The organism is Maribacter sp. Asnod2-G09 (assembly GCF_045063795.1).
Lineage (GTDB): Bacteria > Bacteroidota > Bacteroidia > Flavobacteriales > Flavobacteriaceae > Maribacter.
Window position 1 is genome coordinate 411201 of the sequence record NZ_JBEFOA010000002.1, and the last position, 57671, is coordinate 468871.

The window sequence follows — 57671 nt, forward strand, 5'->3', positions numbered from 1 at the left end:
TCGAACATATAGTGGTTGCTACGACCGCTCCACCAATTTTCATGGTGTTCTTTGCTATTAAGGTCAACTTGATTGGGTGAGTTTTTAAATTGGTTGTACCAGTTTACATAACGATCTCTACCATCTGGGTTAATACAAGGGTCGATTAGCACCACGGTGTTTTCTAGATAACTGCTTTTGCTAGTAAATAGGTCATAAATGGTTTGCATTGAGGCTTCTGTACTAACACTTTCATTACCATGAACATTGTAGCTAAGCCATACAATAGCTTTGTCTGGAGAACCTTCGCCATTTAAGGCTTTCATATGCTCATCTCTAATATTGTCGAGGTTTTGCATATTTTCTTTTGTAGAAATGGTAGCCAATATTAGCGGTCTGCGTTCATTGGTTTTACCATATTCAATAAGGGTCATGCGTTGCGGTTCAGACACTGCTAAATATTGATAGTAATCAACAACCTCATGGTGTCTTGTAAATTGTGTGCCTAAGTCGTAACCTAAAAATTCTGATGGAGATTTTAGTTGTGCTAAACTTAAAAGTGGAATAAAAAGTAATGCGTAGCGTAAAATTAGTTTCATATAGTTATTTGTGTTGAGAGTCAGTCAAATCTATTAAAATAAATGCAAAAAGAACCTGATTTAGCTTGTATTTTGACGAGTAATCGGGTATTTAATACTAACCGTAATTAACTTATATTTAGGAAATGTAAAACGAAAGGGTTTTATATTTACCAAGTATTTACTTTTTATATGGATATTGATTGTTTACCCTTAGAAAAAACGGGCTATTTTTCGAAATTAATTTGCGATTATGTCGCTGCAGATGTCAAGTTAAAACCATTATACAATCGGTTTCCCGATGTTAACGGATTTAAAGGACAGATACAAGAGAAGGGTGCTCATTTTACCCAAGCTCAACGAGATGTACTCTATTCTTCAATGCAGAATCAGTATAAAAATACCGATACTTCTAAAGGTACAGCGGCTAACATTAAGCTATTAAAAGAACAGAACACGTTCACTATAGTTACCGGTCATCAGTTAAATCTTTTTACGGGTCCATTATACTTTTTATATAAGATTATATCTACAATCAATTTAACGAAGCAGTTAAAAAAGGAATACCCTGATAGTAATTTTGTGCCTATTTATTGGATGGCTACAGAAGACCATGATTTTGACGAAATCAATTATTTTAATTTCAAGGGATTAAAATTTCAGTGGAATAAAGAAGCATCTGGTGCAGTTGGGCATTTGCCTACCGAAGGATTAGAAGAAGTTTTTACACTATATTCAAAAACCATTGGCGACAGTAACAATGCCAAAAAGCTAAAAGAGTTATTTGAAAACGCATATCTGAAACATGATAACCTAACGGATGCAACTAGGTTTTTGGCAAACGAAATTTTTAAAGACTACGGATTAGTAATTGTAGACGGTGATGATATCGACTTGAAAAAGACGCTAGTGCCGTACATGAAGAAAGATATCTTTGAACATACGGCATTCGAAAAAGTATCGGAAACCATTAAGGAAATTATAAGTATTTCATCTGATTATCCGGTGCAGGTAAATCCGCGAGAAATTAATTATTTCTATTTAAAAGAGGGTATTCGTGAGAGAATAATAGAAAGTAAAGGTCATTATATCGTAAACGAAACAACTATTTCTTTCACTAAAGAAGCGTTGATAGACGAAATGAATGCTCATCCAGAGCGATTCTCACCCAATGTAATCGCAAGACCATTATATCAAGAAGTGATATTGCCAAACTTGTGTTACATAGGCGGTGGCGGAGAGATTGCCTATTGGTTAGAATTGAAGGCAGCTTTTGAAGCGGTGAATGTTCCTTTCCCTATTTTATTAGTTAGAAATTCAGCTTTGATCATTACCGAGAAACAAGCTGAAAAGCTAGGTAAAATGAATATCTCTGAGTCTGACATATTCTTAAAGCAGAACAGTCTTATCAATAAAAAAATTCGAGAAATATCTAATATCGACATCGATTTTTCTCCGCAGAAGAAATTGCTAGAAGAGCAGTTTAAAGACCTCTACACCCTAACAGAAAAAACAGATAAGTCATTTTTAGGAGCTGTAAAAGCACAAGAGGTAAAGCAAAAGAAAGGCTTAGATGCTTTAGAGAAGAGATTATTGCAAGCGCAGAAGAGAAAATTGAAAGATCATGTAGTTCGAATGACAGAGCTGCAGAACGAAATTTTCCCAAATCAATCGCTTCAAGAACGACAGTCAAATTTTTCTGAGTTTTATTTGGCATATGGCGAAGAATTAGTGCCTATGTTATTTGAGGCTTTAAATCCGTTAGATTTAAGTTTTACCGTTATTACCCAAAAATAAATGATAGGCAAGAACGTATCTCTAAATAAGATAACCGTACTTGTTGTATTATCATTTTCAGTCATAACCTTAATTACATTTTTTAAAAATGCTTTAGAGTTAGAAGACGCTGAACAGGCATACTACTCGCAATGGCTTCGTTGGGGTTATGACGACCAGCCACCACTTTATACCTGGTTGCAGTTTGGTTTCAATTCTATATTTGGTGTGGGTAAAATAGCATTCTCTATGCTTAGAGGGCTATTATTTGCAGGTACATTATTAATGCTGTATCGATTTTCTAGATTAAGAATTAAAGACGCTAATGCATCCAAATTGGTGGTTTTGGCATTGGTGTTATTACCGGTGTTTATAGATTTTACTTTTCGCAGGCTTTCACATACGAGCTTACTTTGCTTATGTGTAGTTGCCTCTTATTTTAGCATACAGCTATTAATAGCGCGCAAATCTATTTCAAATTATCTTTTACTTGGTTTGGTTGTAGGTGTGGGCATGATGTCTAAATACAATTATGCATTTTTTCTGTTAACCTTCGGTTTGGTTGCTTTATGGGATAAAGAATTGAGAGCTATAGTTTTCAACCCCAAAATACTCTTGTCAGTATCAGTTTCTGTTTTGTTGGTAGTACCTCATGTATATTGGTTATTAGGTCCAGACGAATTTCAAACTTTTTTGGCACAAAGCGTAGAAGAGAAAATAGGTATAGAAGAAGCGGATTCGGGATTTTCGTTGCTTCCCATTTTAATTTATTTAAAAGGCTTGTTCGCCTTGATGTTTCCACTTCTTATAATTGTCGGTTTAGGTTGTTTCTCAAAAACTGTGAGTTTCAATAAGCGGAAGCTAAATTGGTTTGCTAAAATGCTATTGGCGCAATTACTAGTGTTAGGTTTATTTTTTCTTGTTTTTCAAAGTCAGAAAGTTGAAACCAGATGGTTACTGCCACTTTTTATACCTTTTGTAGTACTGTTGATCCAGACGGTTAGTTTTAAGAATAATAAAAGATTAGTGACTGTAGGGTACTGGGTTTTTATTGCAGTAATAGGCGTACAAACAATAAGAACACCAATAGAGAAACTATTAAGCATACCTTCATCTGTCCATTTTGGTTTTGAGCCAATAGCCAATACGTTGAGCAAAAATTATGATGAATATCAATGGGTGCTTCCTAATGTTACTTATGCCGGTAATGTGCGATTACTACACCCAGAGCGAACCATACTTTCTGCAGATGATTATTCGTTAACTTCTTTAGAATTGAAACATGATAGGGAAGTTGAAATAACGATTAATCCATCCGAAGTAAAGCAAACAGCACCGGTTGATAGTCTTATTGGTTTTGGAAAAGAAAAAGAAAATCTATATTTCTACATAAATTAAGGAACTAAAAATTTCCCATTCCATTTATCACCACTCTTTGTAAATAAAGCTCTAATATGATTAGGTCGCTGAAGTTTTAAATATTCAATTTTTGAGGGAATAATATCGATTATGGTGAAGTAGTTTTCATTTTCAACATATTCCACATGATCAGGGTTTGTAATAGCGCTACCTGGACTAGTTTGGGTAATGTAATCTTTTCTACTATTCGGTTGAATATTTTCCCATGTTGATTGTGTTCTATCCTTATTGGTTGCTATTAGGGCAGTTCCTTCCACTTTAAGTTGCAACATTTTCTCAGGATGATATAGAAGAAAGCTAACTTGATTATTAGCTGCAATATGTTTCATCTTTTCAGTACGGCTATCGGTATAAATCGTTAAACTTAAATCATCGCTAACCTCACGAAGTACAACGGTACGCAAACGAGCTAACGTTTCGTTGCCGACTGTCGCCATGGTAATGAACCTGAACGGGTGTCCTCTTTCAATTACTCCGTTATGTATTTCAGTACTTAGTTCTTTAAAAAATGAATTGATCATACAATTGATTTATTTAAAGGTAAAAATAATTCAATTTATAGGTAGGGTAAAAGAGAAGTTGGTTGTTATATAAGTAATAGCTATGAAAAGGAAATTGATTAGGTTCAATTTTTAAGCTTTGGTTTGAATTTGGTTTTTGATTAATGTGAAAGCTCGGGGTGGTTCCTGAGCTTTCTTTTTTTTGAAAATAAATGTAAGGTGAAAAGATAAGTATCGACTTATTGTTTGAATACAGATTGTTATGAAAAAGATTTTTTAAGTATTCGGTTTGATAATTGGTTGATTGAAAAGCCCGGGTGATTACCGGGCTTTTATATTTAATATATTCTTTACCAGATCAGTAAATGACATTGATCAAAGTGGTACTATCACTTCACTTTATATTCTAAGCGCATGGTAATAGATGCTGTTTTATTTTTAGATGAGGTGTTATAAGCGCCTCCCCAACTATAATCTTCACCAGAATTTTGCCCTGTAATTTGAAAAACGCCCATGTTGGCAGAAACCAAATCACCTAAATTGCTGCCTGCATTTTCAGCTATTTTTTCGGCACGTATTCTAGCATCTTCGGTAGCTTTTGAAATCATTTCAATTTTAAGGTCGGCTAATTTTGTGTAATAATATCTAGGCGGCGAAGAGTTGAACTGAACACCTTTATTTAATAATTCTGTTATTTCTCTAGATACACCTTCAATCAACGCAACATCTTCAGATTCTATTTTTAAGGTTTGAATTAACTGGTAACCTCTAAAAATACTACCAACGTAATTTCCATTTTCATATTGGTTATCTCGCATTTCTGTAGTCTGTACACTATTAAAAATTATGCTGTTTGCATCAATGCCTTTAGAGGTTAAATATTGACGAACAATCTCTTTATCTCTGTTTAATTGATCAAAAGCAGTCTTTAATACGGTGCTATTCGTAGAAAATTGACCTTCCCAAACAATTAAGTCAGAAGTGAAATTTTCATTGCCTAAACCGGTAACAGAAATCATTTGAGGTGGGTTCGCCCTTTGTATATATGCGTTACCCAAAAAATAGGCAGCAATAACAATTGCTACTCCAAAAATTAATGCACTAACGTGTTTCATGAAAAATATTTAAAATAGAGTTTAAATATAACAAAAGATCCTTTTCAAGAACCGCCAATTTGCTATTTTTGCCCATGCAAAATAAAGTCCTGATACTAGATTTTGGTTCACAATACACCCAATTGATTGGAAGACGCGTACGTGAGCTAAATATTTTCTCTGAAATTAAACCATATAATAAACTACCAAAAGACCTTTCTGAGTATAAAGCGGTGATTCTTTCTGGATCTCCTTTATCGGTTAGGGGCGAAGATGCCGTTCACCCGGATCTGTCTGAAATACGTGGTAAAAAACCATTGTTGGGCGTTTGTTATGGCGCACAGTATTTAGCACATTTTCACGGCGGTAGTGTAGAGAAATCTAATACAAGAGAATATGGTCGTGCCAACCTTAGCTTTATAAAGGAGAACGAACCATTTTTTGATAAAGTAAGTGCAGGTAGCCAGGTATGGATGAGCCATGCAGATACTATTAAGCACTTGCCTGAGAATACAACCTTACTGGCAAGTACACATGATGTGGAAAATGCAGCCTTTAAGTTTGAAGGGGAAGAGACCTATGCAATTCAGTTTCACCCAGAAGTATATCACTCAAAGGATGGAAAACAAGTATTGGAGAACTTTTTGGTAAATATTGCCGGAATGGAACAAACTTGGACTCCCGATGCTTTCGTGGATAAAACAGTGGCAGAATTAAAGGAGAAGATTGGCGATGAAAAGGTGATTTTAGGATTGTCTGGCGGAGTAGATTCTACCGTTGCCGCAGTTTTATTGCACAAAGCAATAGGCAAAAACCTTCATTGTATATTCGTAAATAACGGACTTTTAAGAAAGAATGAGTTTGGCGATGTATTGGAGCAATACGAAGGTATGGGCTTAAATGTAAAAGGTGTAGATGCTTCGGCACGTTTTTTGGATGATTTAGCTGGTGAGAGTGATCCCGAGACCAAAAGAAAAACAATTGGTCGTGTATTTATAGAAGTTTTTGATGATGAATCACATTTGGTAGAGAATGCAAAATGGTTGGCACAGGGTACAATTTATCCTGATGTTATCGAATCTGTATCTGCAACCGGTGGTCCGTCACAAACTATAAAAAGTCATCATAATGTAGGTGGTTTGCCAGATTACATGAAATTGAAAGTGGTAGAGCCTCTGAAAATGTTATTTAAAGATGAGGTAAGAAGAGTAGGAGCTAGCTTGGGTATCGACAAGGCATTGTTGGGTAGACATCCTTTTCCTGGTCCTGGTTTGGCAATTCGTATTCTTGGAGATATCACTCCCGAGAAAGTAGCTATTCTACAAGAAGTAGATGCTATTTTTATCGACGGATTAAAAAAATGGGACTTGTATGATAAAGTATGGCAAGCAGGTGCTATGTTACTGCCTGTAAATAGTGTTGGTGTAATGGGTGATGAGCGTACGTATGAAAAATGTGTAGCGCTTAGAGCGGTAGAAAGTACAGATGGTATGACAGCCGATTGGGTGAATTTGCCATATGAGTTTCTACAAAAAACATCAAATGATATTATTAATAAAGTCCCTGGGGTGAATCGTGTCGTATATGATATAAGTTCAAAGCCACCAGCAACAATAGAATGGGAATAGTATGAAATACATGTTTAATCAAATTTACTTAATTGGGTCATTTTGTTTATTAGTGTCTTGCACGGCAATGGCACAGAAATTCAATACCCATCAAGTAAGATCAGGAGAAACTTTAGAAAGCATTTCTAAAATGTACGGAGTTTCACCTGCAAGTATATTACAGTATAATAAGGAAATTAAAGAAGGTCAGAAGCTGAGATCGAATACGATATTGGTAGTACCGGGTAAAAAGATAGTTGAGCAAACAAGTGCGCCGACTTCTAATACTCCTACCTCTAGTACGGTAACGACCACAGTAAATACTAGGGTAGTTCAAGATTCGGTAAAGGCAAGAGAACCTATTGGTTATACAGAGCACCGTGTCAAGAAAAAGGAAACAATTTTTGGCATTACTCAAATGTATAATATTACTGAAGATGAGTTAAAAAAATACAATCCTAAGTTGTATGCTTCACCACTTCAAAAGAAGATGGACTTACGTATTCCGAAATACCGTGCTCCTAAAGTTGAAGAAGTAGTTGATAATCAAGACGATTTAGAAAAGTACATTGTTGCGGCAAAAGAAACAAGGTGGAGTATAGCTCATAAGTATGGTATTACCATAGAAAGAATGTTAGAGCTGAATCCAGGTTTATCTACGGCTAATAATTATTTGTCTGAAGGATACGAATTGTTGATGCCTAAAATTGCAGGTAGCACCGTTAAAAATCAAGTAACACAATTATATACTTCATATACGGTACCTGCCAAAATGAATTTCTATCGTTTAGAAAAGGAATTTGGTGTAAAGTCAGATGAGATAGTTCGCTTAAATCCTGAAATTACAGAACGTGGCGGATTAAAAGAGGGTATGATTATTCGTATTCCAGAGCAGAAAATCGAAACAGGAGAAATCAATACAGATAACTATATTTTCTATGAGGTTAAACCAAAGCAAAATGAGTTTCGATTAACTAGAAAATTCGGAATGACCTGGGCAGAATTGGTAGCCTTGAATCCTGATTTAAAAGACGGATTGAAAGCAGGTATGGTTTTAAAACTACCAAAAGATAAGGTTGGTGATTTTGAGGTTAGAAATGCGTTGGTGTTAGATAAGGTAAATTTATTAGACAGCATAAATGTAGGTGTTAAGCCAAAAGTATTGTTCTTATTACCTTTTAGGTTAGATAAGCTTGATCTTAGTAATAAAGAAGAAACTGAAAAGATTATCGATAATAGAAATAGCTTGAAATATAGTCTAGGTCTGTATTCTGGTGCCTTAATAGCTATTGACTCGCTGAAATCATTGGGAGTATCAATTGATGTTAAAACTTTTGATAATCAGTTAGATTTAGCGAAAACAAAGCAGATTTTACAAGGAGAACAACTAGGCGGGTATAGTGCCGTTTTCGGTCCTTTAGACATGCCGTCGCTTAAAGAAACTGCCGTACAGGCATCGAAATTTAATGTTCCTGTGGTGGCACCGGTACCAGCAAAAAGTGATTTAAGTTTAGACAACGTATTCTTTTCATATACCGCTGAAGAAGTGTTGTGGAAGCATATGTTAGATTATGTAGAAGCCAACCATAAAGATGAAACACTATTAATTATCGCAGATGAGGATAATAAAAAGGAGAAAGAAGCGATTCTAAAACGTTTCCCAACTGCGAAAGTGGTTGTAGTAAAAGAAGAAGAAAAGAATATAGGTATCAATAGAGATAAATTACAAACACTACTTTCAGATGAAGTATCGAACTGGGTATTTGTAGAATCTGATAATTATAAATTGATTGCTAGTGTTGTATCTATTTTGAATTCATTTAACAATACCGCGTTTGATCCTGTATTGGGTAAAGACAAGGTTAATGTTCGCATGTTTACGACAGATATGAATTCGGCTTTTGAAAATGATGTAATTTCAAATACACATTTGTCTAATTTGAAATTTACATATCCTTCAGTAAATCGTCCGGTAAAAAATAATTCGTTTGTTGAGCGTTATAGAAAACGTTTTGGCGATGATCCAGATAGATATGCTGTTAGAGGTTTTGATCTTACTTATGATCTTTTGTTGAAACTGGCATATAACAATAGCTTAATTGATGTTTCTAGATTTGTTGGTGAAACAGAATACAGTGGTAATAAATTTAATTACCAGAGAAAGGGCGTTGCAGGGTATTACAATCAATCATCTTATATTATGATGATAGATGATTTAAGAATTAAAACAATAGAGTAAATGACGTCAAAAGTTACATACAACGGAGAGTTAAGAACAGAATGTGTTCACTTAAAATCGAATGATTCTTTCGTGACAGATGCACCAGTAGATAACAATGGTTTAGGTCAGGCATTTTCACCGACAGATACCGTTGCTACAGGTTTGGCAAGTTGTATGTTAACAATGATGGGTATTAAGGCAAACGGATTAGAGGTAGACTTAAAAGGCACTACGGCATCTGTTACCAAACATATGGCTGCTTCACCTAGAAGAATTTCTAAAATAGAAGTAGAAGTTCATTTGCCAAAAGATATTTCAGATAAGAATAGAAAAATTTTGGTGCACACGGCAAATACATGCCCTGTGCACTATAGTTTGCATCCAGATATTGAGAAAGTAATCACTTATAATTGGGACTTATAAAAAAGGTACATTTAATATTTTTTCTATTTGCACTCTTGACCATTTCTAATGTTCAGAGTCAAGAAGTAGTGTCTTGGGAACCTGATTTTAGATTTACTTGGAGTGATTTTAAAGGTGCAGCTCCCATAACTTCAAGAGCAGCGGCAACCACGGCAAGTGGTATAACATATCGCTTTTCTACTTTTTACGAGAATAATGAACTACAGGTAGATTATAAAGTATTTGCCTATTTTTATCCAACCAAGTCATGGTACAAACCAAAGCTGTGTAACGACGTCACCTTGCTGCATGAGCAATTGCATTTCGATATTACCGAACTATATGCACGTAAATTGCGAAAGCAATTGGCAGAGACAAAATTTACAAAGAATGTAAAAGAAGAGATTCGTAAAATTTATAAAGCTACCATTCGACAATTGAACGACTTTCAAAATAAATACGATTCAGAAACCAACTACTCAAGAAATTTACCTGTTCAAGAACGGTGGGTAATAGAGATAGAGGAAGCTTTAAACGAACGCTAAGTTAATAGTTGATTCGGTTTAAATCGGAGTTTAATTATTTAATAAGAACTATTAGTTATCCTTTATTTATAGCCTTTTCATAAAAATAAATTCAATGACTGAATTAATAATTCATCATCTTTTAACTTGCCAATTTCAATACAAATAAGAGCTATATTTTTTTTGGTCAAAAAATGTAAAAGGTCCTAAAGTAAAAAACAGCTTGCTGTTTTTTACTTTAGAACGACCACTAGTTCACTAACCACTAGTTCACTAACCACTAGTTCACTAACCACTAGTTCACTAACCACTAGTTCACTAACCACTAGTTCACTAACCACTAGTTCACTAACCACTAGTTCACTAACCACTAGTTCACTAAATTACACATCACAAATAGTAACGCCTTGTTTTAGTGCAGCAATTTTATCATCCCAGCTGGGTACGAATTCTTGAGCTACGTGTCCCGAATATCCGGTTTTTAGAATAGCCTTCATAACTGCAGGGTAGAAAATTTCTTGAGTTTCATCTATCTCGTGTCTACCTGGGTTTCCGCCAGTATGGTAGTGTCCGTAGTATTGGTGGTAATCTTCAATATTTCTAATGATATCACCTTCCATAATTTGCATGTGGTAAATATCATAAAGTAGTTTAAAATGTTCAGAACCAATAGCATCGCAAAGCGATACGCCCCATTCAGAAGTATCACACATATAATCTTTATGATTTACCTTGCTATTTAGCAGTTCCATCTGTAGAACCACGCCATGCTTTTCAGCCAAAGGCATAAGTTTTTTAAGACCTAGGGCGCAATTTCTTAATCCGACCAAATCGTTCATTCCGTTTCTATTTCCGCTAAAACAGATCAAGTTGGTATAGCCAGCTTCTGCCACTAAGGGTATTACGCGTTCGTAATCGGCAATTAACTCGTCGTGTAAAGAAAGGTCGTTAAAGCCTTTTTCTATGCCCATACCTGCACCCCAGCACATGGATGCGTGAATATTGTATTTCTTTAAAAGAGGGAATTCATCTGGTCCAACTAAATCAATCGATCTAATATCTAATTCCACTAAATTTTTAAGAAAATCTTCAAAAGGGATGCTTCCATAGCACCAATAACAAACACTATGGTTAATATTGTACTTTAGTTTAGCATCAGTTTCAAGGTTTTTATCGCTTGCCGCTGCTGCTGAAGTAGTTAAGAATCCGACAGAGGCAGCTGCTGAGGTTCCAATAAAATTTCTTCTTTTCATGTTAATTGAATTGTAATTTGAGTAGTTGATTCTTTAAAGATAATTTTTTTAGATTTAAAAATGGAAATTAATCCAGATAAGCAGAAGTTAATAGAATTGGCACACTACCGAATGCCATTTGGTAAGTATAAGGGTAGGTATCTAATCGATTTACCAGAGCCATATTTGGTATGGTTTAATCAAAAAGGATTTCCTGATGGTAAATTGGGAGATTTATTGCGTTCTATGTTAGAAATCAAAACAAACGGCTTAGAATCGATAATTCGAAAAATACAAAAACATTTTCCTAAAGAAACCCGTTAAGTTCTAACCTCAATTTGTAACTTTGTGTCCCGTAACATAGAATTCGATACATGGCACAAACCAAATACATCTTCGTTACGGGAGGCGTTACTTCATCACTAGGAAAAGGCATCATTGCTGCATCTTTGGCGAAATTACTGCAATCTCGCGGCTACAAAACTACCATTCAAAAGCTAGATCCTTACATTAATGTAGATCCAGGAACCTTAAACCCTTATGAGCATGGCGAGTGTTATGTAACTGATGACGGTGCAGAAACAGATCTAGATTTAGGTCATTATGAGCGTTTTTTAAATGTTCGCACTTCTCAAGCCAACAATGTTACTACGGGCAGAATTTACCAGAGCGTTATTGAAAAAGAACGTAGAGGAGAATTTTTAGGTAAGACCGTACAAGTAGTTCCTCATATTACAAACGAAATAAAAGAACGTGTTCAGGTTTTAGGTAAAAGCGGTGAATATGATATCGTTATTACTGAAATTGGTGGTACGGTAGGTGATATTGAATCTTTACCATATATAGAAGCAGTTCGTCAACTTCTTTGGGAACTTGGTGATAACAATGCTATTGTTATTCATTTAACACTAGTACCTTATTTGTCTGCTGCAGGTGAATTAAAGACAAAACCTACACAACACTCTGTAAAAACATTGATGGAAAGCGGTATAAAAGCCGATATTTTGGTATGTAGAACAGAACATGAGATTTCTAACGATATAAAAGATAAACTAGCCCTTTTCTGTAACGTAAAGCGCGAAGCGGTTATACAAAGTATTGATGCATCTACTATTTACGATGTACCGTTATTAATGCAAGAAGAAGGTTTAGATACGGTAACCTTACAGAAATTGGCATTGCCAAATAATGTAGCGCCAGACTTAGGTCGTTGGAACGAGTTTTTGGAAAGACATAAGAACCCAAAAAATGAAGTAACTATTGGCTTAGTAGGTAAATATGTAGAATTACAAGATTCTTATAAATCTATTTTAGAGTCATTTATACATGCCGGTGCTGCGAACGAAGTGAAAGTAAATGTAAAATCTGTTCATTCAGAATATATTACAGCTGCTAACTACGAAAGTAAATTAAAAGGATTGGATGCTATTTTGGTAGCACCAGGTTTCGGTGAGCGTGGTATTGAAGGTAAAGTGAAAGCTGTTGAATACGCAAGAGTTAATAAAATTCCGTTTTTGGGTATCTGTCTAGGTATGCAAATGGCGGTTATTGAATATTCGCGTGATGTGTTAGGACTTACAAATGCAAATTCTACAGAGATGGATGAAAACACGCCTGATCCTGTAATTAGCATTATGGAAGAACAAAAGACCATAACCGATAAAGGAGGTACTATGCGTTTAGGTGCTTGGGACTGTGATTTGAAAGATGGTAGTTTGGTTAAAGAAATGTACAACGGTGCTTCTCAAATATCTGAACGTCATCGTCATAGGTATGAATTTAACAATGCATATTTAGAGCAATTAGAGAATGCAGGTCTTATGGCAACAGGTTTTAATAAAGAGACTAATTTGGTTGAGATTGTAGAGGCAAAAGACCATCCTTGGTTTATTGGCGTGCAGTATCACCCAGAGTATAAGAGTACTGTAGCTAATCCGCATCCATTATTTGTAGGCTTCGTTAAGGCGGCTTTAGAGCACAAAAAGTCACAAACTAATGCCACATTGGCATAAACACCATATTTGGACATATATTTGCTTTCTTAAAAATTCAAAATATTCCCAATTAATTAGAAATACCACATGGAAGAAAAGAAATTTGATGTACAATCCATAATTGGCTTCGTGCTTATTTTTGGAATACTGATCTTCATGTTTTACCAAAATCAACCAACTCCAGAAGAGTTAGAGGCAGAAAAGGCAAAGCAAGAACAAGTAGAGGCTGCGAAGGCATCAGAAAATTCAGAAACAGAAACTGTTATTAATGATGTACCTCAGTTAGATCTACAAGATTCAACTGCAGTTGCCAATTACCAAGGTAAACTTGGCGCATTTGGTTTTACAAAACCTTCTAATGATATTACTACATTAGAGAATGATGTTCTCTTTTTAAGAATCAGCAATAAAGGTGGACAGATAGTAGAGGCGAAAATGAAACAATTCGTTACTTATGATTCTGTACCAGTGTATTTGGTAAAAGATGGTAATGCCTCTTTTGGTTTAGATTTCTCTACATCTGATAATAGAGTTTTAAATACTCAAGATTTATATTTTGAGCCTACAATGACAGAAAATAATGGTAATAAGGTATTATCATTGAAAGCAAAGACATCTAACAATCAATATCTTGAATATAGATATGTTATTAAACCGAACGATTATTTGGTAGATTTCACCATCAAGTCAAAAGGTTTGGATAATGTTATTAGCACAAGTAAACCAGTAACCTTAGATTGGAAATTAAAAGGGATACGCCACTCAAAAAGTATAGAGTACGAGAACAGGTATACGCGTTTAACTTATAATCATGAAGATGGTAAAATAAGTAAGCTTTCTGAAGGAAGTGACGACGAGGAAACTGAAGAAGATATAAAGTGGATTTCATACAGACAGCACTTTTTTAGCAGTATTCTAGCAGCAGATGAGCCTTTTAAAGGTGGTGATCTTACTTCTGTTAATTTAGTAGAAGAGGAAAGTAGAACTTTTGGTTTTACTAAAGAATATGCATCTGCTTTACCAGTAGAATTGGAAGGCGGAGAAATATCTAAAGATTTGCACTGGTATTTTGGTCCTACAGATGTTGATACTTTATCTAAATATGAAGATTTAGGTCTGGTAGATTCTATTCCTTTTGGATGGGGTATTTTCGGTTGGATCAACCGTTATGTGTTTACACCTTTTTACGGATTGATTAGTAGTTATTTTCCTTACGGTATAGCGATTATAATTATGACAATATTAGTTCGTTTGGCAATGTCACCTGTAACGTATAAGTCGTATTTATCTCAAGCGAAGATGAAGGTATTAAAACCTGAAATCACAGAGCTAGGGGAGAAGTACAAAGACAATGCTATGAAAAAGCAGCAAGAAACCATGAAACTGTATGGTAAGGCTGGGGTAAGCCCCATGAGTGGTTGTATACCCGCGGTTATACAAATGCCTATTTTCTATGCACTTTTCATGTTTTTCCCAACATCGTTCGCATTACGTCAGAAATCATTCTTATGGGCAGATGACCTTTCTTCTTTTGATACGGTTTATCAGTTCCCAGAAGGATTCTCTATTCCTTTCTATGGTGATCACGTAAGTTTGTTTCCAATATTAGCATCTATCGCTATATTCTTTTACATGATGATGACAACAGGTCAGAACATGCCGACACAACCAGGTATGCCGAACATGAAGTTTATCATGTACCTAATGCCTTTCATGATGTTGATATTCTTCAATAACTATGCGAGTGGATTGAGTTTGTATTACTTTGTTTCTAATACCATTACTATAGGTATCATGCTGGTCATTAAGAATGTTATTCTCGATAATGATAAAATTCATGCCCAGATACAAGAGAATAAGAAGAAACCTAAGAAGGAAAACAAGTTCCAAAAGAAAATGCGTGAAATGATGGAACAAGCAGAAGCGCAGAAGAAAAATTAAACATTTCTTATTGTTATATAAAATAAAAAGCCCTTTCATAATTGAAAGGGCTTTTGCCATTGGTTAAGGCTTGGTTTGGTAAGATTTGGGATGTCAAAGATGTAATTAATTTAAGGTTCTATAAAAAGTTAGTTGTCAAGGGTGGCAAATTGTATGTTAAACGAGTGTATAATGATGTAAGCAATTTCAAGGCATAAAAAAACCTTCCTAATAGTAGGAAGGTTTTATCTTTTTATTGTTTAAACTGATTTTAGTGTAATGCATCAAGTGCTGCCTGCGGTAAAAGAACCTTGTTTATAACATGAACCACTCCGTTACTAGCCTCTACATCTGCAATAACCACAGTTGCATTTTCATCGGTGGCGTCTTCTACATGTACTGTACCGTCCTCTTTAATATTAATGCCAACATTCTCGCCTTGAAAACTTTCAATAGTTTGTCCGTTACTTAAATCAGTAGAGAAAGCAGCGGTACCAGCTACTACATGATATGTAAGTATGGTAACCAATAAACTCTTCTCAGCTTCTGTATCAAAATCCGCAAGACTATTATAATCCTCACCTAAAGAATTTAATAAAGCGACAAAAGCATCGTTCGTTGGTGCAAAAACTGTAAAAGGTCCGTCGCCGCTTAACGTTTCAACCAGTCCAGCATCCGCTTGTCCAAGTGCATCGACCAATAAACTTAAATCATCTGTCTCAACAGCAATTTCAACGATAGTTTTCAAACTCATTGCTGCGAGCATATCTAAAACTTCTTGAGGTAAAATTACTTTGTCGATAACATGAACAACACCGTTTGTGGCTGCCACATCTGCCAAAGTAACGTTAGCGTTTGTTTCTGTAGAATCCATAATTTCAACTCCGTTATCAGTTAAAATTACAGTAATATTTTCACCTTGAACAGTTTCTATAGCTTGATCGTTGCTCAAATCAGTTGAAAAAGCAGCCGCACCAGCAACCACATGATAAGTAAGAACTTTTGTTAAAAGTAACTTTTCTTCATCTGTATCAAAATCGGCAAGACTATTAAAATCATCACCCAATGTATCTAATAGTGCTGCAAAAGCAGCATTTGTAGGTGCGAAAACTGTAAAAGGACCTGTGCTATTTAAAGTTTCTACTAAACCTGCATCAGCTTGAACTAAAGCATCTACTAATAAGCTTAAATCATCAGTTGCAACCGCTGTGTCAACAATAGTTTTTAATTGTAAGCTTACGACAAAGTCGATTGCTGCTTGTGGTAGTAAAACTTTATCGATAGTATGTGCTACACCGTTAGAAGCCATAATGTCGACACCGGTAATATTTGCATCTGTATCAGATGCATCGCCAATTACAAATGTATCGCCAGAAGCAATAATTTCGACACTGTTGTTTTCAAGTGCAGTACCAACTTGTCCGACAGCTAAATCTGTAGATTTTACTTCGGCGGCAATAACGTGAAATAATAAGATATTCTTTAATAAGGCAATTTCTTCGTCTGTATCAAAATCATCTAGACTATTATAATTGTTACCTAATACATCTAACAATGCAACAAACGCATCATCTGTAGGGGCAAAAACGGTAAATGGTCCGTCAGAACTTAAAGTAGCGACCAAATCGGCTTTGATAACTGCTGCTTCTAAAAGAGATAATGGTTCTGTAGCAACTACTATATCAACCAAAGAGACATTTTCTTCAGGCATGTCTTCTCCGTTCAATGCATCAATAATAGCTTGTGGCAATAAGACTTTATCTATAACATGAACAATACCATTACTCGCTGCTACATCTGCAATGACCACTTGAGCATCAACCTCGGTAGCATCATCAATAAATACATCACCATCTATATTAACGGTTAAATCTTCTCCTTGTACTGTAGTAACCGTCATGCCGTTAGTTAAATCTGAAGAGCTTGCGGCTACACCTGCAACAACATGATAAGTTAAGATAGATGTTAAAATGGCACGTTCTTCATCTGTGTCAAAGTCAGCTAGTGATTCAAAATCATCTAATTGGTTTAATAATGCAGTAAAAGCATCATTTGTGGGTGCGAAAACGGTAAAGGGTCCGTCAGAGCTTAATGTGCCTACTAAATCTGTTCCTTCAGAATTATCGGCAGTGGTAAGAGCAGAAACTAAAGAAGAGAGTTCGTCTTCAGCTTGAGCAGTTTCAACTATGTTCAATTCATTCGTTAAAACTATGTCTCCGTCATCGTCGTCACTACACGAATAAGTTAGCGTGACAGCAACTAGTAGCAGTAAAAAATTTCGTAAGCTTAGCATTTTTTTCATAACAGTGTTTTTAAGGATTGTTTAATTAAATATGAAGGATGTTTAACATTAAATATGATAAAATCCATTTATGATAATAAATCATGTACAATGCTAAAAATACAATAGTTATATATTGTTTAACTAATTTTTAAAAAAGTTTAACAAAATATTTTTAACTCAAAAAAATAAATGATTTTAAGTGATTTCATGAAAATGACCTTGTATCCTGATTTTACGTCGTTAAGAAAAGCCAATTAGATAGTTTGAAAAAAATACGCTTTGAATTGAAATTTTGTAATTTTGTACCGACCAAGAAGAAGAGATGAAAAAAGTAGTAATAGGACTTTCTGGAGGAGTAGATTCAAGCGTGGCAGCATACCTGTTAAAAGAACAGGGTTATGATGTTATAGGTTTGTTCATGAAGAATTGGCATGATGATTCGGTAACGATATCAGAAGAGTGTCCGTGGTTAGAAGATAGCAACGATGCATTAATTGTAGCTGAGAAACTGGGTATTCCGTTTCAAACTGTTGATTTAAGTGCGGAGTATAAAGAGCGTATAGTAGATTATATGTTTAGGGAATATGAAATGGGGCGTACTCCAAATCCTGATGTGTTGTGTAATAGAGAAATCAAGTTTGATGTCTTTATGAAAATTGCCATGCAGTTGGGTGCTGACTATGTTGCAACCGGACATTATTGTAGAAAAGGAACTTTACAGAATAGTGATGGTTCTGAGACATATCAATTATTGGCAGGAAAAGATGGTAATAAAGACCAATCTTATTTCTTATGCCAGTTATCGCAAGAGCAATTATCAAAAACATTATTTCCAATAGGGGAGTTGACTAAGCCTGAGGTAAGGGAGATTGCCAAAAAAATGGATTTGATTACAGCAGATAAAAAAGATTCACAAGGGTTATGCTTTATAGGTAAGGTTAGATTGCCAGAGTTTTTACAACAACAACTAAAACCTAAAACGGGTAAAATTGTTGAGGTTCCTGCAGCTTTTGGTAGTTACGAAAGAGCTATACCATCGTTTTCAGATAAAAACGCTGAATTAGAATTTTATGCAGAAAAACCGGTCTATCATTTAACTGATGGTAAAATTGTGGGTGAACATCAAGGTGCGCATTATTTTACAAAAGGGCAGCGTAAAGGGTTGCATGTGGGTGGAACAAAAGAACCGTTATTTGTCATAGATACAGATGTTAATGAAAATGTTATTTACACAGGTCAAGGCAAAGCACACCCTGGTTTATATAGAAGAACTTTATTTGTAAAAGACGAAGAAATACATTGGGTGCGTACAGATTTGGCTTTGAAGATTGATGAAAAATTAGAAGTAAAAGCACGTATTAGATACCGTCAAGAACTGCAAGAAGCTACTATTTATAGAGTAGAAGGTGGTATGTATGTTGATTTTAAAGAAATGCAATCTGCAATTACCGAAGGTCAATTTGTAGCATGGTATATTGAAGAAGACCTTATAGGGTCGGGTGTAATTTCTTAATTAGAGGGTTACATTTTAAGGTACTAAATAGTATCTTTAAAATATAACTTTTTACTCGATAATCGAGATTTAAGTCGTTCGATGCTTGCGTCGAATTCTAAATTGAATTTTCAACACAAAGCTTTGGGTGATTACTCAGAGGTAAATTACTTCATTCATGCAAAATAGAATCACTGAACTTTTCAAGATAGAATTCCCTATTATTCAAGGAGGAATGATTTGGACCAGCGGATGGCGATTAGCTAGTGCTGTATCAAATGCTGGAGGTTTAGGAGTTATTGGTTCCGGTAGCATGTATCCTGATGTTTTACGCGAGCATATTCAAAAATGCAAGAAAGCGACTTCGAAACCTTTCGCGGTTAATGTACCTATGTTATATCCTGATATAGATAAGTTGATGGATATTATTATTGAGGAGGATGTGAAAATTGTATTTACATCTGCAGGAAATCCGAATACATGGACATCCTTTCTAAAAGAAAAAGGAATTACTGTGGTACATGTAGTAAGTAGTTTAAAGTTCGCATTGAAAGCACAGGATGCCGCAGTAGATGCTATTGTTGCAGAAGGCTTTGAAGCAGGCGGCCATAATGGGCGTGATGAAACAACAACTTTAGTGTTGATACCTGCAGTGAAAGAAAAAATAACTATTCCTTTGATTGCGGCGGGAGGCATAGCAACAGGTAGCGCAATGTTGGCTGCCATGGTTTTAGGTGCTGACGGAGTTCAAGTAGGTAGTCGATTTGTAGCAAGTGAAGAAGCATCAAATCATATTAACTTTAAGGAAGTTGTGGTAAATGCCAAAGAAGGTGATACTAATTTGACATTAAAAGAATTGGCACCCGTTCGTTTAGTGAAAAACAAATTCTATAACGAAGTCCAAAAAGCATACGCTGACGGAGCAACTACTGAAGAGTTGAAAACGCTCTTAGGCAGAGGTCGTGCCAAAAAAGGCATGTTCTTAGGCGACTTAGAAGATGGCGAACTAGAAATAGGTCAAGTATCTGCTTTAATACACGACATAAAACCCGCTGCCGAAATTGTTAAGGAGCTGATGAGTGAGTTTCAAGAGAGGAAAGCTGAACTTTCCTCTTTATGATATAAAACTCTATAGTTCATTTACTATTTTATTACCCTTTTAAAGTCGAAAGGTATTCGACAAGATCTCGAAGTTCTCTTCTAGAAATCATACGACCCATTGCTGGCATAGCAGACATTGAGTTTTCTCTTCTTGCAATTCTTTTTAAAGGAATTTCTAATGGCTCGGCTTCAGATGTTCTTAATAATAAGTGGTCATTGTTTTCTTCAATTAAAACACCTTGCACTTTTTGTCCGTCTTTTAATGTAATGGTCACAGTACCATAACCAGGTGCTAGTCTTAAACTAGGTTCTATCAATGCCTCTAGCAATTGTTCTCTACTTAAGATATTACCGATGTTGTCTAAAGCCGGTCCCACTTCACCACCTGAGCCATTTACTGCATGACAACGAACACACTGTGCTGTTGGGTTGTTATTGAAAACGGATCTGCCAGTCCACCATCTACCACCATAAAGGGTTTCTTGAAAAGAATCAGCAGAGTAGCCAGATTTTTTAAGCTTATCTAGTTTAGCAATTAGAGCGGTATTTTCAGTTGCATTTACTGACTCTATTAAATCTAAAAAGATGCCTTGTTTTAATTGGTCTTTACTGGCTTTATCAATTAAGGCAGCTAAAATAGCATTACTTTTTTCATCAGGTAAATCACCTAAAACACCTAGCACTCTTTGTTGTTCAGAAACAGAGCCTTTCTTGAAAATAGGATCAATAATAGCGGGTAATTTCTCTTTAGGTAAATTCAATTGACCCAATAAACCTACAGCAGCAGTACGCACTTCTTCATTTTTATCTTGCATACCAATAGACATTGCAGCCTCCATTTTATCGAAATTTAATTGACCTAAGGCATTAAGTACAGCAGATCTTACTTCAGGAGATTTATTAGATTTAAATATATAATACAGGTCATTATTATAAGAGTTCATGCCGATTGCGCTCAAAGTTTTTGAGATACCGATTAAAATTTCTGGCTGACGCTCTTTAAGAAACGACGGAATATCCTTTTTAATCTTATTCTCTAACTGACTGTTTTCTCTAATGATTTCTCCTCTATATCTGCCATCTACACGGTCTAAAAGAGAAGGATTGTTCCAAGTACCCAAAGCAGCAAGTGCTTCGCCACGTAAATCGCTAGAGACATTTCTACGTTTGGCAAAATTAATGAGCATATCTAATTGGTCATCGCCACCAACACGTAACGCAGCATTAATTGCTCTACGTAACAAAGGTTCAGATTTGAATTTTTCATTTGTCAGTATCGAAGCCAATGCCGGTAAAGCTGCTTCGATAGAAAGGTCATCATTTATGGCACGAGCAGTTTCTGTTACAATATATTCGTCTTCATCAGAAAGAAAAATAGAAATTTTAGGCTCTTGTAGTTTTCTTAAAACCAAAACTGCGGCAATACGTAAACTTTTGTTTTCGCTATTGGCAAGTGCTAACAAAGGTTCGGGGTTGCCAATTCTTGACAGTGCTAATACAGCTGCATGCCTTAAGTATAGATCTTTGTCGTTATTGGCTTCGATCATCGCCAATAATGGATCAATGGCATTCTCATATTTTAATCTTCCTAAAGCTTGCGCCGCAAAGAATTTTACACGGTCATTTTCATGAGTAGTTAGTGAAATAAGACTATCGGCAGCTTTCTCATATTTTAAATCGCCTAATACTTTTACACTTTGAGCTATAATTTCTGGATCACTATCACTTAATAAATTAAGTAATGGTTTAGCTTCATCTGTATCATTTGCTGCTATTTGTCCAATACCCCAAATGGCGTGAATACGCGCAAATTGGTTTTCTTCTTTTGTTATCACTTTTTCTAAAGCCCTGTAGCCCCAAAAAGTTCTATTGGCGAGTTCGAACTGTGCTTTTTGGCGAATTCTCATATCGCCGTATGATAATAAACTAACCAAACTATCAGTCTTTTCATCCTCATAATTATGGGTCATTAATTGTTGGGTTTTCAGGCGTTCTTCAGCAAGGTCATTGGTTTCTTCGCTAACGTCTAATTTCCATACTCTACCATAATTTTTACTTCCCCACCCGTTTACCCAATCGGCAAGGTATAAAGCTCCATCGGGTCCGAAATCTATTCCTGTTGGCAAAACGCCCGATAAAATAGATTCATCGGTGTTCAATTCAAAAGAAGCACCTTTTGGTTTTAGATCAAACGACCAAATATGTGATCTACTAGGATCGCCTACAAATTCAACTAAAAAGAATTTATCCATCCATTTTTTACCAAGGGCGGTACCAGGGTTATATTGCATTCCGGTTGGTCCGTTATGAAAATTTTGAATTGGAGGCATGATGTATGCAGCTTGACCTTCCCAACGGGGAGTGAATAGTTTTTCATCCATCCAAACATTATAACCATTGTTTTTAGGGTCTGTATATTTTCCATATTGCCAATTAGCTCTCCATCCGGCATCAGAACCTTCTACAATATGTACCAATCGTTCGCTCTCACCTTTATGATCGCCGTCATTATCGGAGGAAATAATATTTCCGTAGGCATCAAAAACAAATTCGTGGGTATTTCTTAATCCGTGAGCAAAAACTTCAAAATCGGTACCATCAGGATTACTTCTTACAATAATACCTTCATTCGGGTATTTATGATTTTCCCCATCTACAGTAGTAATATTTGCACCTATATCTCCAATTCCCCAATATATTTTACCATCAGGACCTTCGATTGCACCAGACATACCATGACCACTAAAACCAATATGCACAGCAAAACCATCGGCGATACTCGTTTTTTCATCTAAAATTTTATCGCCATTGGTATCGGTAAGTCGATACATACCCGGACCAATACCTACAAAAATATCGTTATCTCGAACTAAAAGTGCACCTGCTTGATCATTGATTTCATCGTTAAAATCGTTCATGATCTGGGTAGAAACATCGGCAATGCCATCTTTGTCGGTATCTTCTAACATCCAAATTTCATCTTGCTCAACCGTAAGATCATGCCAATCGTGAATACTATCATTATTCAAATCAGGGAACCATTCATTCTCTTTACTAAGCTCAGGGGCGAAGGTTTTGTGTAGAAAAGCCCTTCTTTCCTCAACAGATTCTAAAGCAATAGATTCCGTCATCCAATCTCTATGACCACGAATATCAAATTCTGAGTTTTTATTTCTATTAGATCTGGTAATGTAAATGTTGCCATCATCGTCAATATCCATTGCAATGGGGTCGGGAGCCAAAGAATCTGATGCCCATAAACTTAATACTAGTCCGTCAGCAACTTTTGCAGGTACCGTCTCTCTGGCGATTTTAGCCATTTCAATTAAGTCTGTACTGTCTTGTTGAATAGTTAAAGGAATTTCAACTGGCTTTTTATTTATGCATGAAACAGTTAGGAATAATAAGGATACAATTCCGGAAAGGAATTTTTTAAAGAATGTCATTGTTGTTTGATTGAATTGAAACTTAAATGTAGCGAATAATGTAGATAATCAATTAAGAAATTGAGGTATGGTTAAATTATTAACCATATATGGTATAGTTTTATCAATTTGAAATTGAACTCATCTTGACTTTTTGTTTGGAACCGAGAATTATGGCTTTTGTGCCGTAATGAACTCATTTTTTATTTACATAGCCATAGCTACGGAACTCAAAAATGACAAAATTAAGGTGCAAAATGTATCATTCGTAGATTAAAGAAAAAATCAAGATGAGTTCACTGAACAACTTTTAATTCAATGTTAAGAAAGTGTATTTAAAAGTTCCGCTATATTTGATTACTTATTAAACCAAAACAATATGAATACTATTAAAACAACACTAGTTTTCCTTTTTCTTGTAGTTTTTAGCATAAATGTAAGCCAAGCGCAAGAAGGACATCCTTTAGAAGGAAAATGGAATTTAACTATTGATCAAGAAGGAGAAAAATTACCATCTTGGTTAGAAATTAGACACTCGGGTACAAATACGTTAATTGGTAGATTTACCTATGCTTTTGGTAGCGCAAGACCAGTTGCTGAAATTGAAAAGCATGGTGAATTGTTTTCTTTTACAATTCCGACACAGTGGGAGCCAGGAGCTTCCAATATGGAATTCGAAGGAAAAATTGTAGGTGAGGGATTAGCAGGAACTATGATTTATGTAGATGGAAAAACCTATAATTGGACTGCGACAAAATCACCAAAACTACCGTATTATGAAAATGCGAAAGAAGGTAAGACGGTTAAGCTTTTTAATGGCAAGAATTTAAATGGATGGGAGATGAAGCCTGGCAATCAATGGGCAGTTTTAGATGGCATACTTACAAGTGCAAAGCCTGGAGTAAATTTGGTGTCAGAAGAAAAATTCAACGATTTTAAATTGCATGCAGAATTTAGATATCCAGAGGGTAGTAATAGTGGTATGTATTTAAGAGGGCGTTACGAAGTGCAGATTGCTGATAATATAGGGTTAGAGCCTTCATCTATTTATTTTGGAGGAATCTATGGTTTACTTACACCGAATGAAAATGCAGCTATGAAAGCAGGGGAGTGGCAAACGTATGATATTACCTTAATTGGAAGAAGAGTTACTATTGTAGCTAACGGAAAGACTGTAATTTCAAATCAGAATATTGAGGCAATGACCGGTGGTGCTTTAGATAATAATGAAGCTGAAGCGGGTCCGATTATGATACAAGGCGACCATGGACCGGTAGAATTTAGAAAGTTAGAAATTACACCTTTGAGCAAAGGGTAATTTTGAAAAATTTGAATAAAAAAAGCCTCCATTTCTGGAGGCTTTTTTTATTCACTTTAGTTGATTTCAGTAATTACAGCCAAGGCTCTAACTTCTTCATCTTTATTAACAAAGATTTCGACCAACTCAGGCAAAGGAGTTCCAAAACCTGCTAGGCGTGCAGATTCGGTTTCGTCTTTAAGAATAGGTTCAATGTTATTTTCTTTTAATGCAAGTTCTACGCGTTTCGCTGCAATGCTATTACCACCGAATACTTTTATATAGTTTGAATCCATAATAATTAATTTAAATTTTTAGTTGCTTCTTTAATATAGGTATTGAAATTTTTAAAAGTGTTTGTCAAAATTTCAATTTGTTCTTGTGCTTCTACCCAATTTTTTTGTTCAATTGCTTCCCTGACTCCTGGTAATGTTTTTACGCCGTAACCCGTGTAAAAACCTGGTGCGTAAATTTGATGTTTAAACCAAGGTCTACGAGGTAGTCCTTTCTCTGATGTAAGCATCTGTTCCGCTTTCATTAAACGCTTATTGAGCTCTTTTAGCGATTTTTTAGATAGGCTAGATGTGTTGATTTTTTCATACTCAGTAATAGTTTCATTCAATATCACCAATTCATTTTGTAAAGGTGAAAAATCAATATAAGGTATAAGTTCTTTTTTGGTAGGCGTTTTAACTTTTTTGGTTGGATCTGCCGCTAATGCATATGAGTTTAGAGAAATAATCTTATTATGTTTCAAAACCTCTTTTCTCATACTTTCTGTTTCATCGATAATTTCAGTCAAGTAATTTGAAATAGTCGAATGCCACTGCGAGAAGTTCAACGGAATAACATCTGCATTTGCTAAACGTAGGGTAATTAGACCTGCAGTATTCGCCAAAGCAACACCATAGGCAAACTCTGGATCTTTAAATCTTTTGTAATGTGGATATGTATCGTAAATAGTATGATATTCTCCGCCGCCATTTTCCCCACCAAAACCAAGGTTTAAAGCTGCAATACCAGCATGTTGAATAAACGGAGTGTAATCAGAACCAGAGCCTAATGCATATAGATTAAAAGAGTCTTCACCACTGTTAACCATATTTGCTGCAATTCTACGGTCTTTAACCGATACATTCGTTTGTGGGTCAACAACGGTACCCGCTACCTCGCTAACCATAGCCTGTAGAGAATGAGATCCGCCGGCGCCTAAGAATCCGCGACCATTACCATCAGTATTAATATACGCAACTACCTTTTCTTGTAGTTCTTTTTTATGATCTTCAACCCATTCTGTAGAACCGATTAATCCTGGTTCTTCGGCATCCCATGCGCAGAATACCAAGGTACGTTTTGGCTTTTGTCCTTTTTTAGCAAGTTCACCAATAGCGCGAGCTTCTTCCATAAGGGCGACCAAACCACTAATTGGATCATTGGCACCATGAACCCATGCATCATGGTGATTACCACGCATAACCCACTGATCAGGGAATTCCGTTCCTTTTAAGGTAGCAATAACGTTATGAGCAGGTACGAGTTTCCAATCGAATGTAAGTTTTAAACGAACCTTGGCTGGTCCTGGTCCTATATGATAAGTTATTGGTAATCCACCTCGCCATGATTCTGGCGCAACGGTACCATCTAAGGCAGATAAAAGCGGAAGTGCATCTTCGTATGAAATTGGTAAAACAGGAATTTTTGTAATAGTAGGTGCATTTTTTCTATCTAGTCTTTTAGCATCTTTTGTAGCTGCGTAACCGGGAGTCAATACATCCCCTGGGTATGTAGGCATATCCATCACCGAACCACGTTGTACTCCGGTTTTATTCTTGTACGCACCTTTTGGGTAGACATCTCCTTGGCCGTAACCATCATCTTCTGGGTCAGAATAAATAATACAACCGATAGCTCCTTTTTCGGCAGCTAATTTAGGTTTAATACCACGCCAAGAACCTTGGTATTTGGCAATCACAATTTTGCCTTTTACACTGATGCCAAGTTTTTCTAATTCTTCGTAATCTTTCGGAATTCCGTAATTAACAAAAACTAATTCTGCTTCAACATCACCATCGGTAGAGAAAGCATTGTAGCTTGGTAACAAGGCATCACCTTGTGCGGTAAAAGGATCACCTTCTACTGGTACAGCTGTTAATTTTGCCTTGTATTGAGTAGGACCGGTTAATTCTAACACCCTTTCTGTCGGATAAGGAAATAAAATTTGATAGGTCTCTATTTTGGTATCGTAACCCCAAGACTCGAATTGACTTTTGATCCATTTTGCATTTTTTTCTCCGAACTCTGTACCTACCCAATGAGGCTCGGCAGCCATTTTTTGCATCCATTCATCAAGATTTGTTGCATTTAATTTTTCTTCAAAACTTTTTTCGAGTTGCAGTTGTTTGTTTGTGTTCTCGGAAGAAAATCCGATAATTGAATTTTGTGAATATCCGTTGAGGACTAACAGAAGAAAGAGGATGGTGATTAATTGTTTCATAATAAAGTATAGTTGTTGAGGTTTAATTAGTTTAGATAAAAGGGAGTAACAATTAGTAGTTTGTTATAAACTCTAGTTATGCTCTCAATAAAAATAATATTTCAAAGTAAATTCATTTTTCACAGTGTTATATTTAATTGAGACTTACGCTATGCTCTTCAGTTTTATGATGTTCTAAAGAATTTGTGTTGATGGTAAAATAAAAGGTACTGCCTACATTTTCTTCAGATTCGACCCATATTTTACCTAAATGGTGGTCTACTATTTTTTTACTTCCGTAGAGTCCGATACCAGATCCTTCGAATTTAGATTGATTATGAAGTTTATGAAAAGCTTTAAATATATTTTCTTGATGTTCTTTTGGAATTCCAATGCCGTTATCTGAGACGATAAACAAATATTCATTTTCCTTTTTTTCTGAGGAGATATTTATAACCGGCTGCCCATCATTAGTTTTAAATTTTAGTGCATTATGAATTAAATTTTGAAAAAGCATTCTAATATCACTAGGTCTAGCAATTAAGGTTGGCATTTCGCCAATATTCAAAGTGGCTTTAGTTTCTTTTATACTTTCTGATAAATCATCAATAACTAACTGTGCAACTTCGGCGATATTTACAGATTCCATTCCGCTAGAATTCCCGATTTCAGCATATTTCAAAAGACCTTCCACTAAATTTGTAAGCCTAGTAGAGCTGCCTTGTAAATGCTTTAGGTAGTTACTAAAATTCGCATAGTTAGCATCTGAATGTTGTTTTTCAAGTTCTGTGGCAATGACATTAATATTGTTTAGGGGACCTCTTAAATCGTGAGTTACTATAAAAGTAAATTCTTCAATATGCGTATTTTTTAATTCAAGTTCATTGTTCAAAACCGCTAATTTGTTGTTTTGACTTCTTAGGTCGTTTTGAGCATTTTTGAGATTTAATTCGCTTTTTTTCAGAGCAGTAATATGATTCTCTAGTTCGGTGGTGTAAGTTCTTGTTTTATTTTCATCATACATTCTAAAGGTTAAAGAAAGCCAACCTAAGCAGGCTAAGAATGCAAAAACTTCATCAAAAGGAACGTCTATAGTTCCTAAAATAGGTTCGTACATAGAAACATAAATGGTAGGTACTACAAATGCTAGAATATCAAAAGCGATAATTAGATTTCTTAGCCTAGGGTTTCTACGATAACCTATATATGCCAAAAACCCCATAGTGGCAAAGGCCACAGCTTGACCGAAAAAACCACCTATTAAAAATATAAGGCTCATAAACATAACAGGAGGGAACAAAGTCATGTAGATTCTTGTTGCCTTGTGATATTTTAAGCGATTTAAAATAAAACCAATACCAAAGCCTAGAGCTACAATAAAGGCAAGCAACTGCTCTGTGTAAGAATGAAAAATGAGCGTGTAAATAAACACAGCAAATGTAAAAACTGATGATATGATGGTTATTAAACCAAATTCATCTAAAAAGTTTCTACTTTTTAATGCTTTATTAATTGATGTATTGTTTTGTTTAGACAAACTATACGAGTTTAAAATGCTTTAACTTTTTGAAGGTCAAATGAGCGTGTTTCTATTCACTAGCTCGAAATGAAAAATATGAAGAATTTCGGGGGAGTTGATAACGGAATCATATTTTAATTAAATATAAGAAAGTAGTGGTATTTAAAACTTAAAAAACACCATTAATTGGTGTTTTTTAATACTTATTTTGCTTTTAAATGTTATTACTATTCAACATTCATAGGTACTTCCATCACTAATATTTTCGATTTACCATTAGTTTTAAAATCAAAAGTATCTGTGTCCCAAAGTCCAAATCCGTCACGTTTGCTTAATTTTTGGTTTTCAATTTCAACTTCTCCTTCAAGAACAAATATGTAAACTCCGTTTCCTTTTTGTTTTAAAGTATATGACTCAGTTGTTTCAGAGTCGTAATCTCCAAGGTGAAACCATGCATTTTGGTGAATCCATACTCCCGCATCATCGGCGTTAGGTGAAAGTACTTGATACAAACTATTTTTCGTTGCAATATCTTTTATCGAGATTTGATCGTAACGCGGAGTAACACTTTGCTCGTTCGGAATAATCCATATCTGTAAGAACTTAACCTCTGCGTCTTTATTTTTGTTGTGCTCGCTATGCGAAACACCAGTGCCTGCACTCATCACTTGAACATCACCAGCTTTAATGACTGTTGAGTTTCCCATATCGTCCATATGCTGAAGGTCGCCTTCTAACGGAATAGAGATGATTTCCATATTTCTATGGGGATGAGTCCCAAATCCGCGACCACCTGCAACGGTATCGTCATTAAGCACCCTTAAAACTCCGAAATTCATTCGTTCGGCATTGTGGTAGTTTGCAAAACTAAAGCTATGATAAGAATTTAGCCAACCATGGTCAGCATGACCTCTGGTATCAGATTTATGTAAAATAGTTTTCATTTTATTAATTTTTTTTTGATATCATATTGGTCGTAATTTATAACTAAAATTTACACTGCTATGCCTTGTAAATAACAGTAATAGCAGCATAAAACTAAGATTTAATTTGATAGTGTAACTCTTTAATTCAATAAAATAGGAGTATAATTTTATTTACTAAAGTGCGTTATAGAAATGAAAATTCCCTATTCTCCAAAGATGAAATTTATTATTCTATTTTTTACATTTATTATAAGCACTAATTTGAGCGCACAAGATCCAGGAAATGCAGCAAAGCATATTGGCGCCGGAGTTGTTATTGGTGTAGCTGGAGGTTATGCAGCTGATAGAATATCAAACGGTCAAAAAGGATGGAAATGGGCTGGTGCTGTTGGCAGTAGCTTGGTTGTAGGTCTTGCAAAAGAAGGTATTTATGATCAATCAAAAGGATATGAATGGGAGACTAGAGACGTCTTGTATACTACATTAGGTGGTGTTTTAGCTGGTATGGCATTAGATGTATTGACAAGTAATACAAGAAGAAGAAATGGCAGTGGTAAAAGTTGTGGTTGCCTAGTTGCGCAAATAGACCACACCAATGAAATACAATTACCCGTATTCGTAGAAAATGGAACAGGCGATATTAACTCAGAACTGCAGGCAGCATACCTTCTTCGGTAATTTATAGAAGTCCTTTCGCTTTTATTTCTAAATACTTATTAATGGTATTAATAGTCAAATCTTCTGGTTTGGTTAAAATAGTCTGTATACCATACTTTCTAAGTTCATTAACTACAAATTGTTTCTCATAGATAAATTTCTCTGCAATAGCCTGCTCGTAAATCTCAAGAGTACTGTTGGGTTTTTCTTTCGCGTAAGCAACAAGCTCTGTGTTTTCAAAGAAAATGACTACCAATAAATGTTGTTTAGCTATCGCTTGCAAATAGGGTAATTGGCGATGTAATGCGTCTAAAGTTTCAAAATTTGTATATAATAGTAACAGACTTCGCTGTGGTAAATTTCTTTTTACATCAATATAAAGTCTACTAAAATCACTCTCAACAAAATTAGTATTCAGGTTATAAAGTGTTTCAAGAATAAGGTTCATTTGAGAACTTCTGCGTTCTGCAACTACCCTATTTTCTAACTTGTTACTAAAAGCGAACATACCCGCTTTATCATTTTTTTTAAGGGCAATACTGCTTATGATTAATGTTGCGTTAATGGCATAATCGAGCAAGCTAAGTGAGTTAAATGGCATTTTCATTACCCTGCCTTTGTCGATGATAGAATAAATAGGTTGTGACTTTTCATCTTGAAATTGGTTGACCATCAACTGACCTCTTTTAGCTGTCGCCTTCCAATTTATATTTCGAATATCATCGCCCTGTATGTAATCTTTAATTTGCTCGAACTCCATCGTATGACCAATACGGCGAATTTTTTTAATTCCGAATTCTAGTAAGCGATTACTAAATGCTAATAGGTCATATTTACGTAGTTGTAAAAACGACGGATAAACAGGTACTTCCTTATCCTGGTCATATGTATATTTTTTAGCTAGAAAGCCGATAGGCGATGTAGCGAATATATTTAGATTACCGAAACTGTAAACTCCGCGTTCAACAGGTCTTACATTATATGTATAAAATTTTTGCTCTCCAGATTTTAAGCTGCTACTAAAATTAAAATCACGTTTTTGAAATTGAAAAGGAAGTTCGTCTATAATGTTTACCCGGCTTGAAAATAAGTATTGATTAGTAACTTGTATTTTGATATTGTTTTCATCACCATTAGAAAGTTTGTCAGGCACTATTCTGTCAGCAATTATGTTTCCTTTTGATAAAAATAAAAGAATAATATCTACAAGTATTAACGCTAAAAACAGATAGAATAGAAGTTTGGCAATAAATGAGATATTTTCAAAAATATAGGATACTAAAAAGCACAAGATGATGCCTGTTAATACCAGAAAGAATCTTTTTTGAAGAAATATATTTTTGAAGACCTTTTTCACAATTATTTATCTAGGAATTTCGATGGTTTGAATAAGGTCACTTATCATTTTTTCTGAGGTGTAGCCTTCCATTTCTCGTTCTGGCGTTAATATAATTCTATGACCTAAAATAGGACCCACTACCTTCTTTATGTCATCAGGAGTAATAAAATCCCTGCCGTTAATAGCAGCAACAGCTTTAGAGGCATCTAAAATTGCAATAGAAGCTCTTGGTGATGCACCTAAGTATAAATTGGCATTACTTCTAGTATTGTTTACGATAGCGGCAATGTATTTCAATAAATTATCTTCGACGATAATATCTTTTATCACCAATTGATAAGCAGAAATTTGTTCGGCAGAAAGAACAGAATCTATCAAGGCCTCAACATTAGTATTTTTCTGTTGATGCTTGTTTTCTAAAATCTGTATTTCTTCTTCTAAAGTAGGGTAGTGTACATTTATTTTAAAAAGAAAACGGTCTAGTTGAGCTTCTGGCAATCGATACGTGCCTTCTTGTTCAATCGGGTTTTGAGTGGCAAAAACCAAAAAAGGAGGTTGCATTTCAAATTCATTTCCATCTATGGTTATTTGTCGTTCTGCCATAGCTTCAAAAAGAGCAGCTTGAGTTTTTGCAGGCGCACGGTTTATTTCATCAATTAAAATAATATTTGAGAATATAGGTCCCTTCTTGAATTCAAATTCTGAAGTCTTTACGTTGAATATAGACGTTCCCAAAATATCGCTGGGCATTAGATCTGGCGTAAATTGAATTCTACTGAAATCTACGTTCATTGTTTTTGCCAAGAGTTTTGCGGTCACTGTTTTTGCTACACCTGGTACACCTTCAATAAGAGAATGACCATTCGCTAGAATAGAAACTATCAATAATTCGATCATTTCTTGCTGACCGATAATTACTTTTCCTAATTCAGATTTTACCTTAGCTACAGATTCCTGCAGTTTGGTAAGATCTATGCGCGAATTAAATTCTACGTTGTTTTCATCTTGTGTGTTATCTTCCATAAGATTGTTTAAATGTATTTATTTTCTGAACCAAGGCTAATGAGTCTTGTTCAGTATGTATAGGTTTATTTTTTAGACTAAGTATGAGGTCTATTAGAGTTTTTGTTTCTTCTCTAGATTTTCCTGCTTTAGCACTTAATTGGGTAATGAAGTTTTCATCTAGAACAGTGGTGTTTACATAATATCTATTTCTAACGTAGGTTAAAAAATAGGTGATTTTTTTATCGTTCAAATTAGCATAATCTCTATGTTGATAGTAGAGAGATCCAACAGTTTTTGCAAATTCTACAGAAGAGTTTTCTAAAGGTTTTATAATAGGGATAATTCGCTGTTCTCTTTTGGCTTTAAAGATTACAAAAAGTAGTAACCCAACAACAAGTAAGTAGTAACTCCATTTTAATGCGGGTTGATTTAATATGAATCGCATAGGCGAGGTGATAACTTTTCTGCCAGATTTTTTATAGTCATCCCAATATAAAAGATGATTATTTAAATACGAAAAACTCTGTGTGCTGTAGTCCCTATTATCACCCAATATGTAATAGTTAGTATATGCGACGGGCAAGGTGTTAATAATGAAACTTCCTTCACCAAAAGTTGTCTTTATAAAATTGGGTCTCACTTTAATTTCATTCTTATTATCCTCTAAAAATGAAGAAGTTTTGAATTGTATGTGTCCGAGTATTTCTGTGTTTGCTGTATCAACACTAACAAAATATGAAGGATCTACTCCTCTTTCAAAGTAGAAATGTTCTTGTTTAAAATTTTGATTGGAGAAAGAAGCTCTGACCGAGTCTTCTTGTATATCATATTGCTGTGTAATTTCAATATTTAACGTATCGGCTAATTGCCCTGTAAGATTGCTACTGGCTATAAAAACTTGATTGCCATTGGCTACATACTTTAAAACCTGGTTTGTTTCTTGTTCATCTAAATAAACAAAATCGTTGATGATCAAATAATTAGATGGTATTGTGCTGTCTCGTTGAATTAGAACATCATACATGCTATTTTCTACAGACTTAATTTCGTTATTCGAAAATATGTTGGGCAATTCACTAAAAAGGACAAAACAACCAAACGGAATTTTAGATACAGACGTGTATGAAGGTCTCCAATTTATGGGTCTCGGGCGTACTATTTCAGTTACGATGATACCAATTAGCACCGCAATCAAAAGTCCAAGTATTATTTTAGAACGCTTACCCAAATTATGATTGAATTTGTTTGTTGATGGATTCAAAATCTGAAACCGATTTTTTGTATTTCATGTCATCTATAGTCTGTTCGCCATACCAGATATAATCATATAGGTAGGCTACTTTCTTAAATCCTTTTTTTATGTCTAGTTGCTCAATTTCATTGAAATAGTCTGAATTTGTTTTATCGAAATGCCATTCTATAATATCGCTTTTAGATAGCTTTTGTAATGTGAGCAGAAACTGATAACGTATGGCAAGTCTGTAATCTTTTTGTTCTAAAGCAATACTGAGAAGATTGTTGATGTCAATACCTTCTATATGCTCTTCTGTTAAGTTGATATCGTTGATAATTTTCGCTTTTTTCTGAAAAAGCGAATTGAAATTTTCATTGATAAGAAATTTAACGATGAGGTATACCGCTAAAATTACCAGCAAAAAGTAAATAATATATTCAATGATTTTTAATAACTGTGGCGATATACTAATACCAAAGATATTTCCCATTCCTCGACCGACCCAATTGATAAATCTAGCCAGTAGGTTTTGAGATTCACCTGTTTTAAAAGTATAGTTAAACTCATCGCCCGAATATTTTTTAGAAAGATCATCGTCAATAGTTCTTAAAGTCAATACAGACGAAGAATCAATTTTTATGATACTATCGTTCGTGCCCTGTGCAAATGAGCATAGCGCTAAAAACTGAAAGAATATGATTAGAAAAGTATGCTTCAACTTAATCGTTTTGACCTATTTGTTCGATAGTGGCTCTCGTGTTTTCGTTATATGTTTTTTCGTGTAACGCATAATATAATAAGCCATTTACAAATTGAGAAAGACATTGGCCATACACCGCAATAACTAATACGATACAAGTGCCTAAGGTATACACTATGGTAGAAACGATAGAGTGCGAGTAATCTACATTGTTTTCGACGACATGAAAGGTATATACACCTACAATAATGCCGGGTACTATTAATGCAATCATTAGTAAGATACCAAGTAAAAGACCCAAGATAAAGTTGACACCTACAGATTTCCAAAAATTAGTGGTTACCAATTTCCAACCTTCGCCTAATGCTTCGGTAACACCTTTTTTCTTTTGAAGCATATCAAAAAACGAGACCCCTATCCATGCGGTTAAACCGAATTGTACAATGTACTGTGCTATAAAACCTAATAATGGTATGATATTTAAAATAATAGCTGCAATAAAATAAATGAAGTATATCGGTATCAATAATAATACAAATACAAAGATATTTCCGAATTGGCTTTTGGCTAGTTGCCAAACTTCTTTTTTATCTACATTTTCATCTCTAGTTTCTACATATTTTATCATATAGCTTGTAGAAAGTGAATAGTTTAAGAAGGCAACACCTAAGAAAATTATAACGAATAAAAATCCGCCGACACCTAAATAAATATAATAGTCCTGCTCAAATTCGTTACCGCCTGCAAACGAATTATTGCTAGAATCTTGCGCAATCATACCTAAAAAACCAGATACCAATAAATAACTAGTGATTAAAAGTCCTATTAAAAAAACACCATTATAACTGATAAAAACATTGGTAAAGTTTTTAATATTCTGTTTAAAAAAGTCGAAATAAACGGAAACTATTCCGCCAAAATCACGGTTTACCCGTAACGGTATGTAATTGTCTTTCATGTTGGTTATTAAGTATGATCGGGTATGCGATGTAATAAAATATAATTAAGAATAAAGAAGCACCAATTATTATAAAAGCCAGCCAATTGGGCATACCGGTATATCGTGTAATAAAACCTTCAATAAAACCGGCAATAATAAAAAACGGAATCGTACTGACCACAACTTTTAGTCCGTCTTTAGCACCTTTCATAAAAGATACCCGCCTAGAATATGTTTTTGGAAATAGTATGCTGTTGCCCATAATCAAACCAGCACAGCCGGCAATGATGATTACTGAAATTTCTATGGTACCATGTAGCCATATTTGCTTGTTTGCCTCAAAGAAAACTCCTTTCGTGTAAAAGAAAGTAATGAATGCGCCCAGCATAACGCCATTGCTAAAAAGAATATAACCAGTACCGATACTGGTAATTACACCAAATGCAAAGGCAAGAAATGCAACTCTAATATTATTAATGGTAATGCCTAAAAATGAGCCAATTTCACTGCCACCTTTGTAAATAGCGGCAGGGTCACCGTTGGCAATATTATTAAGGGTTTCGTTTACATAGGCATCACCTAAAATTAAACGAACAAAGGTAGCATCGTTCAAAGCAGATAATGAGCCAATGGCAGATGCTATGATAAATATTAAAAATGCAATGCCTAATGTGCTGTGATATTGTTTAAAAAAAAGTGGAAATTCAGTAAGCCAAAAGCTAAGAATTCGGTTTTTATTTTCCTTTTTATTCTTGTAAATTTTTTGGTGTGCCTGCGAAGCTAATCCGTTTAAATACAATAAAGTCTTACTTTCTGCGTAATACGTTTGCGCGTAGGCTAAATCATTAGTAAGTTGAATGTAGCCATTGGCAAGTTCATCTGGGTTTGAGGTAGCACCAAGGTTTATAGCATTTTCAAATGCTATCCATTTTTCCTTATTTTGCTTCACAAAAGCAGCTTCGCGCATAAACTATTTTTACATTGTTAAATTTAAGACTTAATGAATAACCTCCAAATCAATACAACGCAAAATGTGAACCTTAATTATACTATTGTAAGTATTGGTGAACGAATTGTGGCATTTTTTATAGATGCATTTATATTATATCTCTATTATATTTTAGTGGATTTAATCGGTGATGCCATTGGTTATATTTATAATGACGGATGGACGCAGAGAGGCATCGTTGGCTTAATATCTTTACCTGCAATGTTTTATAGTTTATTGATGCATATCATTTTCAATGGTAGAACTGTAGGTAAAATGATTATGAAAATGAGGGTAGTATCGGTTGATGGTTCACCGGTAAATTGGAGTAATTATTTAATTCGTTGGATGCTTCGTTTGGTCGATATCTGGATCTTTCTTGGGTCTATTGGACTTCTAACCATTCTATTCTCTGAAAAAAGACAACGGTTAGGTGATGCAGCTGCGGGTACAGTAGTAATCAGTACAAAAAACAAGACTAAAGTTTCTCATACAATTTTAGAAGAAGTGGAAGATACCTATGTGCCAAAATTTGTGAACGTTACCATACTGACCGATAAAGATGTAAGGCTGATCAAAGAAACCTTTAGTATAGCTCAGAAAAGCAATGATTTTAAAACGATGAAGGCGCTTAGAGATAAAGTAGATAGTATATTGCAGACCAATTCAGATTTGTACGATAAGCAGTATTTAGATACGGTCTTAAAAGATTATAATTATTTTACTCAAAAGCTATAACCAATGTTTTATTTCATCATTGATATTTTAGGAACCATTGCATTTGCCATATCAGGCGTATTAGTAGCGATGGATAAAAGACTAGATGCTTTTGGTGTGTTTATTATAGCCTTTGTAACAGCGGTAGGTGGCGGAACTTTACGTGATCTCTTAATTGGTATTAAACCCGTAGGATGGTTGAATGCACCCATGCATTTACTTATAATAGTGATTACCGTTTTATTAGCTATAATATTTGTAAAGCAATTGAAATACGTAAGAAAATCACTCTTTCTATTTGATACCATTGGTATTGGTTTGTACACTATGGTGGGTATCGAAAAAGGGCTAGCTGCAGATTTGCCGCCTGTTATGTGCATAGCCTTAGGTACAATAACAGCTTGTTTTGGCGGAGTGATTCGAGATATTTTATGCAATGAAATTCCTGTAATATTCAGAAAAGAGATTTACGCAACAGTATGCATTTTAGGCGGCTTGGTCTATTTTCTTTTAATACAATTTCCGATACAAAATACTATAGCCTATTCCATGGCAATTGTAACTATCATTATCATGAGAGTTCTAGCAGTGCGTTTTAAAATTTCACTACCAAATATTTATCGAGAAGAAAAGTGAAGCTTTTTTAATATTTGGCGAAGCTAAATATTAACAGCCAACAGCCAACAGCCAACAGCCAACAGCCAACAGCCAACAGCCAACAGCCAACAGCCAACAGCCAACAGCCAAAAGCCAACAGCCCACAGCCAACAGCCAACAGCCAAAAGCCAACAGCCAACAGCCAACAGCTAACAGCCAACAGCCAACAGCCAACAGCCAACAGCCAACAGCCAACAGCCAACAGCCAACAGCCAACAGCCAACAGCTACTCTAAAATTTCCGCCTTTTCAATGTAGATATTCTGCAAAGGCCAATCTCCTTTTTCAACTGGTACGTTGTTAATTTTGTCAACGACATCCATACCTTCTATAACTCTTCCGAAAGGAGTGTATTCATCATCTAAATGATAAGATCCAGGGTCCGTAACTACAATAAAAAATTCAAATGGGCTGGCGAGCATATGTGGGTTGTCCATTTCGCTACTAGGCATAGAAACGGTACCTCTGTGGTGCTTATGTCCTTTTCGAGTATCTGGTGGTAATAGGTATCTGCCGATGTCATTTCTCTTCTTCCCAGTTTTCTCGTCATCTGAATTCCCGCCTTGAATAATAAAATTTTTCACCACTCTATGAAATTGTGTATAATCAAAATATCCCTTTTCAGTAAGGTAAATAAAGTTCGCTCGGTGATAAGGTACATTCTCAAATAGCTCTATGGTAAAACTGCCAAGATTGGTGGTAATTTTCACCTTATTCGATTTTAAAGTCTTTTCATAGTTGAAAAAGAAATCAATGGCATTGTCTTCGGTAAGTTCAAAAGCTTCTTCTTGCTCGTCGTTTATAATTTCTTTTTCTGTAATTTTAGTAGAGTCTATAATTGTCTGAGGTGTAGAAGTTGTCGTATCAACTTTCTTAGAAGTATCTTTACAGCCGGCAAATGCTACAATTGCAATAGAAAGAAATATATAGAATTTAAGTAAACGCATGGATTTCAATTTTTTTGAACAACAAATATCAAAAATAAAGGATCTACCGCTACCGGGAGAAGCTTCACAGCATAAAATGGCTCCAGAAATTCGTATAGAAGAGTTGCAGCGAATTAATCAGGCGAAGAAGAATCCGAGGAAAGCGGCAGTTATGGCATTGTTTTATCCAACGGTAAATCAAAATACCAATCTATTGTTGATTCTGAGAAAAACATATAAAGGTGTACACTCAAATCAAGTAGGTTTTCCGGGCGGTAAAGTAGAAAAATCAGATGACGGCTTGCTTACTACGGCATTACGCGAAACATACGAAGAAGTAGGGGTAGAGCCCAAAGATGTTACCTTGGTGAAAGAAATTTCAGAAATTTTTATTCCTCCAAGTAATTTTATCGTTCAGCCATTTATTGGGCTGTATAAAGAACCAAAACCTTTTGTAAAACAAGAATCAGAAGTAGAATTGATTCTAGAAGTACCAATTGTTGATTTTTTAGACGAATCAAAAATTGTATCCAAAAAAATAACAACCTCTTATGCTGTAGATATTGAAGTACCTGCCTTTAAACTAAACGGTTATATTGTTTGGGGTGCTACGGCAATGATGTTGAATGAGATTAAAGAGTTATTAAAGCAAGTGTTGTAAGGCATATTTATTTATTTTAGCATTCTATGGGATTATTTGACAAAAACCCTTTCGGGCATAATTTATACATTAAAAAATGGCTAATTCGTATTTTAGCTTTGCTTTCGCATCAGCGTTATAAGGGTTTTAATACCTTAGAAATTGAAGGTTCTGATATTATTAGAAGCCTGCCAGATAGAAATGTACTATTTGTAAGTAACCATCAAACTTACTTTGCAGATGTAGTGGCGATGTTTCATGTATTCAATGCTAGCTTAAGTGGGCGAGAAGATTCTATAAAAAATTTAGGCTATATCTGGCAACCGAAATTGAACATGTATTATGTAGCGGCTGCAGAAACTATGAGAAAAAGTCTGTTGACCAAAATTATGGCCTATGCAGGTTCTGTAAGTGTAGAGAGAACATGGCGTTCTGAAGGTAAAGATGTAAAGCGTCAAGTAAAAATGAGCGATATCTCTAGCATTGGGTTGGCTTTAAACGATGGTTGGGTTATTACTTTTCCTCAAGGGACTACAACACCGTGGAAACCTTTAAGAAAAGGTACTGCACATATTATTAAAAAGTACAAACCAGTTGTTGTACCAGTAGTAATTGACGGATTTAGACGTTCTTTTGATAAGAAAGGACTTCGTGTTAAGAAAAAAGGAATTCTTCAATCTATGGTTATTAAAGAACCATTACAAATAGATTATGAGAATGAATCTTCTGAATCTATAATTGAAAAGTTAGAATACGCCATAGAACAACATCCTTCATTTTTAAAGGTAATTTCTAAGAAAGATTTAATGGCTGTAGAAGAGGAAAATAAGCAGCGTAAGTGGAGAAATTCTTAAACTGCTAAATGTTTTAATTCGCTGTAGTTCTTCTTTAATTTTCTAAGTAATAGCCCGTACAGTAGAAAGTAAATTCCAGCCATTGCAAAAGTTAAGATTACACCAAAGATTCCTATAGAAAGCATAACGGTTATCTTTAGTTTTTCTGCAGATATGTTTTCAAGACTATCTTTTAATTCTGGGAACGCTGAAACTATATTGTCATTCAAATAAACCCCGATAATCATTATAATTATAGTGACCATAATCATAGATAAAGAAAAGATAACATAATGTTTAACAGTCTTTCTAGTCTTTATTATTTTCTTCATTAAGTTTTTAGAATTATCTAAAACTGAGATTTCCTTAAACCTTTTATAGAATTGGAATATAAAGTAGAATGCTACAAAATAGGTTAAGAACGAAAGTATTTTTAAGTATTTAGCAATACCTATATTTTCATAAATTTCCATTCCGTCACGAAAAGAAGGTAAAAAGTATAATAGCTGTGGTACGGTAAATTCTAAAATACTAATAATCAATATCCATTTGACAATAGAAGAAGATTTCTTCCATATCATTTTGTGAATATCTTCATAGCTCAGCTTCGGAACATTAAATTCCTTCTTCTGCCAATCTTTCTTTAATAATTCCAGTTCATCCGTCATATGCTTATGGATTCAAAATGGTTCTTAATTTTGTTTTGATACGATTCATCTTCACTCGTGCATTTACTTCGGTAATACCCAAAGTTTCTGATATTTCTGAATAATTTTTATCCTCCAGGTATAAAAAGACCAATGCCTTATCAATATCATTTAATTGCTTTACAGCTTTGTACATTAATTTCAATTGTAATTCTTCGGTCTCATCATACTCATCTGCCTTGATCTTAAAAATTATAGACTCATAATCAGCGGTATCAATTCTTCTTTTATTTTTTCGATATAAGGTGATAGCGGTGTTCAATGCCACACGATACATCCAAGTACTAAACTTTGCTTCACCCCTAAATTTGGGATAAGCTTTCCATAATTGAATAGTTATTTCTTGAAACAGATCATTGTGAGAGTCGCGGTCATTTGTATACAGGGTACACACTTTATGGACAATATTTTGATTATCCTGTAGCTCGGTCACAAATTTGTGTTCAAGTTCTTTATTCACTATTGGTTGGTTGTTCTTATCAAGTTAGTCTATCGATAGTTTCTTTTGTTACAATAAATCGACAAATAGATAAAAAAAAGTGCCAAAGTATTCTTTGGCACTTTTTAATCTAATAGTAATCTATGATTATTTTCTATAATCTAAAGCGGGTGCTCTATCTCCTAAAAGAGGAATATATTTAAAGTCAGCTCCTCTTTTTTCTAAGAATTCAGCTTTGGCAGATGCTACTAACTTTTTATCCTTGAACAGATCAATTGCAGTCATCGTCAATGTTTTTGCAGCAATCATCATCCCTTTATTGCCAATAGAAGTACCACCTGCGGCAACTGCTTGCCAGCTATGTGCTGGTGTGCCTGGTACCCAAGTAGCAGAACTAAAACCAACTGTTGGTACAGTAAAGCTAACATCGCCAACATCGGTAGAACCGAATGCCTTAGCTTCGGTCTTGTATGGTTGTACATTCTTTGCTGTAGCAAGATCAGCTTTTTCTTGACCTAATGATTTTGCTATTTTATCGGCAAAAACCTTTTCTTCTGCAGTATATTCCATTCCGCCAACTTCAGATAGGTTTTCATGCATCACCTTCTGTAAAGTAAGGTTTGGTAGTAATTCATGCGTACCGCCGATCATCTCAAAATCCATAGTTGTACCTGTGCCTAAAGCAGCACCTTCGGCAGCTTTAACCATACGGTCAAAAATTTCTATAACAACGTCACGTCTATTATGGCGAGCATAGTAATACACTTCTGCAAAATCAGGAATAACGTTTGGTGCTTTACCGCCATCTGTAATTACATAATGAATTCTAGCTTCTTGCGGTATGTGCTCACGCATCATATTAATCATCATATCCATAGCTTCAACACCATCTAAAGCAGAACGACCTTTATCTGGCGATGCGGCTGCATGCGCAGAAATACCATGAAATCTAAATTTAGCCGATTTATTTGCTAATGCCGCGCCAGCACTCGCTGCATTTTGAGCTCCTGGGTGCCAGTGTAAAGCAACATCTACATCGTTAAAAAGTCCTTCACGAACCATATATACCTTTCCAGAACCGCCTTCTTCTGCAGGTGTACCGTAAAAACGAATAGTACCTTTAGATTTGTTTACTTCTAACCATTCTTTAGTAGAAATGGCAGCAGCTGTAGAAGCTGTACCGAATAAATGGTGTCCGCATGCGTGACCTGCTGCTGCACCAGCCGATTCCTTCTCGGCAACTGCTTTTTGAGAAAGTCCGGGTAAGGCATCGAATTCGCCCATAATAGCAATTACGGGGCTACCACTACCATATTCTGCAATAAATGCAGTAGGTATGCCGGCAACACCTTTTTTTATGGTGAAGCCTGCATCTTGTAGTGTTTGTTGTAGAAGACCAGAGCTCTGTTCTTCTTGATATCCCATTTCTGCGAATTCCCAAATATTTTGAGCTATAATTCCGTATTCATCACTTTTTTGCTCTAATTTTTTAATAATATCTTTTTCGCTCTTTTGAGCATTCATCGAATAAAAGGAAGTACCGAGTACTGCCAATAAAATAAGGGTTTTACGCATGTTGGTGATTGTTTGAGTTAGACCTTAAAGATACTAAAAACACATTATTATTTTAAAGTAGAAGTCCATTTGTTTAATTTCGCAGTTAAGTATTCATACTATGAACATACCACTTTCAAGCTATCCTAGAATTGTAATTATAGGTGGTGGTTTTGGCGGAGTCTCTCTAGCTAAAAAATTAAGTAAACAAGAAGTACAAGTTGTTCTTATCGATAAGAACAATTACCATACTTTTCAACCCTTATTATATCAAGTATCTACAGGAGGTCTTGAGCCAGATTCTATAGCATACCCACTTCGTAAGGTTTTAATAGGGTATGATAATTTTTATTTCCGTTTGGCCGAAGTGGAAAATATAGATACTGCTGGTAAAAAGTTAAATACAAATATTGGAGATATAAGTTTTGATTATTTAGTTGTTGCAACCGGTTCTGAAACTAATTTCTTTGGAAATGAGGAGATAGAAAAGAATGCGATGTCTATGAAATCGATTCCGCAATCGTTGAACCTTCGTAGTTTAATTTTAGAGAACTTCGAACAGGCGCTTCTTACAGATGATTATCATGAAAGAGATGCTTTGATGAATTTCGTAATCGTAGGTGGCGGACCAACAGGGGTAGAGCTTTCTGGTGCTTTAGCAGAAATTAAGAAAGGAATTTTACCAAAAGATTATCCAGATTTAGATACAAGAAGAGCACAAATAAATATTGTACAAGGTGGCGATTGTTTACTGCCGGGTTTTAGTGCGCAAGCTTCGAAAAAAGCAGAAGACTTCTTAGAAAAACTCGGAGTTCAAGTTTGGAAAGGTGTTCGGGTTACTGGTTATAATGGTAAAACGGTTACCACAAAAACAGATTTAAAATTCGATGCAGCTACCGTAGTTTGGGCGGCAGGGGTAAAAGGTGCGGGTATAAAAGGTTTAGATGCCGATGGCGTAATTGCTGGCGGTAATAGAATAAATGTCAACGAATTCAACCAGGTAATAGGTCATCCAAATATATTCGCCATAGGTGATATTGCGTGCATGGCAACAGAAGATAATCCTCGCGGGCACCCAATGGTAGCGCAACCAGCAATACAGCAAGGTAAACTATTAGGTAAAAACTTGGTGAATTTATTGGAGAACAAACCTATGAAACCATTTGTCTACTTTGATAAAGGTAGCATGGCGACTATTGGTAGAAATAAAGCAGTTTGCGATATTAAGAAATTTAGATTTCAAGGAATTTTTGCTTGGTTCGTTTGGATGTTCGTACACCTGTTTTTCTTAATCGGTTTTAGAAATAGAATGGTCGTATTTATCAATTGGGTATATAACTACATTCGATTTGATCGCGAAGCACGATTAATTATCCGCCCGTTCAAAAGAGATTACAGTCAGTTTAAAGATTAGGGGTACTTCAATTTATGTAGGTATGATAGAAGTTTTCTAAATGCTTGGCAGTTAAATTTTTGCCAAGTATTTCGTTGGTTCTTATTTTTAAAATATCTTTTGTAGGAATTTATTTCAATAATCGATATTTGACCTATGAAAATAATTGTACATAGTTTTCTATTCTTGTTTGTAATTGTTTCAAAGGGTCAGACAATAGAAGAACCGCCAGTAACAAATTTACCATCGTCATTAACCGGATTATCTATAGCAGGACACGCATATCCTGCTTCTGCAATTGGTGATGTTCATAAGTCTTTTATGGTGCAATACGGAGTTTCAAAATCGTTACAATTAGAACTTCAAGGTTTTTATGATACGTATATTTTAAGTGAAAGATTTAGATCCAGCGTATTAGCTAAAGTGTACTTGAATAAACGATTATATTTACTTGGAGGGCTAGAAGCAGAGATAGCTACGGAAAATACAGGTGTTGGACAAACACCATATCGTATTGGTTTTGTTACCGGAATAGGATATGATGTTGATCCTAATTTAATGATTGAGTTGAAGGCTAATGTACAATTCAACAACCCGAGCATAGGTGCTTTTGGTGAAAAGCATGTAGTAATGCCTGCAGCACTTACAATAGGTAGTAAGTGGAAATTTTAATGACTCTTTCTAGGGTGATACGTATTCATGACTTCAGCTAAATGAGATCGATCTACATGCATGTATATCTCTGTTGTGGTAATACTTTCATGCCCAAGCATTTGTTGAATAGATCGTAAATCGGCGCCATTTTCGAGTAAATGAGTAGCAAAAGAATGCCTGAATGTGTGCGGACTTATACTTTTCTCCAGTCCGATAGTTACGGCTAAGTTTTTTACAATAGTAAATATCATCGCTCGGGTAAGTTGTTTGCCGCGTCGGTTAAGAAAAAGGATGTCTTGAAAACCTTCTTGAATGTTTAAGTGAACTCTAATTTCATTTCTATAAATATCAATGTATTTTTTGTTTACCGAGCTTATCGGTACAAATCTTTGTTTGTCACCTTTACCGGTGACTTTAATAAAATCTTCTTCAAAAAATAAATCAGATATTTTTAATCCAATAAGTTCAGAAACTCTTAATCCGCAACCGTATAAAGTCTCTAGCATTGCTCTGTTGCGTTCTCCTTCTGCAGAACTTAAATCAATGGCGCCTATCAATTTATCTATTTCATTTTCAGAAAGTGTATCAGGTAATTTGCGTCCGATCTTAGGAGATTCGATTAAATCTAACGGATTATCTTTTCTATAATCTTCAAAAATTAGATAATTAAAAAAACTTTTGAGTCCCGATATAACTCTTGCTTGAGACCTAGGGTTGACCACTTTGGCAATTTCATAAATAAACTGTTGAACAGTGTTTTTGTCAATTAGAATTGGGGTAGTGTTTATATCATGGGTTTCAAGAAAAGACATCAACTTTTCAATATCCATAGTATAGCTCTGTATAGAATTTTTTGATAACCCTCGTTCAAGCTTAAGATATACCGTGTAATCTTTTAAAGCATGTTTCCAATTCATGGTTTAAAGATAAAGAATCCATTAATTATGAATATAATAATGTAATAATATGGGATGTATTTGGATACTTTAAATTGATGTGACCTATTTAAAAGTTAGTTGTACCACTACTTTCATGGTATTCACAACAAAGATGCCTGTAAGCTTAGTCTTACCTTTATTTTTGGAGGAAATAAACCGACCAAACCATGAATAAGTATTTCATTTTATTATTTGCTTTATGTCTTTCAACCGGAATTTTTGCTCAAGAAGGCTTCAAATTCGGTATACAAGGTGGTATTCCATTAGATGATTATAATGAAGCGGTAAGTGTTGTACTTGCAGCAGATTTCTCATACATGTATCCGTTAGGTGAAGTAGTAGATGTAGGGCCCGCGGTAGGTTATATTCATGGTTTTGCAGAAACCTTTCAAACAACGATAATCAGAGAAGAACAGGAAGCTGTTCAGTTTATGCCCTTGTCTGCAGGTGTTCGTTTTTGGACATCAAATTATTTCTCATTTGGTGGAAATATAGGTTATGCAATGGGAATAAATGATGGTAATGAAGGTGGTCTTTATTATAGACCTACAATTGCTTATTTAATGAGTTCAAGTGTAGAGGTAAATTTATCATACACGGGTATTGATGTTGAAGAAACTACTTGGTCTACTGTTACCTTGGGTATCGTTTATAATTTTGAGCCCAAATATAGAACGCGTCGCTAAAGAAATACTTTAATTTACTTCTAGTATTTGTAATTCATTGTACGGCAACATTCGTTATTTTTGATGTATGAAGATTATCATTATAAATGGTCCCAATCTAAATCTTTTAGGAAAAAGGGAGCCAGAAGTATACGGTTCAGAAACTTTTGAAGATTACTTTTCAAAGCTACAATTCAAGTTCAAAGATGTTGAATTGGAATACTTTCAATCTAATATAGAGGGGGAGTTGATTTCAAAAATTCAAGAAACCGGCTTTTCTTATGATGGTATCGTATTGAATGCAGCAGCATATACACATACATCAGTAGGTATTGGCGATGCCGTAAAAGCAGTTGAAACGTCGGTGATAGAAGTTCATATTTCTAATACACATCAGCGCGAAGAATTTAGGCATATATCTTACATATCGCCTGCAGCAAGTGGCGTAATACTTGGCTTCGGTTTAAAAAGTTATGATTTGGCTATCGAGAGCTTTTTATTTTAACTCAAAAACTATTTTAACATCTATAAGGGTGCTCTAATTCGTAAATAATAACAAAATACGTTGTTATGAAAAGAATTGCTTCTGTACTATTAGGTGTTACATCATTATTTTATATTTCTTGCAGTGATGCAGATGAATTGAATTTGACTCCTAATCCTAATGTGCAAATCGATTCCTTAGTGAGTATTACTGTAAATAATGCCTTTCCCAATTTAACTTTTAATAATCCTTTAGATCTTCAAGCTGCCGGTGCAGATAGCACAAGAATATTTGTAGCAGAGAAAGGCGGAATTATTAAGGTTTTTAATAATGATGCTACAACAGAAGAAACAACTACCTTTTTAGATATTTCTGCAAGAACTGCTACGGCTAGTGAACTAGGGTTGTTAGGTTTTGTTTTTCACCCAGAATATATCACAAACGGATTTTTATATGCCACCTATACGCCAAGTGAAGAGTTGGTTGTGGTATCTCGATTTAAAGTTTCTGAAACTGATGCAAATATGGTCGATGAAGCTAGCGAAACTATTTTATTGGAAATTCCGCAGCCGGCAACCAATCATAATGGCGGACAATTAGCTTTTGGTCCTGACGGATATTTATATATTGCTTCTGGAGATGGTGGTGGATCTGGTGACCCAGATGGCAATGCGCAGAACCTAAGCAATCTACTGGGTAAAATTTTACGTATTGATGTGGATGCAACTGAAGATGGGTTGAACTATGCAATTCCCGCAGATAATCCGTTTGTGGAAGAAGAGAATGCAAGAGGTGAAATTTATGCCTACGGATTAAGAAACCCGTGGAGATTTAGTTTTGATAATCAAACAAATACCTTGTGGGCAGGTGATGTGGGTCAAGATGAGAAAGAGGAAATAGATATAATAGTGAAAGGCGGTAATTACGGGTGGAATATTCTAGAAGGTACCTCATGCTTTCTTGAAAACGATTGTGATGATACAGATTTAATAGCGCCCCTTTATGAATACGGTCGCACAGAAAACGATAAGTCGGTAACCGGTGGCTATGTGTATAGAGGTGATGCCTTACCAGAATTACAGGGGTTATATATTTATGGTGATTTTGTTTCCGGTAGAATTTGGGCTTTAGATCAAGCCGGTAATAATAAGCTGATATTTGAAAGCGAATTAGCTATTTCATCATTTGGGACACATGCAAATAATGAATTGTATATATGTGCTTTTGATGGAAAAATTTATGAACTAACAGCAGTAGCCGAAGTTCAGCCTTAAGCGTTGTCTTCAGGTCTTAAATATTTCTCTTCAACGTAGAATGTAGCAAAGGGTAGAAGGGATGCTATTCCGAAAATAAATACTTTCTTAAAGCTCCATTTATGGGTAAACCCAACTATTAGGGTTAGTGCTATAAAGGCAATGAACAAAAAACCGTGAGCGTAACCGACCAATTTATTAGGTTCTGGTATTTCAGCCCAATATTTTAATGGCATGGTTACCCCGAACAACGCCAAATAGGAGATTCCTTCTAAAATTGCCGTTGCTCGAAATAATTTTAACATGCTGTAATATTTTGTATTTAATTATAAGTGAATTACCTCGTCATAAGCTGCTGCAGTAGCTTCCATAACAGCTTCACTCATGGTTGGGTGTGGGTGAATAGCTTTTAGCACTTCATGACCGGTAGTTTCTAATTTACGACCTAGAACAGCTTCAGCAATCATATCTGTAACACCTGCACCGATCATATGGCAACCTAACCATTCGCCGTACTTGGCATCATAAATAACCTTAACGAATCCTTCATAAGCACCGGCAGCTTTTGCCTTACCACTTGCAGAGAAAGGAAACTTACCAACTTTAATATCGATACCTTTTTCTCTAGCTTGCTTTTCGGTTAAACCAACAGAAGCAATTTCAGGAGAACAGTACGTACACCCTGGTATGTTACCGTAGTCTAATGGCTCAACATGCATTTCTGCTAATTTCTCAACACAAAGAATACCTTCTGCAGATGCAACGTGAGCAAGTGCCGGTCCTGGTGTAACATCACCAATCGCGAAATATCCTGGTATGTTCGTTTGGTAATAATCATTTACCAAAATCTTATCTCTGTCGGTAGCGATACCAACATCTTCTAATCCTATATTTTCGATATTGGTTTTAATACCAACTGCAGATAATACGATATCAGCTTCAAGAACTTTTTCACCTTTAGCAGTTTTTACCGTAGCTTTTACACCATCTCCAGAAGTGTCAACAGAAGTAACTTCTGCAGAAGTCATAATCTTAACTCCCGCTTTTTTGAAGCTTCTTTCTAATTGCTTAGAAACATCTTCGTCTTCAACTGGTACAATGTTCGGTAAATATTCAACAACAGTAACTTCAGTTCCCATAGAGTTGTAGAAGTAAGCGAATTCGATACCAATTGCGCCACTACCAACAACAATCATCTTCTTAGGTTGCTTCTCTAGGGTCATTGCCTGTCTGTACCCGATAATCTTTTTACCATCTTGTGGTAAGCTAGGCAGTTCGCGACTTCTTGCCCCAGTAGCAATAATAATATTATTAGCACTGTATTCAGTAGTAGAACCGTCTTCAGCTTTAACTGAAACTTTCTTTCCTGCTTTTAAGGTTCCGTAACCTTTAATAACTTCAATTTTATTCTTCTTCATCAAGAATTGAACACCTTTGCTCATTCCGTCAGCAACGCCACGACTTCTTTTAACAACTGCATCAAAATCTTTATCGGCACCTTTAATTTTTAAACCGTAGTCTTCTGCATGTTTCAAGTATTCAAATACTTGTGCAGATTTCAACAAAGCTTTGGTAGGTATACAACCCCAATTTAAGCAAACGCCGCCTAAACTTTCTTTTTCAATAATGGCAGTCTTGAAGCCTAATTGTGCAGCCCTAATAGCGGTAACATATCCACCGGGACCACTACCTAAAACGATAATATCGAAAGTGCTCATATTTTGATTTTTTGTAGTTTTAATTGAAGATCAAAAATACAAAACCTAATTGAGATTGCTCGTAGGTTTTTAAAATATGACCTTTAATATGAAATTGTGATATTTAGAAAAGAATCTAGTTTGTTTAATATGAATGTTATAGAAACAAAAAAAGAGGTCTATTTAGACCTCTTTTTTATATCATTTTCAAGCCAAAATTATTCTGCAGGAACAAAATTTAAAGCTACACCGTTAACACAGTGGCGTAAACCAGTTGGGTCTGGTCCGTCTTCAAAAACGTGACCTAAATGTCCGCCACACGTAGCGCAATGCTCTTCGGTTCTTTTGTAGCCAATTTTATAATCTACATCATAAGCAACGTTACCTTCAATTTCCTCATAGAAACTAGGCCATCCGGTACCAGAATCAAATTTTGTATAACTTTTAAATAGGGGAGTAGCACATGCAGCACAAACGTAAGTCCCTTTTTCTTTATTCTTTAAAAGCTCACTAGTAAATGGGTTTTCAGTAGCAGCTTCACGAAGTACATAGTATTCAGAATCGGTCAATTCTTTCTTCCATTCGCTCTTCGTTTTTTGTACGGTAAATTCTTTTTTAGCACTCGTTTTTGTTGTGGTAGCCATCTCTTTTTCTTGAGAAGTACCTTTACAGCTTACAAAAAGTACGAGTAGTGCAATTGCAAAATTTATTTTCATCTTTTCAATTTTTTTAGTTCTGTCGAATAAATTATGTATTCCTTTCAATGTATTGTATTTACGGAACTTTTAGCGTTAAGGTTTTAAAAATAATATAAAAAAAGCCCCTGATAATTTATCAAGGGCTCTAACTTAAATAGGTTAACTATATATGGGTGCTATTCTATTGTTACTTTCTGTATACTATCTTCCGTTATGCCTAAATGTGCCATTACAGAATTAATGTTTGAGGTGTCTAGTTTACCTGTAGTAGATTCTGCTGGTAAAACGGCAATTCTAAAAACCTGATTGTCAGTATCACCTGCTGGTAGGGTTGATAAGTCAAAATCTGACTCCAAGAAAATATTAACATCTAAAAAGGTATAGTCAAAGTTGTATTGTAGCAAGCCTTGATCCAAAATTCTTGTTTGTGGCATCAGCCTCCAAATATCAACAGATTCACCGTTGCTATCTTCAGTTACATCCCAAAGCATATAAACTAAAACTACATCAGTTTCAAAAACTTCTATAGTTTGTGGAAACTCGTAAAATATAGAATAGTCATTATCTAAAGTAAAGGTACCTTCAATATCTACTACTTGCCCTAATATATTAATTGCATCTAAACCATCTTGTCCGGCAGGTCCTCTTTCTCCATCAAATCCATCAAAACCTGGAGGTCCCTGTGGTCCTTCACATGATATAATAAATAATGCTGCTAGTGCTCCAATAAATAAATTCAGTTTTCTCATAATGTTATAATTTTATGGTTTGAGTTTTAATTTTGAATAGTTGTTTCAAAAAGCGTTCCATTTTTGGTATTTAGATATTTAAATCGGATATTAACTGCTATATTTTCAACAAAAAAGAATTGAAGTCGACCGTCTTTAAAAGATGATTAGCTTTACAAAAATAAACACTCTATATGCCTAACGTACAAGTTCACTCACTTTTTACTGATTTTGACATTGACCTTTTTAAAGGAGGTAAGCATTATCGGCTGTATGAAAAGCTGGGTTCGCATTTGGTAGAAGTAGATGGTGTGGCGGGTACATACTTTGCTGTATGGGCTCCGTCTGCAAAATCTGTATCTGTAGTTGGTAATTTTAATTCTTGGGATTCAGATGATCACAAGTTGAATGTTCGTTGGGATTCTAGCGGAATATGGGAAGGTTTTATTCCCAATATAGGTAAAGGCGAAGTTTATAAATATAAAATACAGTCCAATAATAATGATATCTGGACAGAAAAAGCGGATCCTTTTGCAAGGTACTGCGAACACCCACCAAATACAGCATCTATTGTATGGACAGCCGAGCATGATTGGAAAGATGAAGCTTGGATGGGGTACAGAAAGGATAAAAACGGATTAGACAAACCATACTCCGTTTATGAAGTGCATTTAGGTTCATGGAAGAAAAATGCAGAGAATAAGTTTTTGACCTATAAAGAGTTTGCAATTGATCTTGTCAACTATGTAAAAGAAATGGGATATACCCATGTAGAGTTTATGCCGATAATGGAATATCCATATGATCCATCTTGGGGGTATCAGTTAACCGGTTATTTTGCGCCAACATCAAGATTTGGTTCTCCAGAAGAATTTAAGTTTTTGGTAGATGCTTTTCATCAAAACGATATAGGAGTAATTTTAGACTGGGTACCTTCTCATTTTCCAGAAGATGCACATGGTCTCGGTTTCTTTGATGGTTCTAATTTATATGAACACCCAGATAGAAGAAAAGGATACCACACAGATTGGAAGAGTTTAATTTTCAATTATGGTAGAAATGAGGTTAGAGCGTTTCTAATAAGTAATGCTATATTTTGGTTAGATCAATTTCATGTAGATGGTCTTCGTGTAGATGCCGTTGCGTCTATGCTGTACTTAGATTATTCTAGAGAAGACGGTGAATGGGAACCAAATATATATGGTAATAATGAGAATTTAGAAGCCATATCTTTTATTCGTGAATTGAATGAAGCAGTGTATTCTAGTTTCGATGGAGTACAGACTATTGCCGAAGAATCTACAGCGTTTTCAGGGGTTTCAAAACCAGTTGAACATGGCGGCTTAGGTTTTGGTATGAAATGGATGATGGGTTGGATGCATGATACATTACAGTTTTTTCAAAAAGAACCAATCTATAGAAAACACCATCAGAACGACTTAACTTTTAGTATGACCTATGCGTTTACCGAGCATTTTATGCTGCCTTTTTCGCATGATGAGGTAGTGTATGGTAAGCAGTCATTAGTATATAGAATGCCAGGTGATGAATGGCAGCGATTTGCAAATCTGAGGTTATTGTTCGGGTATATGTTTACCCACCCAGGTACCAAATTAATGTTCATGGGTGGCGAATTCGGACAAACGGCAGAGTGGAATTTTGAGCAAAGTTTAGATTGGCATTTATTACAGTACGATGGTCATAAAGGAATTCAAGATTTTGTAAAAGATTTAAATCATCTATACAAAAGCGCACCGGCATTGTACGAGAAACAATTTAGTCCAGAAGGTTTTCAGTGGATAGATTACGGTGATCACGAAAATTCTGTTTTGACTTACGTACGTAAAGGTCATGATGAAAAGAACGATTTAATTATAGCGTGTAATTTTACGCCAGTACCTAGAGAAAATTATAGAATCGGTAATCCTAAAAAAGGAAAATTAACAGAAGTTTTAAATAGTGATGATGCCAAATATGGTGGCGGCGGAAATTTAAATAGTAAAATAAAAGCGTCTACCAAACCGGCTCACGGGCATAAAAAGTCCATAGAAATTACTATTCCTCCTTTAGGTATAGTAATACTGAAATAATTTGAAGTAGTTTTCGTTTTAGTCTACTTTAAAGAATTTCTTTGATAGTAATAATTGATATTTTTTAATTTATAAGTTCATGATCACAAATACAGAGCTTGAGTATAAAGGTAATTTATACCCAAACCATATCGTTGAATTTTCACAAGACTCAGATAAATTATACTTCACTACAGACAACGGTGTTGTTTTACAAATAACAATACTAAGAGGTAGCATTATTCGTTTTAGGTATGCTACCAACTATAATTTTGAACCAGATTTCTCATACGCCATTGACCCAGATGCAACCATGGGTTACAGTAAATTAGAAATTGTAGAGAACGATACAGAGTATATAGTAGCAACTGCGAGATTAAGCATTCTGGTAGATAAAAAGACATTACGTACACAAATTTCAGATTTAGAGGGAAACATCATTAGTGAAGACGAGTTAGGTTTTCATTGGGAAGAAAACTATGAATATGGTGGAAACACTGTAAAATTGAGTAAAATAACCCAGTCTGGCGAGAGTTTTTATGGCATGGGCGATAAAGCCATGCATAGTAACCTTAAGGGTAAAAGAGTAGAAAATTGGGTAACGGATCAATTTGCTTTTGCAAAAGAGCAAGACCCTCTTTACAAGGCAATACCATTCTATATTGGCTTAAATAAAGGCAAGGCTTACGGTATTTATTTTGACAATAGTTTTAGAACAGGTTTCGATTTTTCACAAGAGCGAAGAAATATAACAAGCTTTTGGGCCGATGGTGGCGAAATGAATTATTACTTCATTTTTGGACCAGATATGTCAAAAGTAGTTAGCTCATATTCAAGTCTTACCGGTACGCCCGAATTACCGCCAATGTGGGCATTAGGCTTTCATCAATCTAAATGGAGTTATTATCCAGAAAGTAATGTAAAAGATATTACCGGCGAATTTAGAAGATTACAAATACCTTGTGATGCAATCTATTTAGATATAGATTATATGGATGGTTTTAGGTGTTTTACTTGGGATAAAGAGCATTTTCCTGATCCAAAGAGAATGATTTCTGAACTGGAAGAAGACGGCTTCAAGACTGTAGTAATGATTGATCCAGGTATAAAAGTGGATCGTGATTATTGGATATATAATGAAGCATTAGAAAACGATTATTTCTGTAAAAGGGGAGATGGTCCTTTAATGCATGGTAAGGTATGGCCTGGGGAATGTTATTTTCCAGATTTTACCAATCCTCTAGTTCGAGAATGGTGGGCGGAATTGTACAAAGAATTTATGTCAGAATTAGGAGTTCATGCCGTTTGGAATGATATGAACGAACCGGCAGTAATGGAAGTTCCAACAAAAACGGCACCTTTAGACACTCGTCATAATTACGACGGACACCCATGTACACACCGAAAAGCACACAATGTTTATGGTATGCAAATGGTAAGGGCAACTTATGAAGGAGTTAAGAAGTATGTATATCCAAAACGACCATTTGTAATAACAAGGGCAGCATTTGCAGGTACACAACGATATTCTTCTACTTGGACAGGCGATAATGTCGCTACTTGGGAGCATTTATGGATCGCCAACGTGCAGGTGCAGCGTATGTGTTTAAGCGGCTATTCTTTTGTAGGCTCTGATATCGGCGGATTTGCCGAACAACCAGATGGCGAATTATTTGCCAGATGGGTGCAATTAGGAATTTTTCATCCGTTTTGTAGAGTACATTCAAGTGGGGATCATGGTGATCAAGAACCATGGTCATTTGGTTCAGAGATAACAGATATCGTTAGAAAATTTGTAAATCTGCGTTATCAATTGTTACCATATTTATACACCATGTTTTATAAGTATACTAAAGAGAATATTCCAATGGTTCAGTCTTTAGTGTTTTATGACCAAGAAGATAATCAAACGCATTTTAGAACTGACGAATTTATTTTTGGAGAAAAAATATTGGTTTGTCCTATACAAGAACCCAATGCACAAGGGCGTAGAATGTACATACCTCGTGGAGAGTGGTACGATTTTTGGACTAACGAACATGTTGTCGGAGGTAAAGAAAAATGGGTAGCGGCAGAGATAGATATGCTTCCTGTTTTTGTAAAAGCCGGAGCTATAATTCCGAAGTATCCTATTCAACAATATGTAGGGGAAAAGACGATAGAAGAATTAGTTTTAGAAGTATATTATAAAGAAGGTACAGAAGCTTCTGAGGTATATGAAGATTCAGACGACGGGTATGATTATAAGAAAGGGCGGTATTCGTTGAGTAATTATAAGTTAACAGGTAAAGAAAATTCATTGACCATTCAGTTATTTAAAGATGGAACTTTCGATACAGAATATAAGATGATAAGGCTTAATTTTCATGGGCTTCCTTTTGAAGTTGATAGCGTAATGATAGACAATGAAAAAATTGCTTTAGATAGTATAGCGGTTAACGAAAACAATGATTTGCGAATAGACAAAAACTTTACGCTATTGCATTTATCAGGAAAACAATAACTTTGTAGCTTATTACCATTAACTAAAATTAACAATATGAGAAAATTAGTATTAATAGTATTTGTATTTATAGGCGTTTCAGCTTGTAAAGTAAATCCGTTTACGGGTCAGAAAACTTTAAATTTTTATCCGAATAGTCAGGTGTTCCCTTCAGCCTTTGCTCAATACGACACTTTTTTAACTGAGAATAATGTTGTAACTGGTACAGCAGATGCTCAAATGATTACTAGGGTGGGTCAACGTATTTCTTCCGCGGCAGAACGTTGGTTAACGGCAAACGGTCATCCAGGTTATTTACAAGATTATGCTTGGGAGTATAACTTGGTGAAAGATGAAACTGTAAATGCATGGTGTATGCCAGGTGGTAAAATTGTATTTTACACGGGTATTTTACCAATTACGCAAACAGAAACTGGTGTTGCAGTGGTAATGGGTCATGAAGTAGCGCATGCTCTTGCTGATCACGGTGCACAACGTATGAGTGCAGGTACATTACAACAAGTAGGTGCTGTGGCAGGTAATGTTGCAATAAAAAATCAACAAACGTTAGGCTTGTTCAATCAAGCTTACGGAGTAGGTACGCAGTATTTAGGAATGCTTCCATTTAGTAGAAGTCACGAAACCGAAGCCGATAGAATAGGTTTACAGATTATGGCTATTGCAGGTTACGATCCTTACGAAGCTGCAGAGTTGTGGAAACGTATGAAGGCAAACAGTGGAGGAGAAGCACCACCAGAATTCATGAGTACACACCCTTCTAATGATACAAGAATAAATAACCTAACAGCTTGGGCACCAGATGCTGAAGCAGAAGCGGCTAAATTTGGAGTAACTAAATTTAACTAAAACCTTTAGGATTATTGTATATTGAAGCCGTTCAGAAATGAACGGCTTTTTATTTTTATATATGGGGAAGACACTAGTTGCAAAAGGAAGTAAAAAATTATTGAACGCATGGGCCTTTTATGACTGGGCAAATTCAGTGTATACGTTAACCATAGCCTCTTCTATTTTTCCTATCTATTATTCTTCACTTTTTGCATCTAAAGATGAATTGATTTCGGCATTCGGTTTCGATATGAAACAAACCGTGCTCATTTCCATAGTTACTGCTTTTACCTTTCTTGTTGTCGCATTTTTGTCACCAGTATTATCGGGCATTGCTGATTATGTTGGTAATAAGAAAATGTTCATGAAGTTTTTCTGCTACACAGGTAGTATAGGTTGTATGGGTTTGTATTGGTTCGATTTAGAACAAATTCATTTAAGTCTTCTGTTCTATTTTATGGGATTGATAGGGTATTGGGGCAGTCTAGTTTTTTATAATTCGTATTTACCTGATATTGCTTTTGAAGATCAACAAGATAGTATTAGCGCAAAAGGATTTTCACTAGGTTATTTTGGGAGTGTTCTATTATTATTATTGAATTTAGCCATGGTTATGAAACCAGAATGGTTTGGATTTGATATTGGTGAAACAGAAGAGACCCT

The 57671-nt window shown here is 35.3% G+C and carries 51 protein-coding genes (2 of these 51 cut by a window edge); 26 read left to right on the plus strand and 25 right to left on the minus strand.

Going from position 1 to position 57671, the window contains the following annotated elements; all coding sequences use genetic code 11:
- Window positions 1-578 carry the start of a M14 family metallopeptidase gene (locus ACJJVT_RS01810; RefSeq protein WP_405395960.1) on the minus strand. 1876 nt of this gene lie to the left of the window's left edge, so only the first 578 of its 2454 coding nucleotides appear in the window; its start codon is at window positions 576-578; the stop codon falls past the left edge of the window.
- A 171-nt stretch (window positions 579-749) separates the two neighbouring features.
- On the opposite strand from ACJJVT_RS01810, the gene bshC reads away from it, so the two are divergent.
- Window positions 750-2354: a bacillithiol biosynthesis cysteine-adding enzyme BshC gene (gene bshC / locus ACJJVT_RS01815; protein ID WP_405395961.1), complete on the plus strand. Its 1605-nt coding sequence runs from the start codon at window positions 750-752 to the stop codon at window positions 2352-2354.
- Window positions 2355-3731, plus strand: a complete 1377-nt coding sequence (locus ACJJVT_RS01820) for an ArnT family glycosyltransferase (RefSeq protein ID WP_405395963.1) — start codon at window positions 2355-2357, stop codon at window positions 3729-3731. It begins immediately after the preceding gene.
- Here the strand turns inward: ACJJVT_RS01820 and ACJJVT_RS01825 are convergent.
- Window positions 3728-4273, minus strand: a complete 546-nt coding sequence (locus tag ACJJVT_RS01825; protein ID WP_405395965.1) for a pyridoxamine 5'-phosphate oxidase family protein — start codon at window positions 4271-4273, stop codon at window positions 3728-3730. The two genes, ACJJVT_RS01820 and ACJJVT_RS01825, sit on opposite strands and share 4 nt — an antisense overlap.
- A 368-nt stretch (window positions 4274-4641) precedes the next feature.
- Window positions 4642-5367 (minus strand): SIMPL domain-containing protein, encoded by a 726-nt coding sequence (locus ACJJVT_RS01830; protein WP_282051152.1) that lies wholly within the window; start codon window positions 5365-5367, stop codon window positions 4642-4644.
- Window positions 5368-5441: 74 nt separating this feature from the next.
- Between ACJJVT_RS01830 and guaA the strand changes: the two genes are divergently transcribed.
- The 4 genes from guaA to ACJJVT_RS01850 are packed head-to-tail and all read left to right on the plus strand — an operon-like array spanning window position 5442 to window position 10121.
- On the plus strand, window positions 5442-6974 hold the full coding sequence (gene guaA, locus ACJJVT_RS01835) for a glutamine-hydrolyzing GMP synthase (protein ID WP_405395966.1): 1533 nt from the start codon (window positions 5442-5444) through the stop codon (window positions 6972-6974).
- A gap of 1 nt (window position 6975) precedes the next feature.
- Window positions 6976-9192, plus strand: a complete 2217-nt coding sequence (locus tag ACJJVT_RS01840) for a LysM peptidoglycan-binding domain-containing protein (RefSeq protein WP_405395968.1) — start codon at window positions 6976-6978, stop codon at window positions 9190-9192.
- Window positions 9193-9597, plus strand: a complete 405-nt coding sequence (locus tag ACJJVT_RS01845) for an OsmC family protein (RefSeq protein ID WP_324025806.1) — start codon at window positions 9193-9195, stop codon at window positions 9595-9597. It abuts the gene before it with no gap.
- Complete coding sequence (locus ACJJVT_RS01850) at window positions 9585-10121, plus strand: DUF922 domain-containing protein (RefSeq protein ID WP_405395970.1); 537 nt, start codon at window positions 9585-9587, stop codon at window positions 10119-10121. Before ACJJVT_RS01845 ends, ACJJVT_RS01850 begins: the two co-directional genes overlap by 13 nt.
- Before the next feature lie 362 nt (window positions 10122-10483).
- On the opposite strand, the gene ACJJVT_RS01855 is transcribed toward ACJJVT_RS01850, so the two are convergent.
- A complete protein-coding gene (locus ACJJVT_RS01855; protein WP_405395972.1) occupies window positions 10484-11353 on the minus strand; it encodes a hydroxypyruvate isomerase family protein in 870 nt (289 codons plus the stop codon).
- 60 nt (window positions 11354-11413) lie between these two features.
- Here ACJJVT_RS01855 and ACJJVT_RS01860 point away from each other — a divergent pair, with 60 nt between their 5' ends.
- The 3 genes from ACJJVT_RS01860 to yidC all read left to right on the plus strand — a co-directional run bounded on the left by ACJJVT_RS01860 (window position 11414) and on the right by yidC (window position 15267).
- Entirely contained in the window at window positions 11414-11656 is a 243-nt protein-coding gene (locus tag ACJJVT_RS01860; RefSeq protein ID WP_405395974.1) for a DUF3820 family protein, read from the plus strand.
- 50 nt (window positions 11657-11706) lie between these two features.
- The gene (locus ACJJVT_RS01865; RefSeq protein WP_405395975.1) at window positions 11707-13344 is read left to right on the plus strand and encodes a CTP synthase; all 1638 of its coding nucleotides are present in this window, start codon (window positions 11707-11709) and stop codon (window positions 13342-13344) included.
- 69 nt (window positions 13345-13413) lie between these two features.
- Window positions 13414-15267 (plus strand): membrane protein insertase YidC, encoded by a 1854-nt coding sequence (gene yidC / locus ACJJVT_RS01870; RefSeq protein WP_405395977.1) that lies wholly within the window; start codon window positions 13414-13416, stop codon window positions 15265-15267.
- Between the two features lie 250 nt (window positions 15268-15517).
- On the opposite strand, the gene ACJJVT_RS01875 is transcribed toward yidC, so the two are convergent.
- The gene (locus ACJJVT_RS01875) at window positions 15518-17548 is read right to left on the minus strand and encodes a fasciclin domain-containing protein (RefSeq protein ID WP_405395979.1); all 2031 of its coding nucleotides are present in this window, start codon (window positions 17546-17548) and stop codon (window positions 15518-15520) included.
- Between the two features lie 304 nt (window positions 17549-17852).
- On the opposite strand from ACJJVT_RS01875, the gene mnmA reads away from it, so the two are divergent.
- Together mnmA and ACJJVT_RS01885 are read left to right on the plus strand one after the other, a co-directional pair.
- Complete coding sequence (gene mnmA, locus ACJJVT_RS01880; RefSeq protein ID WP_405395981.1) at window positions 17853-19043, plus strand: tRNA 2-thiouridine(34) synthase MnmA; 1191 nt, start codon at window positions 17853-17855, stop codon at window positions 19041-19043.
- A gap of 157 nt (window positions 19044-19200) precedes the next feature.
- Window positions 19201-20142, plus strand: a complete 942-nt coding sequence (locus ACJJVT_RS01885; protein WP_405395982.1) for an NAD(P)H-dependent flavin oxidoreductase — start codon at window positions 19201-19203, stop codon at window positions 20140-20142.
- A gap of 31 nt (window positions 20143-20173) precedes the next feature.
- Here the strand turns inward: ACJJVT_RS01885 and ACJJVT_RS01890 are convergent, their stop codons facing one another.
- The gene (locus ACJJVT_RS01890; RefSeq protein WP_405395984.1) at window positions 20174-23569 is read right to left on the minus strand and encodes a HEAT repeat domain-containing protein; all 3396 of its coding nucleotides are present in this window, start codon (window positions 23567-23569) and stop codon (window positions 20174-20176) included.
- A gap of 358 nt (window positions 23570-23927) precedes the next feature.
- Here ACJJVT_RS01890 and ACJJVT_RS01895 point away from each other — a divergent pair, with 358 nt between their 5' ends.
- The gene (locus ACJJVT_RS01895) at window positions 23928-24866 is read left to right on the plus strand and encodes a DUF1080 domain-containing protein (protein ID WP_405395986.1); all 939 of its coding nucleotides are present in this window, start codon (window positions 23928-23930) and stop codon (window positions 24864-24866) included.
- Between the two features lie 56 nt (window positions 24867-24922).
- On the opposite strand, the gene ACJJVT_RS01900 is transcribed toward ACJJVT_RS01895, so the two are convergent.
- The 4 genes from ACJJVT_RS01900 to ACJJVT_RS01915 form a co-directional block, all read right to left on the minus strand.
- Entirely contained in the window at window positions 24923-25141 is a 219-nt protein-coding gene (locus ACJJVT_RS01900; protein WP_405395988.1) for a putative signal transducing protein, read from the minus strand.
- Window positions 25142-25146: 5 nt separating this feature from the next.
- Complete coding sequence (locus ACJJVT_RS01905) at window positions 25147-27339, minus strand: transferrin receptor-like dimerization domain-containing protein (RefSeq protein ID WP_405395989.1); 2193 nt, start codon at window positions 27337-27339, stop codon at window positions 25147-25149.
- A gap of 133 nt (window positions 27340-27472) precedes the next feature.
- Window positions 27473-28855 carry an ATP-binding protein gene (locus ACJJVT_RS01910; protein WP_405395992.1) on the minus strand — a complete coding sequence of 461 codons (1383 nt, stop codon included), beginning with the start codon at window positions 28853-28855 and terminating at the stop codon, window positions 27473-27475.
- A 209-nt stretch (window positions 28856-29064) separates the two neighbouring features.
- On the minus strand, window positions 29065-29781 hold the full coding sequence (locus ACJJVT_RS01915; protein WP_405395994.1) for a pirin family protein: 717 nt from the start codon (window positions 29779-29781) through the stop codon (window positions 29065-29067).
- Window positions 29782-29955: 174 nt separating this feature from the next.
- On the opposite strand from ACJJVT_RS01915, the gene ACJJVT_RS01920 reads away from it, so the two are divergent.
- Complete coding sequence (locus tag ACJJVT_RS01920) at window positions 29956-30441, plus strand: hypothetical protein (RefSeq protein ID WP_405395996.1); 486 nt, start codon at window positions 29956-29958, stop codon at window positions 30439-30441.
- A gap of 1 nt (window position 30442) precedes the next feature.
- Here ACJJVT_RS01920 and ACJJVT_RS01925 read toward each other — a convergent pair whose 3' ends face one another.
- From ACJJVT_RS01925 to ACJJVT_RS01950, 6 genes are read right to left on the minus strand one after another with little or no spacing between them, the layout of a single operon-like run.
- On the minus strand, window positions 30443-31777 hold the full coding sequence (locus ACJJVT_RS01925) for a DUF58 domain-containing protein (RefSeq protein ID WP_405395999.1): 1335 nt from the start codon (window positions 31775-31777) through the stop codon (window positions 30443-30445).
- Between the two features lie 6 nt (window positions 31778-31783).
- Window positions 31784-32782, minus strand: coding sequence for an AAA family ATPase (locus tag ACJJVT_RS01930; RefSeq protein ID WP_405396000.1), 999 nt, complete (start codon window positions 32780-32782; stop codon window positions 31784-31786).
- Window positions 32772-34025, minus strand: coding sequence for a DUF4350 domain-containing protein (locus ACJJVT_RS01935; protein WP_405396002.1), 1254 nt, complete (start codon window positions 34023-34025; stop codon window positions 32772-32774). The genes ACJJVT_RS01930 and ACJJVT_RS01935 overlap by 11 nt, the downstream gene beginning before the upstream one ends.
- On the minus strand, window positions 33994-34716 hold the full coding sequence (locus ACJJVT_RS01940; protein WP_405396004.1) for a hypothetical protein: 723 nt from the start codon (window positions 34714-34716) through the stop codon (window positions 33994-33996). The genes ACJJVT_RS01935 and ACJJVT_RS01940 overlap by 32 nt, the downstream gene beginning before the upstream one ends.
- Before the next feature lies 1 nt (window position 34717).
- Window positions 34718-35656, minus strand: a complete 939-nt coding sequence (locus ACJJVT_RS01945) for a hypothetical protein (RefSeq protein ID WP_405396006.1) — start codon at window positions 35654-35656, stop codon at window positions 34718-34720.
- Window positions 35619-36605, minus strand: coding sequence for a stage II sporulation protein M (locus tag ACJJVT_RS01950; protein ID WP_405396008.1), 987 nt, complete (start codon window positions 36603-36605; stop codon window positions 35619-35621). Before ACJJVT_RS01950 ends, ACJJVT_RS01945 begins: the two co-directional genes overlap by 38 nt.
- A gap of 33 nt (window positions 36606-36638) precedes the next feature.
- Here ACJJVT_RS01950 and ACJJVT_RS01955 point away from each other — a divergent pair, with 33 nt between their 5' ends.
- Window positions 36639-37364 (plus strand): RDD family protein, encoded by a 726-nt coding sequence (locus tag ACJJVT_RS01955; RefSeq protein ID WP_405396010.1) that lies wholly within the window; start codon window positions 36639-36641, stop codon window positions 37362-37364.
- 3 nt (window positions 37365-37367) lie between these two features.
- Window positions 37368-37979, plus strand: coding sequence for a trimeric intracellular cation channel family protein (locus ACJJVT_RS01960; protein WP_405396012.1), 612 nt, complete (start codon window positions 37368-37370; stop codon window positions 37977-37979).
- Window positions 37980-38226: 247 nt separating this feature from the next.
- Here the strand turns inward: ACJJVT_RS01960 and ACJJVT_RS01965 are convergent, their stop codons facing one another.
- Window positions 38227-38946: a peptidylprolyl isomerase gene (locus tag ACJJVT_RS01965; protein ID WP_405396013.1), complete on the minus strand. Its 720-nt coding sequence runs from the start codon at window positions 38944-38946 to the stop codon at window positions 38227-38229.
- On the opposite strand from ACJJVT_RS01965, the gene ACJJVT_RS01970 reads away from it, so the two are divergent.
- Both ACJJVT_RS01970 and ACJJVT_RS01975 read left to right on the plus strand, forming a co-directional pair.
- Window positions 38945-39586, plus strand: a complete 642-nt coding sequence (locus tag ACJJVT_RS01970; protein ID WP_282051127.1) for a CoA pyrophosphatase — start codon at window positions 38945-38947, stop codon at window positions 39584-39586. The two genes, ACJJVT_RS01965 and ACJJVT_RS01970, sit on opposite strands and share 2 nt — an antisense overlap.
- A gap of 26 nt (window positions 39587-39612) precedes the next feature.
- The gene (locus ACJJVT_RS01975; protein WP_073245703.1) at window positions 39613-40419 is read left to right on the plus strand and encodes a 1-acyl-sn-glycerol-3-phosphate acyltransferase; all 807 of its coding nucleotides are present in this window, start codon (window positions 39613-39615) and stop codon (window positions 40417-40419) included.
- On the opposite strand, the gene ACJJVT_RS01980 is transcribed toward ACJJVT_RS01975, so the two are convergent.
- From ACJJVT_RS01980 to ACJJVT_RS01990, 3 genes are all read right to left on the minus strand, one after another.
- On the minus strand, window positions 40416-41066 hold the full coding sequence (locus ACJJVT_RS01980; protein WP_405396015.1) for a hypothetical protein: 651 nt from the start codon (window positions 41064-41066) through the stop codon (window positions 40416-40418). The two genes, ACJJVT_RS01975 and ACJJVT_RS01980, sit on opposite strands and share 4 nt — an antisense overlap.
- A 4-nt stretch (window positions 41067-41070) precedes the next feature.
- Complete coding sequence (locus tag ACJJVT_RS01985; protein WP_405396017.1) at window positions 41071-41565, minus strand: RNA polymerase sigma factor; 495 nt, start codon at window positions 41563-41565, stop codon at window positions 41071-41073.
- A 126-nt stretch (window positions 41566-41691) separates the two neighbouring features.
- Window positions 41692-43119 (minus strand): amidohydrolase, encoded by a 1428-nt coding sequence (locus tag ACJJVT_RS01990; protein WP_405396019.1) that lies wholly within the window; start codon window positions 43117-43119, stop codon window positions 41692-41694.
- A 100-nt stretch (window positions 43120-43219) separates the two neighbouring features.
- Between ACJJVT_RS01990 and ACJJVT_RS01995 the strand changes: the two genes are divergently transcribed.
- Together ACJJVT_RS01995 and ACJJVT_RS02000 are read left to right on the plus strand one after the other, a co-directional pair.
- The gene (locus ACJJVT_RS01995; protein WP_405396020.1) at window positions 43220-44512 is read left to right on the plus strand and encodes an NAD(P)/FAD-dependent oxidoreductase; all 1293 of its coding nucleotides are present in this window, start codon (window positions 43220-43222) and stop codon (window positions 44510-44512) included.
- Between the two features lie 135 nt (window positions 44513-44647).
- Window positions 44648-45163, plus strand: coding sequence for a hypothetical protein (locus ACJJVT_RS02000; protein WP_405396023.1), 516 nt, complete (start codon window positions 44648-44650; stop codon window positions 45161-45163).
- Here ACJJVT_RS02000 and xerD read toward each other — a convergent pair.
- Window positions 45160-46062 carry a site-specific tyrosine recombinase XerD gene (gene xerD / locus ACJJVT_RS02005; protein WP_405396025.1) on the minus strand — a complete coding sequence of 301 codons (903 nt, stop codon included), beginning with the start codon at window positions 46060-46062 and terminating at the stop codon, window positions 45160-45162. The two genes, ACJJVT_RS02000 and xerD, sit on opposite strands and share 4 nt — an antisense overlap.
- Window positions 46063-46250: 188 nt before the next feature.
- On the opposite strand from xerD, the gene ACJJVT_RS02010 reads away from it, so the two are divergent.
- From ACJJVT_RS02010 to ACJJVT_RS02020, 3 genes are all read left to right on the plus strand, one after another.
- A complete protein-coding gene (locus ACJJVT_RS02010) occupies window positions 46251-46769 on the plus strand; it encodes an outer membrane beta-barrel protein (RefSeq protein ID WP_405396026.1) in 519 nt (172 codons plus the stop codon).
- A 67-nt stretch (window positions 46770-46836) separates the two neighbouring features.
- Complete coding sequence (gene aroQ, locus ACJJVT_RS02015; protein ID WP_405396028.1) at window positions 46837-47253, plus strand: type II 3-dehydroquinate dehydratase; 417 nt, start codon at window positions 46837-46839, stop codon at window positions 47251-47253.
- Between the two features lie 65 nt (window positions 47254-47318).
- Complete coding sequence (locus tag ACJJVT_RS02020) at window positions 47319-48506, plus strand: PQQ-dependent sugar dehydrogenase (protein WP_405396030.1); 1188 nt, start codon at window positions 47319-47321, stop codon at window positions 48504-48506.
- Here the strand turns inward: ACJJVT_RS02020 and ACJJVT_RS02025 are convergent.
- The 4 genes from ACJJVT_RS02025 to ACJJVT_RS02040 all read right to left on the minus strand — a co-directional run bounded on the left by ACJJVT_RS02025 (window position 48503) and on the right by ACJJVT_RS02040 (window position 51629).
- Entirely contained in the window at window positions 48503-48790 is a 288-nt protein-coding gene (locus tag ACJJVT_RS02025; RefSeq protein WP_073245685.1) for a DUF3817 domain-containing protein, read from the minus strand. The two genes, ACJJVT_RS02020 and ACJJVT_RS02025, sit on opposite strands and share 4 nt — an antisense overlap.
- Before the next feature lie 21 nt (window positions 48791-48811).
- Complete coding sequence (gene lpdA / locus ACJJVT_RS02030; RefSeq protein ID WP_405396033.1) at window positions 48812-50203, minus strand: dihydrolipoyl dehydrogenase; 1392 nt, start codon at window positions 50201-50203, stop codon at window positions 48812-48814.
- A 197-nt stretch (window positions 50204-50400) separates the two neighbouring features.
- Window positions 50401-50898: a peptide-methionine (R)-S-oxide reductase MsrB gene (msrB, locus tag ACJJVT_RS02035; protein ID WP_405396034.1), complete on the minus strand. Its 498-nt coding sequence runs from the start codon at window positions 50896-50898 to the stop codon at window positions 50401-50403.
- Window positions 50899-51056: 158 nt separating this feature from the next.
- The gene (locus ACJJVT_RS02040) at window positions 51057-51629 is read right to left on the minus strand and encodes a collagen-like protein (protein ID WP_405396036.1); all 573 of its coding nucleotides are present in this window, start codon (window positions 51627-51629) and stop codon (window positions 51057-51059) included.
- 173 nt (window positions 51630-51802) lie between these two features.
- Here ACJJVT_RS02040 and glgB point away from each other — a divergent pair, with 173 nt between their 5' ends.
- From glgB to ACJJVT_RS02060, 4 genes are all read left to right on the plus strand, one after another.
- A complete protein-coding gene (glgB, locus tag ACJJVT_RS02045; protein WP_405396037.1) occupies window positions 51803-53698 on the plus strand; it encodes a 1,4-alpha-glucan branching protein GlgB in 1896 nt (631 codons plus the stop codon).
- 79 nt (window positions 53699-53777) lie between these two features.
- Window positions 53778-56180 carry a glycoside hydrolase family 31 protein gene (locus ACJJVT_RS02050; protein WP_405396038.1) on the plus strand — a complete coding sequence of 801 codons (2403 nt, stop codon included), beginning with the start codon at window positions 53778-53780 and terminating at the stop codon, window positions 56178-56180.
- A 36-nt stretch (window positions 56181-56216) separates the two neighbouring features.
- Complete coding sequence (locus ACJJVT_RS02055) at window positions 56217-57026, plus strand: M48 family metallopeptidase (protein WP_405396039.1); 810 nt, start codon at window positions 56217-56219, stop codon at window positions 57024-57026.
- A gap of 61 nt (window positions 57027-57087) precedes the next feature.
- Window positions 57088-57671 carry the start of an MFS transporter gene (locus ACJJVT_RS02060; protein ID WP_405396041.1) on the plus strand. 757 nt of this gene lie beyond the right edge of the window, so the window shows 584 of its 1341 coding nt (coding positions 1-584); the start codon lies at window positions 57088-57090; the stop codon falls past the right edge of the window.

Bases quoted from the DNA above. Each gene is read 5' to 3' on its own strand.
- ACJJVT_RS01950 (WP_405396008.1), bottom strand. From the start codon at position 36,605: ATGCGCGAAGCTGCTTTTGTGAAGCAAAATAAGGAAAAATGGATAGCA.
- ACJJVT_RS02050 (WP_405396038.1), top strand. From the start codon at position 53,778: ATGATCACAAATACAGAGCTTGAGTATAAAGGTAATTTATACCCAAAC.
- ACJJVT_RS01995 (WP_405396020.1), top strand. From the start codon at position 43,220: ATGAACATACCACTTTCAAGCTATCCTAGAATTGTAATTATAGGTGGT.
- yidC (WP_405395977.1), top strand. From the start codon at position 13,414: ATGGAAGAAAAGAAATTTGATGTACAATCCATAATTGGCTTCGTGCTT.
- xerD (WP_405396025.1), bottom strand. From the start codon at position 46,062: ATGAATTGGAAACATGCTTTAAAAGATTACACGGTATATCTTAAGCTT.
- ACJJVT_RS01855 (WP_405395972.1), bottom strand. From the start codon at position 11,353: ATGAAAAGAAGAAATTTTATTGGAACCTCAGCAGCTGCCTCTGTCGGA.
- ACJJVT_RS01960 (WP_405396012.1), top strand. From the start codon at position 37,368: ATGTTTTATTTCATCATTGATATTTTAGGAACCATTGCATTTGCCATA.
- ACJJVT_RS01900 (WP_405395988.1), bottom strand. From the start codon at position 25,141: ATGGATTCAAACTATATAAAAGTATTCGGTGGTAATAGCATTGCAGCG.
- bshC (WP_405395961.1), top strand. From the start codon at position 750: ATGGATATTGATTGTTTACCCTTAGAAAAAACGGGCTATTTTTCGAAA.
- ACJJVT_RS01915 (WP_405395994.1), bottom strand. From the start codon at position 29,781: ATGAAAACTATTTTACATAAATCTGATACCAGAGGTCATGCTGACCAT.
- ACJJVT_RS02010 (WP_405396026.1), top strand. From the start codon at position 46,251: ATGAATAAGTATTTCATTTTATTATTTGCTTTATGTCTTTCAACCGGA.
- ACJJVT_RS01825 (WP_405395965.1), bottom strand. From the start codon at position 4,273: ATGATCAATTCATTTTTTAAAGAACTAAGTACTGAAATACATAACGGA.
- ACJJVT_RS01905 (WP_405395989.1), bottom strand. From the start codon at position 27,339: ATGAAACAATTAATCACCATCCTCTTTCTTCTGTTAGTCCTCAACGGA.
- ACJJVT_RS02055 (WP_405396039.1), top strand. From the start codon at position 56,217: ATGAGAAAATTAGTATTAATAGTATTTGTATTTATAGGCGTTTCAGCT.
- ACJJVT_RS01945 (WP_405396006.1), bottom strand. From the start codon at position 35,656: ATGAAAGACAATTACATACCGTTACGGGTAAACCGTGATTTTGGCGGA.
- ACJJVT_RS01875 (WP_405395979.1), bottom strand. From the start codon at position 17,548: ATGAAAAAAATGCTAAGCTTACGAAATTTTTTACTGCTACTAGTTGCT.
- ACJJVT_RS01990 (WP_405396019.1), bottom strand. From the start codon at position 43,119: ATGCGTAAAACCCTTATTTTATTGGCAGTACTCGGTACTTCCTTTTAT.
- ACJJVT_RS01980 (WP_405396015.1), bottom strand. From the start codon at position 41,066: ATGACGGATGAACTGGAATTATTAAAGAAAGATTGGCAGAAGAAGGAA.
- ACJJVT_RS01885 (WP_405395982.1), top strand. From the start codon at position 19,201: ATGCAAAATAGAATCACTGAACTTTTCAAGATAGAATTCCCTATTATT.
- ACJJVT_RS01895 (WP_405395986.1), top strand. From the start codon at position 23,928: ATGAATACTATTAAAACAACACTAGTTTTCCTTTTTCTTGTAGTTTTT.
- ACJJVT_RS02000 (WP_405396023.1), top strand. From the start codon at position 44,648: ATGAAAATAATTGTACATAGTTTTCTATTCTTGTTTGTAATTGTTTCA.
- ACJJVT_RS01920 (WP_405395996.1), top strand. From the start codon at position 29,956: ATGAAAATTCCCTATTCTCCAAAGATGAAATTTATTATTCTATTTTTT.
- ACJJVT_RS01830 (WP_282051152.1), bottom strand. From the start codon at position 5,367: ATGAAACACGTTAGTGCATTAATTTTTGGAGTAGCAATTGTTATTGCT.
- msrB (WP_405396034.1), bottom strand. From the start codon at position 50,898: ATGAAAATAAATTTTGCAATTGCACTACTCGTACTTTTTGTAAGCTGT.
- ACJJVT_RS02020 (WP_405396030.1), top strand. From the start codon at position 47,319: ATGAAAAGAATTGCTTCTGTACTATTAGGTGTTACATCATTATTTTAT.
- ACJJVT_RS01965 (WP_405396013.1), bottom strand. From the start codon at position 38,946: ATGCGTTTACTTAAATTCTATATATTTCTTTCTATTGCAATTGTAGCA.
- ACJJVT_RS02025 (WP_073245685.1), bottom strand. From the start codon at position 48,790: ATGTTAAAATTATTTCGAGCAACGGCAATTTTAGAAGGAATCTCCTAT.
- guaA (WP_405395966.1), top strand. From the start codon at position 5,442: ATGCAAAATAAAGTCCTGATACTAGATTTTGGTTCACAATACACCCAA.
- ACJJVT_RS01890 (WP_405395984.1), bottom strand. From the start codon at position 23,569: ATGACATTCTTTAAAAAATTCCTTTCCGGAATTGTATCCTTATTATTC.
- ACJJVT_RS01955 (WP_405396010.1), top strand. From the start codon at position 36,639: ATGAATAACCTCCAAATCAATACAACGCAAAATGTGAACCTTAATTAT.
- ACJJVT_RS01970 (WP_282051127.1), top strand. From the start codon at position 38,945: ATGGATTTCAATTTTTTTGAACAACAAATATCAAAAATAAAGGATCTA.
- ACJJVT_RS01865 (WP_405395975.1), top strand. From the start codon at position 11,707: ATGGCACAAACCAAATACATCTTCGTTACGGGAGGCGTTACTTCATCA.
- ACJJVT_RS02040 (WP_405396036.1), bottom strand. From the start codon at position 51,629: ATGAGAAAACTGAATTTATTTATTGGAGCACTAGCAGCATTATTTATT.
- glgB (WP_405396037.1), top strand. From the start codon at position 51,803: ATGCCTAACGTACAAGTTCACTCACTTTTTACTGATTTTGACATTGAC.
- ACJJVT_RS01820 (WP_405395963.1), top strand. From the start codon at position 2,355: ATGATAGGCAAGAACGTATCTCTAAATAAGATAACCGTACTTGTTGTA.
- ACJJVT_RS01840 (WP_405395968.1), top strand. From the start codon at position 6,976: ATGAAATACATGTTTAATCAAATTTACTTAATTGGGTCATTTTGTTTA.
- ACJJVT_RS01845 (WP_324025806.1), top strand. From the start codon at position 9,193: ATGACGTCAAAAGTTACATACAACGGAGAGTTAAGAACAGAATGTGTT.
- ACJJVT_RS01860 (WP_405395974.1), top strand. From the start codon at position 11,414: ATGGAAATTAATCCAGATAAGCAGAAGTTAATAGAATTGGCACACTAC.
- ACJJVT_RS01975 (WP_073245703.1), top strand. From the start codon at position 39,613: ATGGGATTATTTGACAAAAACCCTTTCGGGCATAATTTATACATTAAA.
- mnmA (WP_405395981.1), top strand. From the start codon at position 17,853: ATGAAAAAAGTAGTAATAGGACTTTCTGGAGGAGTAGATTCAAGCGTG.
- aroQ (WP_405396028.1), top strand. From the start codon at position 46,837: ATGAAGATTATCATTATAAATGGTCCCAATCTAAATCTTTTAGGAAAA.
- lpdA (WP_405396033.1), bottom strand. From the start codon at position 50,203: ATGAGCACTTTCGATATTATCGTTTTAGGTAGTGGTCCCGGTGGATAT.
- ACJJVT_RS01930 (WP_405396000.1), bottom strand. From the start codon at position 32,782: ATGGAAGATAACACACAAGATGAAAACAACGTAGAATTTAATTCGCGC.